Raw genomic sequence first — 57,671 nt, 5'->3', positions numbered from 1 at the left:
GAAGTCGAAGGAGCCGCCGGGGCCCGCGTGCGCGAGGGCGGCCTCCACGATCCGGCCCGCGCGGGTGCGCAGGGTCTCCTCCAGGGCGCGGATGGCGCGCGGTGTGAAGCCGCGCTGGACGATCTGGCGGACGCGGGTGTGCTCCGGCGGGTCCATGTTGAGCAGGATCAGCCGCTGGGCGTCGATCGCGTCGCGCTCGATGTGCTCGTTGAACCGGATGATCGCGGTGTTGAGCGAGGAGGAGAACAACTCGGGGTGCGTGGATACGTACTTGACGTCGGCGTGCCGGGTGACGGCCCAGTAGCCCTCGTCCCCGAAGCCGGCGAGGCCGGCCGGCTGCGGGATCCAGCGGACCGGCTCGGCCCGGCGCAGTTCGGCGAACTCCGGGAGGGGGACGCGGTGGTGCAGCAGGTCGGGATCGGTGAAATCGAACCCGTCGGGCAGCGCTGGACAGGGCATCGGCAACTCCAGGTCGTGCGACGGTCGGGTTCCGTTCCGGTACTGCTGGAGGTCCGCCGGCGCGACGGTCCGTGCGGCGGGGCGAAACTGTCCTGACGGTCCATCAGGAACCGGGAATTGCCGTGAAGGTAATAACGGGTTCTACAAGTGGCAAGGGGCAGGGCGACCCCAATTCCGTGCGGGATTGGTGCAGATCACGACTTCGGCGTCTGCACGACCCTTGCGGGGTCGGGCGCCGGGTCAGCAGACTGCAGACAGAACTAGAACGCGTACTAGTTCAGCGTGGCGGGTGGGCCGGGACGCCCGCGCCGCGCGGGTGACCCGAGGAGAGGAACTCCCCATGGCCGCGGAACCCGTGATCGTCGAAGCCGTACGCACCCCCATCGGCAGGCGCGGCGGCGCGCTCGCCAATCTGCACCCCGCCTACCTGCTGGGCGAGACCTACCGGGAACTGCTCGGGCGCACCGGGATCCACGCGGACTGCGTCGAGCAGATCGTCGGCGGCGCGGTGACGCACGCCGGCGAGCAGTCCATGAATCCGACCCGCACCGCCTGGCTCACGATGGGGCTTCCGTACGAGACGGCGGCGACCACGGTCGACTGCCAGTGCGGGTCCTCGCAGCAGGCGTCGCACATGGTGGCCAACATGGTCGCGGCGGGAGTGATCGACGTGGGCATCTCCTGCGGCGTCGAGTCCATGTCGAGGGTGCCGCTGGGGTCCGGGTCCAAGCACGGACCGGGGAAGCCCTTTCCCGACGAGTGGAACGTGGACCTGCCCAACCAGTTCGAGGCCGCCGAGCGGATCGCCCGCCGCCGAGGGCTGACCAGGGAGAACGTCGACTCCCTCGGGCTCATCTCGCAGGAGCGGGCGCAGGCGGCCTGGTCGGAGGAGCGCTTCAAGCGCGAGACGTTCGCGGTGCAGGTGCCCACCAACGAGGACGAGCAGCGGGCCGGGCAGGGGATGTGGCGGCTCGTCGACCGGGACGAGGGGCTGCGGGACACCTCGATGGAGGCTCTCGCGAGGCTGAAGCCGGTCATGCCCACGGCCGTCCACACGGCCGGCAACTCGTCGCAGATCTCCGACGGCGCGGCCGCCGTCATGTGGGCCTCGAAGAGGATGGCCCGCGCGCTGAAGCTCAGGCCGCGCGCCCGGATCGTCGCCCAGGCGCTCGTCGGATCCGACCCGCACTTCCACCTCGACGGGCCCGTCGACGCGACGCGGGCGGTGCTCGGCAAGGCGGGCATGACCCTCAAGGACATCGACCTCGTCGAGATCAACGAGGCGTTCGCCTCCGTGGTGCTGAGCTGGGCCCAGGTCTTCGAGCAGGATCTGGAGAAGGTCAACGTCAACGGCGGTGCCATCGCCCTCGGTCACCCGGTCGGTGCCACGGGTGCCCGGCTCATCGCCACCGCGCTGCACGAACTGGAGCGGCGGGACAAGGAGTTCGCGCTGATCACGATGTGCGCGGGCGGGGCGCTGGCGACCGGGACGATCATCCAGCGGCTGTAGCGGGACGCGTCCCGCGCGTCCGCCGCGGGCGCACGGTCCGGTGGGCGACGGCGTGCAGGCTCCGCGCGGTGCGCCGCCACTCGCCGTCCCAGGGAGAGCCCGTGGCCGCGCGGGGACCGCCCGCGCGGCCATCGGCGAGGCGCCGGGGCGGGCGGCGGTGCCCGGTCGGGCGTACGACGAAGGCGGCGGCCCCGGGGATCGGGGGCCGCCGCCTTCGCGGTGCGGAACGCTGGATGCGGGGCGCGATGCCTCGCGTCGCCGTCCGGCCGGGTCAGTACCAGCCGTTGGCCTGCCAGAAGTTCCAGGCGCCGACGGGGCTGCCGTAGCGGTCGTTCATGTAGTCCAGGCCCCACTTGATCTGGGTGGCCGGGTTGGTCTTCCAGTCCGAGCCCGCCGAGGCCATCTTCGAGGCGGGCAGCGCCTGGACCAGGCCGTACGCGCCGGAGGACGAGTTCTGCGCGTTGACGTTCCAGCCGCTCTCGTGCTCGACGATCTTGCTGAACGCCGCGTACTGCGTGTCGTTCGGGATCATCTTCTGCGCGATCGCCTTGGCCGAGGCGGACGTGGCCGCCGGAGTCGCGGCCTGGGCGGGGGCCGCCGCGAGCGCCATGCCGGCGGTGGCGGCTGCCACGGCGGCACCGGTGAGGACCCTCTTGGGGGAGGCGATGCGGCGGATGCGGGTGGAGATGGGCACGGAGAACCTTTTCTTCGGGGACAGGGGGGCCGCTCGTACGCCGTGTCGTGAAGCTCCGGCATGCGATGGCGCCTAGGCCCTGAGGGGCTGTCGGCGCCTTGCGACTCCTCCAGAGAAACAGGCTCGAAGGGTGTCCGCAATGACCCCTTTTGCTAGTTGTGGTCGTATGCACGGCAGAAGGTCCCTGTGTGACGCGGCTCTCAATGTGCAGGTCGGAGGGGGTGTGGACGCGTTCATGACAGGCGGATGCGTCTACTGCCGCGTGTAGTGGAGGACCAAGGTCCTGTGGGCCGCCTCACGGCCGGGGTGACGGACGGTGGTCCGTGCCTCTACGGGGTGCGCCCGGACGGTGTGACCGGCGCCGCACCCGCGGGGTCCTCGAATGTGACCGGGGCCTCGAAGGCGGCCCTCCTGGTGGCCCGGCGCAGCGCCTTCAGGACGGTCGCGCCCAGGGTGAGCGTCAGCAGGACCGTCACCGCGGCCCGGCCCAGGTCCCAGCCGAGGGAGGTGGCGAGGCAGTAGGCGACGAACCGCGCCAGGTTCGTGTGCACGGCGTCCTGCGGGTCGAAGGCGACGTTCGACGACAGGGCGTCCATGAAGGGCCACCCGGCCAGGTTCATGATCGTGCCGTACGCGAAGGCGGCGAGGAACCCGTACGCCGCGAGCAGCGCGAGTTCGGCGCGGCCGCGCAGCCGGTCGGGACCCGGGAGCAGTCCCGCGCCCATCGTGAACCAGCCCATGGAGAGCATCTGGAACGGCATCCACGGTCCGACACCTCCGGTGAGCAGTGCCGAGGCGAACATGGTCACCGCCCCGAGCACGAATCCGAAGCCCGGACCGAGCACCCTCCCGCTCAGCACCATCAGGAAGAACATCGGCTCGATGCCCGCCGTGCCGGCCCCGATCGGCCGCAGCGCGGCCCCGGTCGCGGCGAGCACCCCGAGCATGGCCACGGCCTTCGGGCCGAGGCCGGACTCGGAGATCGTCGCCGCGACGACCCCCACCAGCAGTACGAGCAGCCCCGCGAAGAGCCAGGGCGCGTCCTTCGCGTGGGCGGCGACCTGAGAGGTGGGCCCGCTGAAGAAGGGCCATGTGAGCGAGGCCAGGCCGATCGCGCCGACCAGGCACAGGGCGGCCACGGAGCGTGGCCCGAGGCGGACGGGGCGGGCCCGGGGGCTGGAACCCGGCGTCTTCACGGTCGCGGCTCCTTATCGTGGCGGGGCAGCCGCGCGGGCTCCAGCGCGGCGCGGACCTGCGGCACGGTCAGCCACTGCTGCGGGGCGAGGACCTTGGTGATCTGGGGTGCGAAGGACGGGGACGCCACGACGACCTCCGCCGTCGGGCCGTCGGCCACGGGTTCGCCGTCGGCGAGGATGACGACCCGGTGGGAGAGCTCCGCGGCCAGTTCGACGTCGTGGGTCGCGAGCACGATGGCGTGCCCGCGGGACGCGAGCCGCCGCAGGACGGTGACCAGCCGGGACTTCGCCGCGTAGTCCAGACCGCGGGTCGGTTCGTCGAGCAGGAGCAGCGGAGGGCGGGCCGTCAGCACGACGGCGAGCGCCAGGGCGAGCCGCTGCCCCTCGGAGAGGTCCCGGGGGTGCGTGTCGTCCGCGATGTCCGGGAGCAGCCCCGACACCAGGGCCCGGCAGGTGCCCGGCCCGGCGCCGGCGTCGCCGTCGGCGGCCACGCACTCGGCGGCCACGGTGTCCGCGTACAGCAGGTCCCTGGGCTCCTGCGGTACGAGTCCGACGTGGCGGACCAGCTCCCGGGGGTCCGTGAGGTGCGGTTCGACGCCGCCGACGCGGACCGAGCCCGCCGCCGGGGCGACCATCCCGACGAGCGCGGCGAGCAGGGTGGACTTGCCCGCGCCGTTGCGGCCCATCAGCGCGACCGTCTCGCCGGGCGCGACGGTGAGAGTGACGTCGTGGAGCACCTCGGTCCGGCCCCTGCGGACCGCCAGGCCCTCGACGACCGCGCCTCCGACCGCCGTGAGCGCCGGGGCGGCGCCGGGGACGCCGCGCACGCGCCTGCGGAAGGACCACGGGCGGCGGACGGGCGCCGGGGCGCCGGGGGAGGGGGCATCGATCGACGGGGTGCCGATCGCCGAGGTGCCGGCCGTTCCCGTGCCGTCCGCCGTGCCCGGGGCCGCGGTGCCGGTCCCGGCACCGTGCGTGCCCCGGGCGCCGGTGCCCGGGGTGTCCGCCGTGCCGCTGTCCGCTCCGGTGCCGCCGCTGCCGTCGGCGGCCGCGCGCGCTGCCGCCGACGGCAGGTCGTGGGAGGAGGCGTACGAGGGATCGGGCGGGGCGGCCCGCGCCAGACGTTCCCGCAGCGCTCCGGCCCGCCGCCGGGCGTCCCGCACCGTCAGCGGCAGCGGTGACCAGCCGGCGAATCTGCCCAGGTCCACGACCGGCGGGTACACCGGGGACACGGCCATCACCTCGGACGGCGTCCCCAGGACGGGCGGGGCGCCCGGCGACGGGAGCAGCGCCACCTGGTCGGCGTACTGGATGACGCGTTCCAGCCGGTGCTCGGCCATGAGGACGGTCGTGCCGAGGTCGTGCACGAGGCGCTGGAGGACGGCGAGGACCTCCTCCGCTGCCGCCGGGTCGAGGGCCGACGTCGGTTCGTCGAGGACCAGGACCCTCGGATGCGGGGTGAGGACCGAGCCGATCGCGACGCGCTGCTGCTGCCCGCCGGAGAGCGTGGAGATCGCGCGGTCGCGCAGGTCCGCGAGGCCGAGCAGGTCGAGCGTCTCCTCCACGCGGCGCCGCATCACATCGGGAGCCAGGCCCAACGACTCCATGCCGTAGGCGAGTTCGTCCTCGACGGTGTCCGTCACGAAGTGCGACAGCGGGTCCTGGCCCACGGTGCCGACCACGTCGGCCAGTTCGCGCGGCTTGTGCGTGCGCGTGTCACGGCCCGCCACGGTGACGCGTCCGCGCAGCGTGCCGCCGGTGAAGTGGGGCACGAGTCCGCTCACCGCGCCCAGGACCGTCGACTTGCCGACACCGGACGGGCCGACGAGCAGCACCAGTTCGCCCTCGGGCACGGTGAGGTCGACGCCGCGTACGGCCGGCCCCGGCGCCCCGTCGTACGTCACCGAGACGTCCTCGAAGCGGATCATGGGGTCTCCTCGGTCTTCCGGTCCGGAACTGCGGCCGGGATCGGTGCGGGTGCGGGGGACGGTGCGGGGGCGCGGTCCGCGACCGGCGCCGGGCCCCGCGTGCGGTCCGCGGCGGGGTCCGGGGCGACGAACGCCGGGAGCAGGCCGAGCAGCGCGGCCCCGGCCGGCCACAGCGGCAGGACCGGCGCGGTCAGCGGTACGACACCGGGGTGCAGCGCCGCCGGGTCGTACGACGAGTACAGGATCACCAGGGCCGCCACCGCCGCGCCTGCTCCGGCGACCAGCCACGCGCGCACGCCCCATGCGTCGGGCCGGTAGCGCGTGCGCACCGAGCGGCGGCCGCCGAGCCACAGGCCCGCGAGCGCCGCTGCGAGGCCGGCGAGCAGGACGGGCAGTCCGTGGACACCGCCCTCCGCGGTGAGCACCCCGTACGTCCCCGCGCAGACGCCGACCAGGCCGCCCAGGGTGAGGACGGCGGTGGTGCGCCGGACGGCGGGCGCGACCGCGGCGGTGCGGCCGTAGCCCCGGGCGTCCATCGCCGCCGCGAGGGCGACCGAGCGCTCCAACGCGCCCTCCAGGACCGGGAGTCCGACCTGGAGCAGCCCGCGCAGCCCGCTGTCGGGGCGGCCGCGCAGCCGCCGGGCCGCCCGCAGCCGCTGGACGTCCGCGATCAGGTTCGGGGCGAAGGTGAGGGCGACCACCACGGCGACTCCGGCCTCGTACAGGGCGCCGGGCAGGGACTTGAGGAGTCGGGCGGGGTTCGCGAGGGCGTTCGCCGCGCCCACGCAGATCAGCAGCGCGGCGAGCTTCAGCCCGTCGTACACGGCGAAGACGAGGCCCTCCGCCGTGACGCGGCCTCCGACGCGGATGCCCTGGGCCCAGTCGGGCAGGGGCAGTTCGGGCAGGGTGACGAGCACGTGAGTGCCGGGGACGGGTGAGCCGAGGACCACGGCGAAGCCCAGCCGGATGCCCAGTACGACCAGGGCGAGCTTGACGAAGGCGCCGTACGAGCGGGCCCACGGGGCCTCCGTCCGGCGCGCGGCGACCACATAGCCGGACACGGCCACGAGGAGGGCCAGCAGCAGGGGGTTCGTGGTGCGGGAGGCCGCTGTGCCCAGACCCAGGGCCCAGATCCACCAGGCGCCGGGGTGCAGGGCGTTGGCCCGGGTGGCCCGCGGCGCGCGCAGCCGCCGGACCCTTCCGGAGAAGGCTCCGGCGGGAGCCGGCCGGGCCGGGGCCGGCCCGTGCCCGCGGCCCCGCGCGGACGGACGTGCGCCGTGCCGCCCGGCGCCGGTCGTCACGGCGTCCCGTCCCTCGCTCATCGCCCGTGCTCCCGTCAGCCGCGGCGTCGGCGGGACTGCCACAGGGCCGCCGCGCCCAGCACGGCCACCGCGGCGGCGCCCACGACGAGACCGGCGGACGGCCCCCCGGACCCGCCGCCGTCACCGGAGGCGGACTCCGCCGCCCCCTCCCGGTCCTCGCCGGAGGGGGCCGCGCCGGTCTTCCGGTCGCCGTCCGCCACCGCCTCGCCGCACCCCGTGCGGGGATAGCCCGCGATGGCGCACAGCAGGGCGTTCGTGTTGTAGCGCAGGGGCCCCGCGACGGCGGCGAGGGCGTCCGCCGTCGTCGCGTCCTCGCCGACCCGGGCGCACGCCGTGCGCGGCGCGGGGGGCGCGGAGCCGTCGGGCGCGTCGGCCGCGGTGCCGAAGTCGAGGACGAGCGCGATCCGCTTGGCGCCCTCGCGGGCCGGGGTCCGCGCGCAGATCTCCGCGAAGCCGGCCTCGCCGCGGGGCTTCGCGGAGTCCTTCGAGTCCTCGCTCACGGAGAAGCGGAAGCCCTGCACGTCGCCGTCGGAGGGCCGCGCGGTCGACGGTCCCTGCGTCGCGTACGCCCAGGTGCCGCCGGACTCCCGGTCCCAGAAGGACCAGTAGCGGTAGCCGACCGCCTGGGCCTGCCCCGCGCCGCCGAGGACGGCGATCAGGAGGACCAGGACCGGCAGAGCCAGGCGGCGGCGGATCACTGCTGCTTCTTCTTGCGGCCGCTGATGAGGAAGCCGATGCCGATGCCGCCGACGAGGCCGACGCCGACGATCCACCAGGCGCTGACGCCGCCGTCGGTGTCGTCCTTGTCACTCTTGTCGGTGTTGTCGGTGTTGTCGGCGTTGCCGTCCGTGCTCCCGGACTTCGCGTCCGTGCCGGCCTCCGACGCCGCGGGGCCGGTCGCGCCGAGCTGCTTCACCAGGTCGGCGCCGCCGAAGGCGCGCGGGTCGGTGCCGGCGGCGTGCGCCGCGAAGATGAGCTGCGCGTACGCGGCCGGGCCGCTCTGCGCCGCCCAGTCGGCGGAGTTCTTCTCCAGCCAGGCCAGCGACTTCCCGGCCTCGACCGTCCGGCCGGACGTGGCGAGCGCGACGACCGCGTCGGCGGTGTTGCCGTAGTCGGGCTGGTCCTTCGCGCCGGCCAGGGCGGACTTCAGGTGGCCGTCCTTCGCCACCGCGTCCGCGAGGTACCCGGCTCCGTTGGCGGCCGCGTCCTTGATCGAGAGGGAGTCGCCCGCCACGCACCGGGAGCCCTTCGAGGTGTCCCCGTCCGCCCCCTCCTCGGGCTCCGCGGCCATGCCCTCGCCGAGTGCGCCGAGCACGCCGGCCGCCGTGGCGTCGGCGTTGGCCGCGAGCCTGCCCTTCTTGTCGGGCTGGTAGGCGAAGGCGCCGCCGCCGTCCTCGGCGCAGGGGACGGAGAGGCCGCGCAGCGCGTCGTACGGGGTCCGGTCGTCCTTCGACGGCACGTCCTGCGGGTCGACGTCGGCGGCTTCGAGGGCGCCGATCACCACGGCGGTCGAGTTGGTGTCGCTGGGCGTGCCCGGGAGGTAGCCCCAGCCGCCGTCCTCGTTCTGCACGGACTTCAGCCACTTCACGGCGGCCCCGGTCACGGAGTCCTTCGCGTCCAGGGCTTCGAGGGCCTGCAGCGCGGCGGCCGTGCTGTTCGTGTCGACCTGCGTCTTGGCGCCGCACTCGGCGGCCGGGTCGGGGCGGTACGCCGCGAAGGCCCCGCTCGCGCACTGCTGGCCGACGAGCCAGTCGACGGCCTTCGCCGCGGGCCGCACGTCCACCGTGTCCTGGGCGAGCAGCGCCAAGGACTGCCGCCACACGCCGTCGTACGTGGGGTCGGTGGTGCCGTAGAGGCCGGAGGGGACTGCCTGGGAGGGGGCCGCGCTCGGCGACTCGTCGGCGAGAGCGGCCGGCGCGAAGGCCGTGCCGATCACGGCTGTGGCGGCCAGGACCGCTGCGCTGCGGCGGACAAACATGATCGGCGGGTGCCTCTCCCTGTGGGGAGCCGGGCAGCCCGGAGCCCCGGGCGGCTCGGCTCCGTATGCCTCGACGGTGCCGGTCACCGGATGGTCCGGTGACGCGAGCCGGTCACGTCCCGCCCGGGGCATTCCGGCTCGCCGCCCGCCAGGTGCGGGCGACTCACGGCTGCGGGTCAGCGCCGGATTTGCACCGGCTTCCCCCCGTACGGGTTTGATGACGACCCGCTCACTGTACCGGCCCGTAGAAAAGGGCCCGAGGCCCGGTCGCGGGGGCCGGTGGCATGGGCCGCGGGGGCCGGTGGCATGGGCCGCGGGGGCCCGGGGCGGCGGCCGGGAGTGCCTCCGCGGCGGCCCGGGCGCCCTCCTGCCCGCGCGGCACGTGCGGTTGCGGCCGGGGCGAACCGCGGCCCGTGCCGGCCTCCCGCCCGCGCGCGCCCCGTGCCGCCGGTGCGCGGGCGGTCGCTCGGCCGGGGCGTCCGCCTCCGGGGCGTGCCGACGGCGGCTTGACCGCATCCCGGCGCAATCTGCCAGGAAAGGGCGGGGTTGGAGCGAGTTGGTGTCCAGGTCGGGGGAGCGGTGCCGGGTGCCCCGGCGGGCGGGTCACACTGGGTTCGCGTGGACGCCGTGCGGGGAGGGCTTTGCCGTGCCAGAGGACAGGACGACCGGGGGACGGGCGGGGAACCTGCCGCCGGAGACACGGAGCTTCGTCGGCAGGGGGCACGAACTGGCCTGGCTCGACGCGGTCCTCGACCCGGACGACGGGCACGGCCGCCCGGTGACGCTCGTCGGACCCGGCGGTGTCGGCAAGACCCGGCTGGCCCTGCGCGCCGCCCGGCTCGCGGCGCACCACTACCCGGACGGCGTCTGGCTGGTGGAGCTGTCGCCGCTGCGCGCCCGGGGACTCGTGGGCTTCGCGGTCGTGGAGGCGCTGCGCCTGCACGACCGGTCGACCCGCCCGGTGGCTGAGGTGCTCTGCGCCTGGCTGCGCGACAAGCGGCTGCTGCTCGTCCTCGACTCCTGCGAGCACGTCCTGCCCGACTGCGCCGGCCTCGTACGGGCCGTGCTCGCCGCTGCGCCCGGGGTGCGCGTGCTGGCCACCAGCCGCGAGAGCCTGGGACTCGGCTCCGAACTCCGGGCCGAGGTGGACCCGTTGCCCGTGCGGACCGACTGCCTCGCGCCGCCGGGCGGGCCGGACGGCACGGGCGGGGACCCGCACGGGGACGCCCTGGACCTGTTCGCCCAGCGCGCCGGCGAGGCGGCGCCCGGCTTCGCCCTGGACGCCAGCACCGCGGACGCGGTCGCCGCCGTGTGCCGCCGCCTCGACGGGATGCCCCTCGCCATCGAACTCGCCGCCGCCCGGCTGGGCGACCTCACCCTGGAGCGCCTCGACGAGCGGCTGCGGGAGAGCCTGCCGTCCCCGCTCGACCTGCTCGCCGCGGAACCCGGCCGGGGAGAACTGCGGCACCGGACGCTGCGTACGGCGATCGGCTGGAGCCATGAACTGTGCGCGCCCCTGGAGCGGTTGCTGTGGGCCAGGCTCTCGGTGTTCGCCGGCGGCTTCGACGCGACGGCCGCCGAGGAGGTCTGCTCGGGCGGCCCGCTGCCCGCCGCACTGATCGCGGGGCTGCTGGAACGGCTCGTCGAGCAGTCGATCGTGCTGCGCCACCGCACGCAGGAGGACCGGTACCAACTCCTGGACAGCGTGCGGGAGTTCGGTGGCGACTGGTTGCGTGCGCTGGGCGAGGAGCGGGCCCTGCGGCTGCGCCACCTCGACCACTACCGGCGTCTCGCCGCGCGGGGCTGCGCGGAGTGGAACACCGGCAGCCAGGTGCTCTGGTGCGAGCGCACGCTCGCCGACCACGCCAACCTCCGCGCCGCCATGGACTGCGCGCTGTCCGAGCGCGACACGGCCGTGTCCCTGTGCGCGGCGGCCGACATCGGATTCCTGTGGCGCCACTGCGGCCATCTGCGCGACGCGCAGCACTGCCTCGACCAGGTGCTCACCGCCGATCCGCAGCCCGGCCCCGACTGCGTGCGCGCCCTCTGGGCCCGGGGCGCCGTCGCGCTGCTCCAGGGGGACCTGGACGGCGCGGCGCGCTGGGCCGCCGTGTGCGCGACCGCGGCCCGGGAGCAGGGCGAGCCCGTGGCGGTCGTCGCGGCCGCCTACCTGACCGGGAGCCATCTGCTGCTCACCGGGCGGCTGGCGGAGGCCGTGGCCGTGCTGGACGCCGTCGAGCCGCTGCCCGTTCGGGACGACTGGCTGGGGGCCGCGCAGCTCCAGGTGCGCCTCGCGCTGAGCCTGGCCCACCAGTTGAGCGGCGACCACACACGCGCCCGCGAGGTCGCCGACGAGGTGCGGGACGAGAGCGCGCGGCGCGGCGAGTGCTGGGCGGGCGCCTTCGCCGACTGCTTCGTCGCCGAGGCCGACCTGGCCGACGGCGACCTCCTCGCGGCGGTGCCCAACGCGCGGGCGGCCCTGGTGGGGCACTCGCTGCTGCACAACACCCTGGGCGTCGCCTTCACCCTCGACGTCCTGGCCTCGGCGGTGGTCGCGGTCGGCGACGGACGCCGGGCCGCCCGGCTGCTCGCCATCGGCCAGCGCGTCTGGGAACTGGTCGGCAGGGCGCAGATGCAGTCGCCCGACCTCATGGCGGCCCGCCTGGACCGCGAGCGCCGGGTGCGGCGGAAGATCGGCGAGGAGGCCTACGCGACGGCGTACGAGGAGGGGCTCGGCATGTCGTACGAGCGGGGCGTCGCCTACGCGGTCAGCGGCGCGCCGAGCCGCTGAGGGGCGGGCGGCGCGTGCGGTGCCCGCGTCCGGCGAGAGGCGGCCCCGGCACGCGCGGCGCCCCGGCCCGGCGTGCCGTGGGCGGCGCACCCGGCCGCCGGGCCGCGCCCCCGCCCGGGCGGCCGCCGTGCGTCACACCGCCGCGTACGTCACCGGATCGCTGCCCGGCACGGCCTCCGCGCGGCCCAGTTTCACCAGCCGCCGCAGATGGGCCTCGGCCTCGGACACCGCGATGTTCCGCGAGCCGTACGGGATCTGCTGCCAGGGCCGGTTCCACTCCATGCGCTCGGCGAGCTGCCACGCGGTGAGCGGGGTGCCGAGCAGGGTGAGCAGACCGGTCAGCCGGGACTCGTGGTGGTCCAGCAACTCCCGTACGCGGGAAGGGGCGTCGGTGAAGGCGTGCAGATGGGCGGGGAGCACCTCGGCGGGTCCGAGCCGGCCGATCCGCTCCAGCGAGTCGAGGTAGTCGCCCAGGGGGTCCGCGACCTCGCCGGCGTCGTCGGGGTCCTCGTACAGGCCGACGTGCGGGGTGATCCTCGGCAGCAGGTGGTCCCCCGAGAACAGCCGCCCATGGCCCGGCAGTCGCGCCGGATGGCGCTCCTCCAGGTGCAGGCAGACGTGTCCCGGCGTGTGACCCGGCGTCCAGATCGCGCGCAGCCGCCGGCCGGCCAGGTCGAGGAGTTCGCCGGGGACGATCTCGCGGTCGGGGAGCGCGGGGGACAGTCCGGGCAGCCGGCGGCGGGAGTCCGTTCCCGTGCCGGCGGGGCCGCGGCGGCGGTCGCGGGCCGCGCGCAGGGGGGCCACGTGCTCCTCGGGGGCGCCGGAGGCGACCAGCTTGTCCGCCATGTACGCGTACCACCGCTCGGGCCCGGTCGCGCGGGTCCGCCGTACCACCGAGATGTCGGCGGCGTGCATCGCGACCCACGCGCCCGACGCCTCGCGGACCTTGGCCGACAGGCCGTGGTGGTCGGGGTGGTGGTGCGTGATCACCACCCCGTGGATGTCGCCGGCCGACGTCCCGCAGGCAGCCAGTCCCTCGGCGAGCGCGTCCCAGGAGGAGGGGTCGTCCCAGCCCGTGTCGATCAGGACGGGCCCGCGGTCCGTGTCCAGGACGTACACCAGCGTGAACCCGAGTGGATTGTCCGGGATGGGGACCTCGATGGACCGTACGCCCCCGCCGTGATCGCTCACCTGTGCCATGGGCTCCCCTGTCGCCGCCTTCGGGTCACTATAACTAGAACGGGTTCCAATGGGAGCCCGCGGCACTCATCCGGCTCGCTCCGTGGACTCCTCCCAGGGGAACTGGTATCTGTTCCATTGTCTGATGCACCGTCAGGAAATGGCTCCGGAGAGGCAGTCGGTCATGACCGAGCTCGTGGAACACGGACAGCTTTTCATCGGCGGGGAGTTGGCCGCTCCTCTCGGACAGGACGTCATCGAGGTGGTCTCCCCGCACACGGAGGAGGTCATCGGGCGGGTGCCGCACGCCTCGCGCGCGGACGTCGACCGGGCCGTCGCCGCGGCGCGCACCGCGTTCGACGAGGGGCCCTGGCCGCGGATGACGCTCGACGAGCGCGTCGCGGTCGTCACCCGGATCAAGGACGCGATCGCCGTGCGCCACGAGGAGATCGCCCGGGTGATCTCCTCCGAGAACGGCTCCCCGTACTCCTGGAGCGTCCTCGCGCAGGCCCTCGGCGCGATGATGGTGTGGGACGCCGCGATCACGGTCGCGCGGGACTTCACGTACGAGGAGGCGCGCGACGGGGTGCTCGGCCGCATCCTCGTGCGCCGGGAGCCCGTCGGGGTCGTCGCCGCCGTAGTGCCGTGGAACGTGCCCCAGTTCGTGGCGGCGGCCAAGCTCGCCCCCGCGCTGCTCACCGGCTGCACGGTCGTGCTGAAGCCGTCGCCCGAGTCGCCGCTCGACGCCTACATACTCGGCGAGATCGCACGCGAGGCCGGGCTGCCGGAGGGGGTCCTGTCGATCCTGCCCGCGGACCGCGAGGTGAGCGAGTACCTCGTCGGGCACCCCGGCGTCGACAAGGTCTCCTTCACCGGTTCGGTCGCGGCGGGTCGGCGGGTCATGGAGGTCGCCTCGCGCAACCTGACCCGCGTCACGCTGGAGCTGGGCGGCAAGTCCGCGGCCGTGGTGCTGCCGGACGCGGACCTCGCGACCGCGGTGCCGGGCATCGTCTCGGCGGCCTGGATGAACAACGGCCAGGCGTGCGTCGCCCAGACCCGCATCCTCGTGCCGCGCTCGCGCTACGACGAGTTCGCGGACGCCTTCGCCGAGGCGGCAGGGGCGCTGGTGGTGGGCGACCCGCTGGACCCGGCGACCCAGGTGGGGCCGCTCGTGGCGCGGCGGCAGCAGCAGCGCAGCCTCGACTACATCCGCATCGGCCAGGAGGAGGGCGCCAAGATCCTCACGGGCGGCGGCCGGCCCGCCGGACTGGACCGCGGCTGGTACGTCGAGCCGACCCTCTTCGGGGACGTCGACAACTCCATGCGGATCGCGCGCGAGGAGATCTTCGGGCCGGTCATCTGCCTGCTCCCGTACGGCGACGAGGCCGAGGCGGTCGGGATCGCCAACGACTCCGACTACGGCCTGAGCGGCAGCGTGTGGACCGCCGACGTGGCCCACGGAGTCGACATCGCCCGCCGGGTCCGCACCGGGACGTACTCCGTCAACACCTTCAGCCTGGACATGCTCGGCCCCTTCGGCGGCTACAAGGACTCCGGCCTGGGCCGCGAGTTCGGCCCCGAGGGGTTCGGCGAGTACCTGGAGCACAAGATGATCCACCTGCCCGCCGGCTGGGAGGCCTGACCGTGGGCGACCGCTGGCACGTCGAGGTCGACCGCTCGCTCTGCATCGGATCGGCCCAGTGCACCCATCTCGCGCCGTCGGCCTTCCGCCTCGACTCCGCCATGCAGTCCCACCCGACGGAGCCGGAGGCCGACGCCAACGAGAAGGTGCTGGCGGCGGCGGAGGGATGCCCGGTCGAGGCCATCGCGGTCACCCTGCTGGGAAGCGGGGAGGCGGTGTTCCCGCCCGACGACTGAGGGTGCTTGCGGGCAGCGTGCGACGGCCGGGGCCTGTGGGAGACTCCGCTCCACAACACCGGTCGAGGGGCCCGCGGTTGGGACACGGGGGTGGCGATGCGCGCGCTGGTGCGGGTGGCGGGGATCCTGGTCGGGGCGGTCGTACTGGCCGGGTGCGGCGGGGACGGGAGGGCGGCGCCGGCTCCACGTCGCCCCGGCCCGGCGGCGGGACGGCCTCCGCCGCACCGGCGAAGGACCGGGCGCTGAGCCGGGACACCGTGCGGCGCGACGTGCGGGTGGCCGCCGCGGCGGGCGGGTTCGACCGTCTCGACAGCCGGGGCCGGACCTCCGCCGCGTGCCGGATGATCGCGGCCGCGCTGCCGGAGGGCGCACCGGACCCGGCGGCCGTCGCGAAGGTCGTCGCCGAACTGCGGGCGCAGGGCTGGGAGAAGGTGTTCCGCAAGCCCGAGGACGGCGACGTGACCTGGTTCCTCACCAGGGGGAACTGGAGCCTGTACGTGTTCGCGCGCGCCGACGCCGGGTCGACGCCGGGCGGGCTGACGTTCTCCGGGCTGCGGCTCGACTGCTCCACCCCCGCGGCTACCGGCTCTCCCTGACCTCCGTCAGGTCGATCAGTCTGCACACCGTTTCGATGTCGATCTTGACCTGGGCGATCGAGGCCCGGCCGGAGAGCCAGGTGATGAGGGCCGAATGCCAGGTGTGCTCGATGACACGGACCGCCGAGAGCTGCGCCGGGGTCGGATCGTCCAGGCCCATGGCGTCGAGGATGATCACCGTCGTCTGGCGGGAGACCTGGTCCACCTCGGGGCTGACGCTGCGGTCGGCGAACGTGAGGGCGCGCACCATGGCGTCGGCCAGGTGCGGCTCCCGCTGAAGGGCGCGGAAGGCCCGCATCAGGGTCTCCGCCACCCGTTCCGCGGCGGTCTCGCCCGCCGGCGGCTTCTTGCGGAGGGTGCCGTGCATGTGCGCGAGCTGGTCCTGCATCGTCGCGACGAGCAGGTGCACCTTGGACGGGAAGTAGCGGTAGAGCGTGCCCAGGGCCACCTGGGACGACTCCGCGACCTCGCGCATCTGGACCGCGTCGAAACCGCCCCGGCTCGCGAGCTGCGCGCTCGCGTGCAGGATGCGCCGCCGCCGGGCCTCCTGGCGCTCGGTGAGCGGGGGAGTGACCGGCTGCGCGGCCCTTGTCGCCGGCTGTGCGGTCTTCGCCGCAGTCTTGGCTTCCGCAGGCATGGATCCCGTTCCGTGACGTACGTACAACAGAGGGCGGTGGGGCCGGGTGGAGCGACAGCGGAGTAGGGCCCGGCCGTGGCGTTAATCACCTGATCCACGGCTCACAGGGCGACTACCTGCCGGTAGATTCTGTGCTCCCTGAACGATCAAGTCTGAAACTTGTTCTAGATTACCGTCCCGAAGTAATCTCGCGGGAACATGCTGGAAGAAGGGGGCCGAGAGTGACCCATGAGGCCATGGAGGCAGGCCTCCGCGCGGGCTCGGCCGCCGACGGGAGCCGACCGCTGCGCATCGCGCTCCTCACGTACAAGGGGAACCCGTTCTGCGGCGGCCAGGGTGTCTACGTACGGCACCTCTCCCGCGAGCTGGTCAGGCTCGGCCACCACGTCGAGGTCATCGGCTCCCAGCCCTACCCGGTGCTCGACGAGGGCGAGGACCTCGAAGGGCTGTCCCTCACCGAGCTGCCCAGCCTCGACCTGTACCGCCAGCCGGACCCCTTCCGCACCCCTGCGCGCGACGAGTTCCGGGACTGGATCGACGCCGTCGAGGTCGCCACGATGTGGACCGGCGGCTTCCCCGAGCCGCTGACGTTCTCCCTGCGCGCCCGTCGGCATCTGCGCGCCCGGCGCGGGGACTTCGACGTCGTGCACGACAACCAGACGCTCGGCTACGGGCTGTTGGGCGACGTGGGGGCCCCGCTGGTCACCACGATCCACCACCCCATCACGGTGGACCGGCAGTTGGAGCTGGACGCCGCGCAGGGCAGGCGCCGCCGCGCGTCCGTCCGCCGCTGGTACGCGTTCACCCGCATGCAGAAGCGCGTCGCCCGCCGCCTGCCGTCCGTGCTCACCGTCTCCGGCACGTCCCGGCAGGAGATCGTCGACCACCTCGGGGTGCGCGACGACCGCGTCCACGTGGTCCACATCGGCGCCGACGCGGACCTGTTCTCCCCGGACCCGTCCGTGCCGCGCGTCCCGGGCCGGATCGTCACCACGTCCAGCGCGGACGTACCCCTCAAGGGACTCGTCTTCCTCGTCGAGGCGCTCGCCAAGCTGCGCACCGAGCACCCCGCCGCGCACCTCGTCGTCGTCGGCAGGCGCGCGGAGGACGGCCCGGTCGCCCAGCTCATCGAGCGGTACGGCCTGGAGGACGCCGTCGAGTTCGTGAAGGGCATCTCCGACGCGGAACTCGTCGACCTCGTCAGGTCCGCCGAGGTCGCCTGCGTCCCCTCCCTGTACGAGGGCTTCTCGCTGCCCGCGGCCGAGGCGATGGCCACCGCCACGCCCCTCGTCGCGACGACCGGCGGAGCCATCCCCGAGGTGACCGGCCCGGACGGCGAGACCTGCCTGTCCGTGCCTCCGGGGGACGCGGGAGCGCTCGCCGCGGCCCTCGGCCGACTGCTGTCCGACCCCGCGCTGCGCGCGCGCCTCGGCGCGGCCGGACGCGCCCGCGTGCTCGACCGGTTCACCTGGGCCAGGGCCGCCGAGGGCACCGTGGCCCGCTACCGCGAGGCGATCGCCGCCGCCAGGGGCGGCTCCCCGGACCGCCCCGCGGCCGCACCGGACCGGGGCGCCGTCGCGCCCGACACCTCCGTTGACACCCCACACCGTGAAAGCAGGGCCACGTGCTGACCGTCGACTTCTCCCGGTTCCCGCTCGCTCCGGGGGACCGTGTGCTGGATCTCGGATGCGGTGCCGGCCGGCACGCGTTCGAGTGCTACCGGCGCGGCGCCCGGGTCGTCGCGCTGGACCAGAACGGCGAGGAGATCCGCGAGGTCGCCAAGTGGTTCGCCGCGATGAAGGAGGCCGGTGAGGCCCCGGAGGGCGCCACGGCCACCGCGATGGAGGGCGACGCGCTCCACCTGCCGTTCCCCGACGAGTCGTTCGACGTTGTGATCATCTCCGAGGTCATGGAGCACATCCCCGACGACAAGGGCGTGCTCGCGGAGATGGTGCGCGTGCTCAAGCCCGGCGGGCGGATCGCGATCACGGTTCCGCGCTACGGCCCTGAGAAGGTCTGCTGGGCCCTGTCCGACGCATACCACGAGGTCGAGGGCGGCCACATCCGCATCTACCGCGCGGACGAACTGCTCGGCAGGATCCGCGAGGCGGGACTGCGGCCGTACGGCACGCACCACGCCCACGCCCTGCACAGCCCCTACTGGTGGCTCAAGTGCGCGTTCGGCGTCGACAACGACAAGGCGCTGCCGGTGCGCGCGTACCACCGGATGCTGGTGTGGGACATCATGAAGAAGCCCCTCGCGACCCGGATCGCCGAGCAGGCGCTGAACCCGCTGATCGGCAAGAGCTTCGTGGCCTACGCGACCAAGCCGCACCTGCCCGCCGGCCTGACCGACACGGCAGCGGTGGACGCTCCGTGACGACACCGCGTACCGAGCACCTCGTGCTGACCGGGGTGCTCACCGCGGACCAGGCCGCCCAGACCGTGCGGGGCATCCTGGCCGTGCAGCGCCCCGACGGGGCCATCCCGTGGTTCCGCGGACACCACCTCGACCCGTGGGACCACACCGAGGCCGCCATGGCCCTCGACGCGGCGGGCGAGCACGAGGCCGCCGCGCGCGCCTACGAGTGGCTGGCCCGTCACCAGAACCCGGACGGCTCCTGGTTCGCGGCCTACGCCGACGGGGACGCCGCCGACGTCACGGACCGGGGCCGGGAGACCAACTTCTGCGCCTACATCGCCGTCGGCGTCTGGCACCACTACCTGGCGACCGGCGACGACACGTTCCTCGACCGGATGTGGCCGACCGTGTTCGCGGCGATGGAGTTCGTGCTGGAACTCCAGCGGCCCGGCGGACAGATCGGCTGGAAGCGCGAGGACGACGGCACCGCCGTCGAGGACGCGCTGCTGACCGGGAGTTCGTCCGTCCACCACGCCCTGCGCTGCGCGCTGGCCATCGCCGAGCAGCGCGAGGAGCCGCAGCCCGACTGGGAGCTGGCCGTGGGCGCGCTGCGCCACGCGATACGCCGGCACCCGGAGCGGTTCCTCGACAAGGGCCGCTACTCGATGGACTGGTACTACCCGGTGCTCGGCGGCGCCCTGACCGGCGCCGAGGCGAAGGCCCGCATCGAGCGGGACTGGGACCGCTTCGTGGTCCCGGACCTCGGTGTCCGCTGCGTCGTCCCGAACCCGTGGGTGACGGGCGGCGAGTCCGCCGAACTCGCCCTGGCGCTCTGGGCCGTGGGCGAGTCCGACCGGGCCCTGGAGATCCTCCAGTCGATCCAGCACCTGCGGGATCCGCAGACCGGGCTCTACTGGACGGGATACGTCTTCGACGCCCGGGCTGTCTGGCCCGAGGAGCTGACGTCCTGGACCGCGGGCTCCCTGCTGCTCGCCGTCGCCGCCCTCGGGGGCGACGAGGCGACCTGCGCGGTGTTCGGCGGCGACCGGCTGCCGAACGGCCTGGACCCCGACTGCTGCGCCTGAGAGCCGCCCGGTCACCCGGCGGCCGCCCGCCCGGCCGCGGTTGCCGTCGGGCAGCCTCCGGCACGGGACGCACCGGCGTCGCGCGAGCACGCACCGGACGCCGTCACCCGTCCTGCGGGTGGCGGCGCCGGATGCCGTCGTGGAGGACACGGCCGGCCGGACACGGCCGGCCGGCGGGCCCGTCCCGGCGAGGGTCAGTGGCGATGCGCGCGGTTCGCGATCGCGTGGCCCACGAAGAGGTAGACCACGGCCGCGAGACCGTAGCCCGCGACGACGCGGGCCCACTCCTCGTCGAAGGTGAACAGGTCGTGTGACCAGCCCGCGAGCCAGCGTGCCGCGTCATGGATGAACTGCACGAAGTCGTTCGCCTGGTTGGCGTCCAGCAGGTACATCAGGATCCAGAGACCCAGAATGAGCGCCATGATGTCGGCGACGACCGCGATGACTGTGCCGGCCTGATTGGCACCGTTGCGATATCGAGGGGACATGCTCAGCGTGTTGCCCTTGAATCCCCGATGAAACCTGCGGGTTGGGCGGGGGCGTGCGCGGGCGGTCGCCGTGTCCCGCCGACCGCCCCGCGCGCCGGGCTCAGTTCAGCTCGGCCAGGGTCCGCAGGGTGAGCGGGTCGGGGGCCAGTACCAGCAGGTCCGTCACCGGGCCCTTGCGCCACAACTCCAGCCGCTCCGCGATGCGTCCACGGGGGCCGACCAGGGAGATCTCGTCCGCGAAGGCGTCCGGCACGGCCAGCACGGCCTCCTCGCGCCGGCCCGCCAGGAACAGCTCCTGGATGCGGCGGGCCTCCTCCTCGAAGCCCATCCGGGCCATCAGGTCGGCGTGGAAGTTGCGGGCGGCGTGCCCCATCCCGCCGATGTAGAAGCCGAGCATCGCCTTCACCGGCAGCAGCCCCTCCGCGACGTCGTCGCAGACCCGCGCCCGGGCCATCGGCGCGACGAGGAATCCGTCGGGGGCCGCGTCGAGGGAGGCCTCGTACACGTCGGTGCGGAACGGCGACCAGTACAGCGGCAGCCAGCCGTCCGCGATCCGGGCCGTCTGCGCGATGTTCCTCGGGCCCTCCGCGCCGAGCAGGACGGGCAGTTCGGCCCGCAGCGGGTGCGTGATCGGCTTGAGCGGCCTGCCCAGACCCGTGCCGTCCGCGCCCCGGTACGGAAGCGGATGGAAGCGGCCGTCCAGCTCCACCGGGGCCTCGCGGCGCAGCACCTGGCGCACGACGTCCACGTACTCCCGGGTCGCGGTGAGCGGCGACCCCGGGAACGGGCGCCCGTACCAGCCCTCGACGACCTGCGGACCCGACAGCCCGAGCCCGAGCATCATCCGCCCGCCGGAGAGGTGGTCGAGAGTGAGCGCGTGCATCGCGGTCGTGGTGGGGGAGCGGGCGGCCATCTGGGCGATCGCCGTACCCAGCTTGATCGTTGAGGTCCGCGCGGCGATCCAGGTGAGCGGGGTGAAGGCGTCGGACCCCCAGGACTCCGCGGTCCACACGGAGTCGTAGCCCAGCCGCTCGGCCTCCTGGGCCAGGGGCACATGGTCCGCCGAGGGGCCGCGGCCCCAGTAGCCGAGGGCGAGTCCGAGCCGCATGCCAGCCTCCTGACGGGTCGTCAGATATCAGGGGGACTGTACGGGAACGGCCCCCCGCCCGGAAGGGCGAGGGGCCGTCGGGGCCTTGCGGGGCTCAGCCGCGCTGGATGCCCGAGGTGTCCTGGAGCACGCCGCGGCGGCCGTCCTGCGTCTGCGCCACCAGGCTCGGACCGCGCTGCTCCACGGCCAGGTACCAGGTACCCGGGGCCAGTTCGGCGATCGGCGACGGCGAGCCGTCCTCGCCGAACAGCGGGCGGGCCACCGGCACGGCGAACCAGAACGGGGAGAAGTCCCCGGCGGGCTGCTGCGGCTGCGGGGCCGGTGCCTGCTGCGGCTGGCCGGGGGCACCGAACGGCTGCCCGCCCTGCTGCGTCTGGCCGCCGAACGGCTGGCCCGGCTGCTGGGCACCCGGGTAGCCGTAACCGCCCTGCGGCTGGCCGCCGTACGGCTGCGGGTTCTGCGGCCGGGGAGCGCCCAGGAGCGGCGCCTTCAGGGCCGGGACCAGCGGGGTGGCGACAGCCGCGCCCGCGAGGACCAGCGCCCCGATCAGGCTCAGGATGACGCCCGTGCCCGCGTCGATGGACGCGGCACCGCCGTCGTTGTCGAAGCCGCCCGCCGGGTCGAAGACGTTCCCGAGCGCGCTCCACGCGGCGAACACCGTGAAGGCGACGCCGAACGGGAGGAGTTCGAGACCGGCGACCTTGGGCGGCTGCGGCAGCCCGTGGGCGACGACGATCAGCGCGGCGCCGATGATGCCGGCCAGCGTGACGCTCATCAGGAGCGGGCCGCTTCCCCAGGCGTTCGGGATGTCGGCGCTGTCGGGGGCCCCGTCGATCGAATAGATGTCGAGGAACGACGCGATGAACAGCAATACCGCTGCTCCGATCACCACGCCGTCGCCTCGAGTGAGGGAGCGGATATTCACTTCAGGTCCTTCGTCAGTCGTCTCGTCGTCGGTGGAGGCGTCGCTGTACCACGCGTGCCGTCGGGCCGTGGTGCGCAGCGCGGGGGTGGCCCCTCATCGTAGGGGCGACACTATCGTCCGTCCCACGGGGGTGTCCGCCCTTATGAACCCGCTGATCACTACCCGCGCAGGAAACTCACGATTCCCTCAGAGATCCCCTGCGCGGCCTTCTGGCGCCAGGCGCCGCTGGTCAGCAGTGTGGCGTCCTTGGCGTCCCGCATGTTGCCGCACTCGATGAACACCTTCGGAACCGTTGACAGATTGAGACCGCCGAGGTCCTTCCGGACGTCGAGTCCGGTACCTCCGCCGATGTAGTTGGAGGGCGCGCTGCCGGTCGCGCGCAGGAAGTTGCCGGCGATGCGCTCGCCCAGGTCGCGCGACGGGCCCACGATCGGCCGGGTGTCGGCGGCGCCCGAGTGCACGGAGCCGGGCAGGATCACGTGGAATCCGCGGTTGCCCGTGGCCGAGCCGTCCGCGTGGATCGACACGACCGCGTCGGCCGACGCCTTGTTGCCGATCCTGGCGCGCTCGTCCACGCACGGGCCCCAGGGGCGGTCGCCGTCCTGGGTGAACCGCACGGTGGCGCCCTGCTCCTCGAGGACCGCGCGCATCCGGCGGGCGACGTCGAGGGTGAACGCGGCTTCCGTGTAACCGGCGTTGGTCGACGTGCCGGTGGTGTCGCACTCCTTGGAGTTCGTCCCGATGTCCACCTTGCGGTTGATCTCGGTCGTGTGCTTGAAGTTGCCGGGGTTGTGCCCGGGGTCGATCACGACGACCTTGCCCTTGAGGGGGCCGGACGCGGCGGGCGCGGAGGCGGAGGGCGACGGGGACCGCTCCTGGCCGCCGGCCGTTCTGCCGTCGCCGAGGCTGTCGTCCTGCTTGCCGTCGCCGCCGCCCGCGGTGCCCTCGGTGCCGCCGGGGCCCTGGGACGCGGAACGGCCGGCGGAGGGCGACGCCTGCCCCGCGGTCCCGTCCCCGCCCGGGTCGCCCACCGTCTGCCACACCAGCCACCCCACCAGAGCTCCTGGCACGAGCGCGGCGACGGCCACGGTCAGCGGGCTGCGCAGCGGTCGGCGGGGCGGGCGCGGGGGATCGAAGTCTGGGCCTACGTACGACACGTCAGCCACCATACGGGGCGGCCCCGCGGCATGCAGTGCCCCGGGGCCCGGTCGGGCAACGCACGTGCGGGGCCCCGGCGTCCGGTGCGGGCGTCGGCGCCCGTGGCACCGCGCGCGGCCGAACCCGGCGGGGCGCCCGGCCCGGGCCGCTTCCGTGCCGGGAAGCTCAGATCCCCTTGCCGGTGCGCCGCAGCACGCGCAGCGAGTCCGTCGCCGACACCTCGGTGAACGCGCCCGAGGCCAGCGCGCGGAGGTACACCCGGTACGGCGCCTGGCCGGTGAACTCGTCCACCGGGTCGGGGAACACGTCGTGGATGAGCAGCAGTCCGCCCTCGGCGACATGCGGCGCCCAGCCCTCGTAGTCGCCGCTCGCGTGCTCGTCGGTGTGCCCGCCGTCGATGAACAGGAGGCCGAGGGGGGAGGTCCAGAACGCGGCGATCTGCGGCGAGCGGCCCACCATCGCGACGACGTGGTCCTCCAGGCCCGCGCGGTGGAGGGTGCGGCGGAACGTGGGGAGCGTGTCCATGAGGCCGAGTTCCGGGTCGACCGTCGCCGGGTCGTGGTACTCCCAGCCGGGCTGCTGCTCCTCGCTGCCGCGGTGGTGGTCGACCGTCACCGCCGTGACGCCGGCCGCGCGCGCGGCGTCCGCGAGCAGGATCGTGGAGCGCCCGCAGTACGTGCCGACCTCCAGCAGCGGCAGCCCCAGCCGCCCCGCCTCGACGGCGGCCGCGTGCAGCGCGAGCCCCTCGTCCGAGGGCATGAACCCCTTGGCGGCCTCGAAGGCGGCGAGGATCTCCGGCTCGGGTGCCGCTGCCATGGGGTTCCTCCAGGTCGTACGTACGCGTCTGTGGCCGCCATCGTGCCCCATGCCCCCCGCCGCCCCGGCCACGGGGTCGCCCGCCGCCCCGCGGCTCCGGTGTCCGAGGCGGCCGGGGGCGCGGGGCCGTCCGCTGGTTTCGGTGGGCGGGCGCCCGTCGGCTCCCTTGCCGTCGCCCGGCCGCCCCAGCGGTCCCGGTCGGCCTGGGTCCACGGGGTGGCGTGGTGTCCGAGGCGGCCGGGGCGGGGCCGGTCGCAGTGGTGCCGGTGGCCGCCGCGCCGCCCGGCGGTCACCGGACCGCGCGCCCCGGGGCGTCAGGCCGGCACGGTGCTCGGGAGCGCGAGGTCCCGTTCGACCGGGAGGGCGCCGCCGGGGTGGCTCGCCGACGAGGCGAGCGGCTCGTGTCCGCCCGCCGTGACGGCGAGGACGTACGAGCCCTCCTCGGGCACGGCGATCAGGTAGCCGCCGTCCTCCGCGGAGAGCGCCGAGCCGGCCCTCCGTCCGCGCCGGTCGATGAGCGTGACCGTGGCACGGGCGACCGGGCTTCCGCCGGCGTCCGTCACCCGGCCCCGGAACGCGGCCCGCTCCACCACCGGCGGCACGTCCTCGCCGGAGGCCCGCGGCTGCGGCTTCTCCGTGTCGGCGGCCGTGCGCCCCCGGGGCAGGAACGCCGCGAACACCAGGCCGAGCAGCACCGCGCCGGTGGCGATCAGGAAGGACAGCCGGAAGCCGTGCATCGTGGGCACGGCCACCCCGCCCGTGTGGTTCGCCGTGTTCGCCAGGACCATGCCGATGACGGCGCTCGACACGGAGGTGCCGATCGAGCGCATGAGGGTGTTGAGGCCGTTGGCCGCGCCGGTCTCCGACGCCGGGACCGCCCCCACGATCAGCGCGGGGAGCGAGGAGTAGGCGAGGCCGATGCCCGCGCCCAGCACCACCGCGATGACGACGGTCTGCCAGGCGGCGCTCATCAGGCCGAGCCCGGCGCCGTACCCGACGGCGATGATCAGCATGCCGGTCATCAGCGTGACCTTGGGGCCGTACTTGGCGGAGATACGGGCGTACACCGGCGCCGTGAACATCATCGTCAGGCCGAGCGGTGCCACGCACAGGCCGGCGACGAGCATCGACCGGCCGAGGCCGTACCCGGTGGAGGTGGGGAGCTGGAGGAGCTGGGGCAGGACGAGCGAGACCGCGTAGAAGGCGACGCCGACCATGATCGAGGCGAGGTTGGTGAAGAGCACCGCGGGGCGGGCCGTGGTGCGCAGGTCCACCAGCGGGGCCTTCAGCCGCAGTTCCATCACGCCCCACAGGAGCAGGACCGCGGCGGAGGCCCCGAACAGCCCGAGCGTGGTGGCCGACGTCCAGCCCCAGTCGCTGCCCTTGGTGATCGGCAGTAGGAAGAGGACGAGTCCGGCCGACAGCCCGAGGGCGCCCGCGACGTCGAAGGTGCCCTCGGCGCGCACGCGGGACTCCGGTACGAGGAGCAGCGTGAGGAGGATCGACAGGGCGCCGAGACCGGCGGAGCCGAAGAACAGCGCGTGCCAGTCGGCGTGCTCCGCCACCAGCGCGGCGAGCGGCAGCGCGAGACCGCCGCCGACGCCGATCGAGGAGCTCATCAGCGCCATCGCCGACCCGAGCCTCTCGCGGGGCAGCTCGTCGCGCATCAGGCCGATGCCGAGCGGGATGGCGCCCATAGCGAAGCCCTGCAGCGCACGGCCGACGATCATCACCAGCAGGTCGCTCGTGAAGCCGGCCACCAGGGAGCCCACGACCATCACGGCCAGGCTCGTGACCAGCATCCGCCGCTTGCCGAAGAGGTCGCCGAGGCGCCCCATGATCGGCGTGGCCACGGCGCCCGCGAGGAGGGTCGAGGTCAGCACCCAGGTGGCGTTGCTCGGCGAGGTGTGCAGCAGCTCCGGCAGGTCCTTGATGACCGGCACCAGCAGGGTCTGCATGACCGCGACAACGATTCCGGCGAACGCCAGTACCGGGACGATTCCGCTGCCGCTCGGCCTGCGCGTGCGCGGGTCCGCCGTTGTCCGGGTCATTGCGTGGGGCCTCCAGAGGCACGGGAAAAGGTGAGTGCAGAGTGAACCCCGTGTGCCCGGGCAACTATTCCGTTGCTTTGGGCCCCTAATGAATTCTTGACCGGCCCATTACTGTCCCGTCCCGCCGACCCTCGTGCGGGCCCGTGACGCGCGCCGGGTGAGAATCGCGGCATGGCATCCACCTCTCCCGCCTCCCGGCTGGTCGCGGCGGCGGCCCGGGAGCGGCTCCGTCCCCTCGGCCTGCGGCAACGCGGCCGCTCCCGGATCTGGATCGACGATCACGGCTGGTGGCTCGGCGTCGTCGAGTTCCCCTCGCCGACATGGAGCCGGGGCAGTGGGCTGAACGTCGGGGCGATGTGGCTGTGGCAGGACTTCGACCACCTGGCGTTCGACTTCATGGAGCGTGTGAGCGGATCACAGGAGTTCCGCGACGAGAAGCAGTTCGCCCCGGTCGCCGCGGAACTCGCCCGCGGCGCCGAGGAGCGGGTCGAGGCACTCAGGGACCGTTTCCCGGACCTGGGCGCCGTCGCCCGGTGCCTGCTGGAGCGCAAGGACGTGCCGGGGTACCTCTGGGAGAGCTTCAACGCCGGCGTGGCCGCCGGGCTGACCGGTCGGACGGTCCTGGCCCGGGCGAGGTTCGCGGCGGTCCTGGCCGAGGACCCCGTCGCCGACTGGGCCCGGGAGGCCCGGCGGACCGCCCGGCACCTGTCCGGTCTGGCCGGCGACGAGGCGGCCGTCCGGGCGTGGGCCCGGGACGCGGTCCTGTCGTGCAGGGCGAAGCTGGGCCTCGGGGCCCCTCCCGAGGGAGCCGGCGGTTCACTGGTCCCGGACCGGCCCTGACGCGGCCGGGTGCGGCGGGTCCGCGGCTCGGGCGGCGGCCGCGGAGCGCCCGCGCCCCGGTCCGCGGCGGCCCGCGCCCCGACTCCGCGCGGCTCGGTCGGGCGGGGCGGCCCCGCACCGGATGCCGCCCGGCCGTCGATTTCCCGATGTCTGACCTTCCGTCAGATTGGAACGTGTTCTAGTCTGTCGCGCCATGGGGATCGGGATCACGCGGGAACAGCGGGACCTGGCCGAGGCCGTACGGGGCTGGATCGCCCGCACGGTGCCGCCCGAGGAGGCGCGACGACTCCTCGACGCGCCCGGCGTCGGGGGAGGCAGGCCCGCGTACTGGGACGCGCTCGCCGCGCAGGGATTCGTGGGCCCGCACCTGCCGGAGGCGTACGGAGGCGGGGGCGGCACGCCCCTCGATCTCGCCGTCGTCCTGGAGGAGGCGGCCCGGGCGGCACTCCCGGGACCGTACGCGGCGAACGCGCTCGCCTCGCTGGTCCTGGCGGAGGCGGCGTCCGCGACCGTCCCGGCGGGGGCAGGGGCGGCGTCCGCGGTGCTCACGGCCGTGCCGGGCGCCGCGACGCGTGCCGAAGCCCGGGTCGTGCCGGGTGCGGATGCGGATGCGGATGCGGGTGCGGCGCCGGGGGCGGCCGTGCCCGGGACCGGACCCGGATCGGCCGTGTCCGAGCCGGATGCGGACGGGGTGGAGGGCCTGCTGCGGGCCGTGGCCCGGGGGGAGCGGATCGCCGCCGTCGCTCTCGGTCCAGGCACGCTCACCGCCGTGCCGGACGGCGACGGCCACCTGCTCGAAGGGACGGCGCCGCCGGTGCTGTCCGGTGCCGACGCCGACCTCCTCGTGCTGGCCGCCTCGACGGGGGCGCCGGCCGGGGCGCCGGGTGTCCGGACGCTGTGGGTCGCCGTGGACGCCGCGCACCTGTCCGTGCGGGCGCACACGAGCGCCGACCCGACCCGGGCGACGGCCGAGGTCGTGGCCGACGCGGTACGCGTCCCGCCCGGCCGTGTCCTCGGTGTCGACTCCGCCCTCGTACGGGACCTGGCCGGCACCGTGTTCGCCGCCGACGCCTGCGGCACCGCCGCGCGGGCGCTGGAGACGGCCGTCGCCCACGCCAAGGTCCGCGAGCAGTTCGGGCAGCCGATCGGCCGCTTCCAGGGCATCAAGCACCTGTGCGCCGACATGCTGGTGCGGGTCGAACGGGCCCGGGCGCTGGCATGGGACGCGGCCCGTGCGACCGGGCAGCCTCCCCGTGTCAGGGAACTCGTGACGGCGCTGGCCGCCGGCACGGCCCTCGACGTGGCGTTCTCGTGCGCCAAGGACTGCGTCCAGGTGCTGGGCGGCATCGGCTTCACCTGGGAGCACGACGCGCACCTGTACCTCAGACGGGCCCTGGTGGCGCGGCAGTTGCTCGGCGGCGGACACCACCTCCGGGCGACGGGCGCGGCCGAGTCCGGGGCGAGGCGGGAGCTGCGCACCGAGCTGCCCGAGACGGAGGCCGCGCGCCACCGGACGGCGGCCCGGTCCGTGATCGCGCAAGTGCGGGACCGTGAACCCGGCTCCGTACGAAGGCAGTTGGCGCCGCTCGGCTACGCCGCCCCGCATCTGCCCCCGCCCTACGGGCTCGGCGCGGGACCCGTCCAGCAGCTTGCCGTGCAGGAGGAGTTGGCCGCCGCCGGGGTCCGCGTCGGCGAACTGGGCATCGGCGCCTGGGTCGTACCGTCGCTCATCGCGTACGGGACCCGTGAGCAGCAGGAGCGCCACCTGCTGCCGACGCTGTGCGGTGACGTGTCCTGGTGCCAGCTCTTCTCGGAACCCGACGCGGGCTCCGACCTGGCGTCGCTGCGGACGCGTGCGGAACGGACCGGGGACGGGCGGTGGCGCGTCAACGGGCGGAAGGTGTGGACGAGCGCGGCCCAGTGGGCGGACCGCGGCATCCTGCTGGCCCGTACGGACCCGGACGCGCCCCGGCACCGGGGACTGACCTACTTCGTCGTCGACATGAAGAAGGCGGAGGGCATCGGGATCCGGCCGCTGAAGGAGATCACGGGTGAGTCGCTGTTCAACGAGGTCACGTTCGACGACGTCCTCCTGCCCGCGGACTCCGTGGTCGGGGAGGTCGGCGGCGGCTGGCGGGTCGCGCGGCACACCCTGGGCAACGAACGCGTGCACATGGCGGACCAGTTGACCTTCGGGACCGGACTCGAGGCACTGATCGGGCGGGCGGGGGCGGGCGGTCTCGACGACGCGGAGCGCACGCGGCTGGGAGACCTGCTCGCCGAGGCGCACGCCCTGGGCTGCATCGGGCTGCGTACGACCCTCGGGCGGGTCTCGGGCACGGACCCGGGCGCCGGGGCCTCCGTGCGCAAGCTCGTCCAGACCGTGCACCAGCAGCGCGTCGCCGAAATGGCGCTCGAACTCCTGGGCCCGGCGGGCGCGGTGTGCGAGGGGGCCGGGGAGGAGGCCGTCCACGGCTTCCTGCTCTCCCGCTGCCTGACCATCGCCGGCGGCACGACGCAGGTCCAGCTGAACGTGGTCGCGGAACGCATCCTCGGTCTGCCGAGGGACTGGGAAGGCCCGCGGACGGCGCACCCGCGCTGACCGGCAGGGGCGTCAGGGGCCGGTCGCCCCGGGGGCGTGCGGCGGGCCCGGAAGGCACCACAGGCACCACAGGCACGGCAAGGACGGGCGAGGGACTGGGGAGAGTCATGAAGGCGTACGTCGTCGGAGTGGGCATGACCAGGTTCGAGAAGCCGGAGACCCGGGACTGGCAGTACTGGGACATGGTCCGGGAGGCGGGCACCGCCGCCCTCGCGGACGCCGGGCTCTCCTACGAGGCCGTGGAGCAGGTGCCCGTGGGCCACTGCTTCCAGGCATCCACGGCAGGGCAGCGGGCCGCGTACGAACTCGGCCTGAGCGGCGTGCCCGTCTACAACGTGAACAACAACTGCGCGACCGGCGCCACCGCGTTGATGCTCGCCCGGCAGTTCGTCGAGGGCGGTGCGAGCGACTGCGTCCTGGCGCTGGGCTTCGAGAAGATGACGCGCGGGGCGCTCGGCGGGGGCACCGGCGGCGGGGACTTCGCCGGATCGCCCGTGGCCCGGCACTACGGGGTGATGGCGGCCCGGCACGGCTTCGCGAGGACGCCGCCCACCGCCCAGATCTTCGGGAACGCGGCGCGCGAGCACATGGAGAAGTACGGCACGACCGAGGCGCAACTGGCGGCGGTGGGCGCCAAGAACCACCGGCACTCGGCGAACAACCCGTACGCGCAGTTCCAGGACGTCCACTCGGTCGACGAGGTCCTCGCCTCGCGGACCGTGCACGCCCCGCTGACGAAGCTCCAGTGCTCGCCCACCTCGGACGGCGCGGCCGCCGCGGTCGTCGTCTCGGAACGGTTCGTGGAGCGGCACGCGCTGGGCGGCCGGGCCGTCGAGATCGTCGCGCAGGCGATGACCACGGACACCGAGGAGTCCTTCGCGTCCGGCTCCTGCGTGGACGCCGTCGGACAGCCGATGTCACGGGCCGCCGCCCGCCAGGTCCACGACAGGGCCGGGCTCGGCATCGAGGACGTCGACGTCGTGGAACTGCACGACTGCTTCTCCGTCAACGAACTGCTGACCTACGAGGCGCTCGGCATGTGCGCGCCCGGGGAGTCGGGCAAGCTCGTCGAGTCGGGCGCGACGACGTACGGCGGGCGATGGGTGGTGAACCCCTCGGGAGGGCTCATCTCGAAGGGCCACCCGCTGGGCGCGACCGGCATCGCGCAGGTGGCCGAGCTGGTGTGGCAGTTGCGGGGCGAGGCGGAGGCGCGGCAGGTGCCCGGCGCGCGCGTGGGCCTCGCGCACAACATCGGGCTCGGCGGCGCGGCGGTGGTGACCCTCCTGCGACGGCCGGCCTGAACTGACCCGACGCCGGCGCCGGCGCCGGTGCGGGTGTCGGACCGGGTGCCCGCGTCGGGTGGCGGAGGTGTGTCGGACGGGGGCCGGTGCCGGGGCCCGTTCCGGCGGCCCGGGACCAGCGACCGACGGCGATGCGACGAAATTCCGATGTACGGGGTGCGGGGGCCCTGCGAGCATGACACCCATGCCCACGCTGCGCACCGCCCAGGAGACACCCGCGTCCCGCCGCACCGCACCACCCACGTGGGCGGTGGTCGCGCTGGCCTGCGCGGGACAGTTCCTCGTCGTCCTCGACGTGTCCGTCGTCAACGTCGCGCTGCCGTCGGTGCGGGCCGACCTGGGGCTGGGTCCCGCGGGGCTCCAATGGGTCGTCAACGCGTACACGATCGCCTTCGCCGGCTTCATGCTGCTCGGCGGGCGGGCCGGCGACCTGTACGGGCGCAAGCGGATGTTCCTGGCAGGCCTCGCGCTGTTCACCGCCGCCTCCCTCGGCGGCGGACTCGCCCAGGAGGGATGGCACCTGCTCCTCGCCCGGGCGGCGCAGGGCCTGGGGGCGGCCGTCCTCGCGCCCTCCACGCTGACGATCCTCACGTCCGCCGTCCCGGAGGGGGCGGCACGCGCGCGGGCCATCGCCACCTGGACCGCCGTCGGCGGGGGCGGCGGCGCAGCGGGCGGCCTCGTCGGCGGGCTCCTGGTCGACGGGCTGTCGTGGCGGTGGGTCCTGCTGATCAACGTGCCCTTCGGCGCGCTGGTGCTGGCCGGCGCGATGTGGTGGCTCGTGGAGGGCCGGGCCGTGCGGGGGCGCCGGCCGGACCTGCCCGGCGCGCTGCTCGCGACGGCCGGACTCGGGACCCTCGCGTACGGGATCGTGCAGACCGAGGCCGAGGGCTGGGCGACGGCCGCGACCCTGGTCCCGCTCGCCGCCGGGGCCGCCCTGATCGGGCTCTTCCTGCTCGTGGAGGCCCGGACGAGGGAACCGCTGATGCCGCTGAAGCTGTTCCGGCTGAGAGCGGTGTCGTCGGCCAACGCGGCCATGTTCCTGTGCGGTTCGGCGATGTTCTGCATGTGGTACTTCATGACGCTGTACGCGCAGAACGTGCTCGGCTACTCCCCGCTGGACGCCGGGCTCGCGCTCGTGCCGAGTTCGCTCGCGGTGGTGCTCGGCTCGAAGGCCGCGCCGCGCCTGATGCCCCGGTTCGGGGCGCGCAACGTGGCCGTGACCGGGGCCCTGACGGCCGCCGCGGGGTTCGTGTGGCAGTCCACGATGACCGCCGACGGCTCGTACCTCACCGCGATCATGTTCCCGGGAATCCTGATGATGCTGGGCGCGGGCCTGTCCGCGACCCCGCTCGCCGCCCTCGCCACGTCGGGAGCGGACGCGGACGACGCGGGACTCGTCTCCGGACTGGTCAACACCTCGCGCACGATGGGCGGTTCGCTCGGCCTTTCCGTGATGTCGACGATCGCGGCGGCGCGGACCGGCGGCGGCATGTCGCCCGAGGCCCTGACCGAGGGCTACGCCCTCGTCTTCCGCACCGGCGCGGGCGTGCTGCTCGGCGGCACCCTGCTGATGCTGGTCTGGCTGCCGAGAGGGGCCCCGGCGCGGGCCTGAGACGTCAGAGCCAACCCTGCTGCCGGGCCTCGCGCACCGCCTCCATGCGGTTGCGGGTGCCCGTCTTGCCGATCGCGGAGGACAGGTAGTTGCGGACGGTCGACTCGGAGAGGTGCAGTCGGCCCGCGATGTCCGCGACGGTCGCGCCGTCCACGGAGGCCTTCAGCACGTCGCACTCCCGGGCCGTGAGCGGGTTGGGGCCCGCGCTCAGCGCGGCCGCGGCGAGCGCCGGATCGATCACGGTCTCCCCGGTCAGCACTCGGCGGACCGCCCGGGCCAGCTCCTCCACCGGCCCGTCCTTGACGAGGAAGCCCGCCGCGCCCGCCTCCATGGCCCGCCGCAGGTAGCCGGGCCGCCCGAACGTCGTGAGGATCAGCACGCGGCAGTCCGGCACCTCGTCCCGCAGCAGGGCGGCGGCGTCGAGCCCGCTGATACCGGGCAGTTCGATGTCCAGCAGCGCGACGTCGGGGCGCGACAGGTGGGCCGCCGGCACGATCTCGTCCCCCGCGCCGACCTGCGCCACCACCTCGATGTCCGCCTCCATGCCCAGCAGGAGCGCGAGCGCGCCGCGCATCATCCCCTGGTCCTCGGCGAGGAGGACTCGGACGGACTTCGCGGGCCGGTGGTCGCGCGGCATCTCGTTCACGGGCCAAGGGTAGGCCGCGTCGGCCCCCTCGGCCCCCGGGTGCGGCCCGGCGCACGGAGCCCGCATCCGGCGGCCCGCACGCGGGGGCGCACTCCCGCCCAGGGCGCCACTCCCCGCCGTGGCGACCCCCGCAGGACGCCCGGCCCGCCCCGCCCGCGGGCCGGGAGCGGTCGCCGGGCCCGGCGAGGGCCCACCGTCCGGGTCGCTGTCGGACCGCGGGTCCGATGCGCCCCGCCTGCGGGCGGGGAGCGGTCGCCGGGCCCGGCGAGGGCCGACCGTCCGGGTCGCCGTTCGGCCACCCGTCCCGATCCACCCCGGGCGGCCCACCGGAGAAGGCCGTCCGGCCCGGCAAGGGCGCCGCCGCCCCGACCGCTGGGCGGCCCGCCGGCCGCGATCAGTCCCGGCGGCCCGCCGGGAACGGCCGCCCGGCCCGGCGAGGCCCATCGTCCCGCTCACGGGTCAAGGCGCCCTCTTCGCGGGCTGTTCGGCGCCCCGGCCGGAGCGGTCGCACCGTTTGCCGGCTCGCCCGCGGGAGGCCGGACGCGCCGCGGTTCCGTGCCCGGAGCCGGAGCCGGAGCCGGAGCCGGAGCCGGAGCCGTGCCCGGGGCTGGAGTGAGCGCCACGCCGGAGGCGTTCGCGCAGGGCTCCGGAGTTGTCGGGCCCGGACCCGGCAACTCCTCCGCGGGGAGTTCGGCCGTCACCGTGAAGCCGCCGCGCGGACCCGCTCCCGCCTCCAGGGAGCCCCCCGCGGCCGAGAGCCGTTCCGTGAGCCCCTTCAGCCCGGTGCCGCCGATCCCGGGCAGCGCGGGCGGGGTCCCTGCGGGCCGGCCGTCACCGTCGTCCGAGACGCGGGCCCGGACCCGCTCCGGAAGGCCCTCCACGGTGATCTCGCAGCGCGCCGCACCGCTGTGGCGCACGGCGTTGGTGACGGCCTCGCGCACGACCCAGCCCAGCAGGGCCTCGGTGCGGGCGGACAGCGGCGGGCCCGACTGCCGGACGACGGGGTCGATGCCCGCGGCCAGGAGCGCCGAGCGCGCCCGGTCCAGCTCCGTGGCGAGACTGCCCTCGCGGTACCCCGTCACCGCCTCCCGGATCTCGGTGAGCGCCTGCCGTCCGACGGACTCGATGTCCGCGACCTGGGCCAGCGCCGCGTCCAGGTCGTGAGGGGCGAGGCGCCGGGCCGCCTCCGACTTCACCACGACGACGGAGAGGGTGTGGCCGAGCAGGTCGTGCAGGTCCCGCGAGAAGCGCAGCCGCTCCTCCTCGACCGCCCTGCGGGCCAACTCCTCACGGGCCGAGCGGAGTTCCCGAACCGCTTCGGACAGGGACAGGATCGCGGCGGTGACCATCGTGGACAGGAACGTGCCGTACGCGACGTCCACCGCGCCCCAGCCGTCCCGATACCCGGCCACGACGGCCGCGAGCACGGTCAGCCCGACCGCCGTCCTGCCGAGCCACCGCCCCCGTACGATCGCGCCCGCCGCCAGGCCGAGCAGCGGGAAGAAGAGGAGCCAGCTCCCGCCGTAGGCGACGGCCAGGCCGCACGTCACCACCCCCATGGCGACCAGCGCGCCCCGGGTCGAGCGCGCCTCGCGCGCCCGCTTCGTGAAGGCGCGGAACACCACATGGATGTAGAGGGAGTTGAAGACGAGCAGTCCGATGCCGCCGATCCACGGGTTCGGCGTCCTGCCCTGGAACAGGTTGGAGAAGGCGCCCATCCCCATCAGCAGCCAGGGAAGCAGTGCGAACCCGTTGGCCGGGGGCCCCAGTCGCTCCGGCGGCTCCCCCTCGGCACGCGCCGCCCGGTCCCACGGGGCGGCGGGGCCGTCCTCGCACGGTGCCCGCGTGCCCTGCCGGGCGGACTTCCGGCAACCGGCCGATCGCAACCAGGACATGTCCCCGCTCCCGTTCAGACGGTCCGTGCGGCCCTGCGGTACGAGACCACAGCGTACGAGCCGAACAGCGAGAGCCAGCAGACCAGTACCAGCACCGCCCCGGCGGTGGGCGCGTGCCCGTCGGCGACCGACGTGCCGAGCTGCGCGAACCGGTTCGTGGGCGTGTACGGGGAGACGGACCGCAGCCACGGGGGGAACAGCTCGGGCGGGAACCACAGCCCGCCGGCCACCGCGAGCACCAGGTTGCACACCAGGTTGACCACTCCCGTGGTCTGCGCGGTCAGCCGGTAGCCGTTGCCGAGGCCGAGCAGGGTGAAGGGGATCGAGCCGAGCCACAGCAGCACCGCGATCGCCGCCCACTGCCGGAGGTCGAGGCGCACCCCGTTGACCAGCCCGCCCGCCGCCAGCACCGCGACGATCGCGGGCAGTACGGTCACCGCTCCGGTCAGCGCCCGGCCGGCCACCACCCGGCGCGGACTCAGCGGTGTGATCCGCAACTGCCGCAGCCAGCCGGTCGTCCGGTCCTCGGCGACCGCGCCGCCGGTGTTCAGCGCCGAGCCCATCGCGCCGTACGCTGCCATGCCGACCATGGAGGCGGTCCGCCAGCCGTCGTCGGCGCCGCCCCCGATGTTGGTGAACAGCAGGTACATCACCACCGGCATCACGACGCCGCCGACGACGAAGCCGGTGTCGCGCAGCGTCCGGCGCACCTCGAGCCGCAGCAGGCCGAGCATCACACCGCCTCCAGGGACGTACGGGCGGACCCGCGGGTGGGGCCGTCGGCCGACGTCAGGGCGAGGAACGCGTCGTCGAGGGAGGCCGGGGCGACCTCCAGGCCCCGGACCAGCCCGAGCCCGGCGAGCGCGACGACCGTGGCGTCCGGGTCCTCGGTGCGCAGCCGCGCCCGGCCGCCGCGCACCTCCACGGAGACCACCCCGGGCAGCCCGGCCAGCCCGGCCGAATCGGCCTGCCCGGCCTGCCCGGCCTGCCCGTTGGCGTCCGAGCAGGCGAGGTCGAGGGCGACGAGGCCGCCGCCCGCCGCACGCCGGAGCCGCGCGCCGCTGCCGTCGGCGACCACCCGGCCGCGGTCGACGACGACGATCCGGTCGGCGTTGGCGTCCGCCTCCTCCAGGTGGTGGGTGGAGAACAGGACGGTGCGGCCGCGCCGCGCGTACGCCCGCATCGCGTCCCAGAACGCGTACCGGGCCTCCACGTCCAGTGCCGCGGTGGGCTCGTCCAGCACGATGAGCGAGGGGTCCCCCACCAGGGCGACGGCGAACCGCACCCGCTGGGCCTGGCCCCCGGAGAGCCGGTCGAGGCGCCGCCCGGCGAACTTTGTGACCCCCGCGGCCTCCAGCGCCCCCGCGACGGGCATCGGCGCCGGGTACGTGCCCGCCACGAACGCGACCAGCTCGCCGACCGTCACCCTCGGCACGGCACGCGCGTCCTGGAGCATCGCGCCCACCAGCCCCGCCCGCACGGCCTGCGCCGGGACGCGGCCGAAGACCCGTACGCCCCCCTCGTCCGGTTCGTCCAGACCCAGCAGGAGCGAGATCGCGGTCGACTTCCCCGCGCCGTTGCGGCCCAGCAGCGCGACGGTCTCGCCGCGTGCGATCTCCAGGTCGACGCCGTCCACGGCGCGCACCGGGCCGAACGCCCTGACCGCCCCCGTGAAGGACACGGCGCTCTCCGTCCCGGCCGTCCTCGCTGTCCTCGTCATGGGGGCGACGCTACGGACGGGGAGTGCCCGCGCGGCAGAAGCAGATGTACGGACCCGGGCAGGACAAATGTCACGGCACACCGATCTGACATGCCGTCAGGAGTCTTCACATGTGCCGGGGCCTGGGCTATACAGGGGTTCGCCGTACTGGAACGCGTTCTAGGACAGGCGGGTTCCGCGGCCCAGTGTCGACCTCGGTGCGGCCGACGGTGCGGACGGCCGCACCGAGGTCTTCCCCGCCGGCAGTCAGGAGCCACATGCCCATCGACGTTTCCCGGGCCCTCGCGGCCGAGCCCCGGCCCGCCCGGATCACCTGGGGGCACAAGGACGTCCAGCTCTACCACCTCGGCCTCGGCGCCGGAGCCAACCCCGACCTGCGCGGCGCGGCGACCGACCCGGACGAGCTCCGCTACACGCTGGAGTCCCGGCTGCACGTCCTGCCCAGCTTCGCGACCGTCGCGGGAGCGGGCTCCCCGGGTGTCATCGGCGGACTCTCCCTGCCCGGGATCGACGTCGACCTCGCGAGCGTCCTGCACGGCGGCCAGACCATCGGGCTGCACCGCCCGATCCCCGTCGAGGGCGAGGCGGTCGCCGCCACCCGGATCGCCGCCGTGTACGACAAGGTGAAGGCCGCCGTCCTCGTCGTGCGCACCGAAGTCGGCGACGCAGAGGGCCCGTTGTGGACCAACGACGCCCAGATCTTCGTACGCGGCGAAGGCGGCTTCGGCGGTGACCGCGGCCCCTCGGCCCGCCCCGCGCCGCCGACCGGCGAACCCGACCGTACGGTCGAACGCGCGGTCCGCGAGGACCAGGCGCTCCTGTACCGGCTCTCCGGCGACTGGAATCCGCTGCACGCGGACCCCGAGTTCGCCAAGCTCGCCGGGTTCGACCGCCCCATCCTGCACGGGCTGTGCACCTACGGGATCACGCTGAAGGCCGTCGTCGACTCCCTCCTCGACGGCGACGTCGGCAGGGTCCGCTCCTACACCACACGCTTCGCCGGGGTCGTGTACCCGGGCGAGACCCTGCGCATCCGGATGTGGCGCGGGGACGGGCAGGTCCGGGTCACCGTGGGCGCGGCCGACCGGGACGACGCGCCGGTCCTCGCCGACACCGTGGTCGAACACACCTGAGCGCGGCCGCAGCGCCGCACCGGGTGCCGTACGTACGTTTCCGACGTCTCCGAGGGGAGCCGCACCATGCGCGCAGCCGTACTGCACGAGACAGGCCAGGACAAGCTGGAGATCCTCGACGACGTCGAGACGACGGGCTTCGGGCCCGGCCGGGTGAGGATCCGGGTACGGGCCACCGGCCTGTGCCACTCGGACCTCTCCGCCATGTCCGGGGTCCTGCCGCAGCCCGCGCCGTTCGTCCCCGGGCACGAGGGGGCGGGCGAGGTCCTGGAGGTCGGCGAGGGCGTCACGAACGTCCGCCCGGGCGACCGGGTCGTCGTCTGCTGGCTGCCCGCCTGCGGGGCGTGTCCCGCGTGCCGGCGCGGCCAGACCGAACTCTGCCTCGCCGGGTTCATGAACGCGGGCACGCCCAACTTCAAGCGGCCGGGCGGGGACGTCTTCGGCTTCGCCGGCACCGGGACCTTCGCCGAGGAGGTCGTCGTCGACGCGGGCTGCGCCGTACCGATCCCGGACGACGTGCCCTTCGACATAGCCGCCCTCATCGGCTGTGGCGTCACCACCGGACTCGGCGCCGCCCTCAACACCGCCGACGTGGAGGCCGGTTCGTCGGTCGCCGTCATAGGCTGCGGCGGCGTCGGCATCTCCGCCATCCAGGGCGCCCGGCTCAAGGGCGCCGCGGAGATCGTCGCCGTCGACCCCGTGGCCTCGCGCCGGGAGGCCGCGCTGAGGTTCGGCGCCACCCGTGCCGTCGCACCCGGCGAACTCCCCGACGCCAAGCAGGCGGTGACCGCGGGGGAGGGCTTCGACTACGTCTTCGAGGTCGTCGGCCGGTCCGCCACCGCCCGCACCGCGTACGAGAACACCCGGCGCGGCGGCACACTCGTCGTCGTCGGAGCGGGCGCGATGGACGACCACCTCCAACTCAACATGTTCGAGCTGTTCTTCGACGAGAAGCGCATCCTGCCGTCCATGTACGGCGGCGGCGACGTCCTGCGGTCCTACGAGCGGACCGTCGCCCTGTGGCGGGCCGGACGCATCGACCTGGAGGGCCTGATCACCCACCGGGTGCCGCTGGGCGACGTCAACGAGGCGCTCGACCAGATGCGCACGGGCGTGGCGCTGCGCACCTGCATCGAGATCTGACCGCCGCGCTCCCCACCACCGTCGGCCGAAGGGGCCTTGATGTCACTGCCACTCGAAGGCCTGTCCGCGATCGTCACGGGCGCGGGCCGCGGACTGGGCCGGGCCGAGGCGCTGGAGCTCGCCCGGCTCGGCGCCGCCGTCGTCGTCAACGACTTCGGGCAGCCGGGCCGGGACGGCTCCGGTGCCGCGTCCGCCGCGCCCGCGGAGGAGGTCGCCGCGGAGATCCGCGCGGCCGGCGGCCGGGCGCTCGCGCACACCGGGGACGTGGCCGACCACCAACAGGCGGGAGAGCTGGTCGAGTCGGCGGTCGCCGAGTTCGGCCGGCTCGACATCCTCGTCAACAACGCGGGCATCCTGCGCGACCGGATGGTCTTCTCGATGTCCGAGGACGAGTGGGACTCCGTGATCCGCGTCCATCTCAGGGGCCACTTCAACACGACGCGCTTCGCGGCGGCGCACTGGCGGGCGCGCTCCAAGGCGGCCGGGGCCCCGGTGTACGGGCGGATCGTGAACACCTCCTCGGAGGCGTTCCTCGCGGGTTCCGCCGGACAGCCCAACTACGCCGCGGCGAAGGGCGGCATCGTCGGGCTGACGACGTCGACGGCCCTGGCTCTCGTGAAGTACGGCGTCACCGCCAACGTGATCTGCCCGCGCGCAAGGACCCGGATGACCGCCGACGTCTTCGCGGGGCTCGGTGAGCCGGATGCCGACGGTTCGCAGGGCCGGCTCGACCCCCTCGCGCCCGAGCATGTCGCTCCGCTCGTCGGCTACTTGGCCTCGCCGGCCGCCGCGCACGTCAACGGGCAGCTCCTCGTCGTGCACGGCGGAATGGTCGCGGTGGTCGAACGCCCCCGGGTAGCGGCCAAGTTCGACACCAAGCAGACCGCTTTCACGTACGACGAACTCGACGCCCTCCTGACACCGCACTACGCGGACCGTCCGGCGGGGGAGACCTTCGCGGCGGCGGAGGTGCTGGGCCTGGGCCACGGCTGACCGAGGGCCGGACGGCCCGCGCACGCGGAACGGCCCCGCACGACGGGTTCGTCGTGCGGGGCCGTTCCTCATGGAACGGACGGTCGGGCCGGTCAGGCCCTCGCGTCCGACTGCTCGGACGGCCTGCGGTGGCGGCCGCGAGGCATCGCCTCGTCCTCCTGGGCGGAAACGGGCCCCCGGTGACGGCCGTGGCCGTCGTCGGCGGCTCCCGCCACCATCCCCCGCAGGTCGTCGGCCGTCGTCTCCATGGTGTTCGTGTCGCTCATGTGTGATTCACCCCGTCAACAAGATCCTTCGGTACAGCGCGGGCGAGTCTAACGGGCGTCCGCACGCGCTCCGAGGGGTGGTTGGGGCTACTCGGTGGTCACTTTGAGGGGGGCGGGGGACGGAGGCGTCCCGACCGTTTCGTGGCCGTCCCCCGGCGCCTCGGGAACCAGCGGCGCGAGGCGGGGCAGCAGGACTGGCTCGGCGTTCGCCAGGGGGGTGTGGGGCGCCTCCCGGCCCGGGTCGCCGGCCGGTCCGGACCCGAGGGAACCGCCCGGTCCGAACACCGGGGACCACACGGCGTCGACCTGCTCGCGGGGCAGGGGCAGGGGTCCTGCGGGGTCGAGGTGCCCCGGAAGCGGGTCGGGACCTCCCGGAAACCCGCTCCCTGGAAGTACGAAGCCGTCAGTGCCCGCGCCCGTGCTCGCGCCCCCGCCCGCATCGGCGCCCGCGCCCTCGCCCCGATCTGTGCCAGGTCCGCGGTCGGTCCCCGTGTCCGCGTCGACGGTGGCCGCGTCGGGGCCCCCGTCCCCGCCCCCGTCCGACGTGAACGCGGCGGCCGGGGCCGCCTCCGGCGGAGCCGTCCGGCGGGGGTACTCCGCCCCCGGCCGGACCGTCGTGTCGACCCGGGTCCAGCCGGGGATCTCCGTGGCGGCCGGGTCCGTCCCCCCGGCCACGCCGATCGTGACGGCCGCGGGCCCCGGCACCGCTCCGGCGGGCGGCGGCAGCACCACGCCCGCCCCGAGGCCCGCCGGCCCGCTGTCCCGCCCGGTTCCGTGACCGACGCCCGCGGGGCCACCGGTCACGGGGCCGGTGTCCGTGCCGTTGTCGGTCGTCAGGGGTCGGCCGGTGCCGGCGGCCGGGGTCCATGTGCCGTCCGCGGTGGCGGGCCGGGCGGTGGTGTCGACCCGGGTCCAGCCGCCGCCGCCCTCGCCGTGCCCTTCACCCTCGCCGTGCCCTTCGCCCCCGCCGCCCGTCCGGCCGGAGCCCCGCTCGTCCGCGGGTGCGGGCGGCGGCGCGTACGCGGGGTCGCTGTGTGTGCCGGTGCCGGTGCCGTTGTCGGTCGCCGGGGGTCGGCCGGTGCCGGCGGCCGGGGTCCATGTGCCGTCCGCGGTGGCGGGCCGGGCGGTGGTGTCGACCCGGGTCCAGCCGCCGCCGTCCCCGCCTGCCGGGGCGGTGGCCGCACTCCGTGCCGGGCCCGCCTGCGCCACGCGGACCCAGCCCGTGCCCTCCGAGTCGTCCGGTCCCGTCTCCGCCGGACCCGTGCCGCCCCCGCCCCCGGGACCCGTGGCCTCGACGTCGGGCGGAGCCGTGCTCTCCGGAGGCACGGCTCCGGAACGCGCGGCTTCCGGACCGGCGCTCCACGAACGGGTGCTCCAGGGACCGACGGCCCCCGCCTCCGCCTCCGGGCCCGCACCCGGCGCGGCGGAGCCTCCCACGCCCGCTCCCACCGGGTCGGTGCCGCTCCACGGGCTTCCCGCGTCCGCGCCCGCCGCCGCCGCCGCAGCAGCAGCAGCCGTACGGAGCGGCCCCGGCCCCTGGGCCAGTCGCCGGCCCGCGAACGCGTTCGCGACCGTCCGCCCCACGAGAGGCGCGTGCTGCAGTGGCACGGGTCGGGCCGCCGTCCGTTCCGGGGGGCCCGTGACCGACGGTCCGCCCGGCGCCTCCCCCGGCACCGCACCCGTACGGTCCGGACCCCACGGGCCCCCCGGCCCCGCGTCCCCGGTCGGTGCCTCCACCCGCGTCACGCCGCACGGCACGGCCCCCGTCGCGTACGGCAGGTGGAGCACCCCGTCCCTCGTCCACCACCCCGAACCCGCCAGCCAGCCCTCGGGCGCCGTGAGGTGGTGCACGTACCGCCCGGCCGGACGCCAGACGCCGAACCAGGTGCCCGCCGCGCCGTCGAGCCGCAGCGCCACCGCGCAGCTCTCCGGTGTCAGCACCTGCCCCGGCTGGGTGGCGAACGGAGTGACTGCGCAGTCCGCCAGGTGCAGGCACTCCGGGAAGCGCACCGGCAGTGTGCTCCCCAGCACGCCCCAGCCGAGCCGCTCCCGGCCCGGCGACGGCGCGTCCGAGCGGATCAGGATCAGCCCGCTGTCGGCGTCCGCGAGCACCAGCCGGTCGTTGCTCTCCTCGGAGATCTGGAGCAGCGGCGACACCTCGCCACCGCGCTCCAGGTCCACCACCACCGTCTTGGTGCGGCCCCCGAACTCCCGGTCCAGCGCGAGCAGCCGGTCCCCGCCGCCGAGCCACAGGCCGCCCGAGCAGCGGCCCGGCACCTCCGCGAGGTGCTCGGGTCCGAAGGCGCCGCCGGCCACCAGCCACACGGCCGCCGAACCCGGTCCGACGGCGAGCGCGTAGGCGCGGGAGCCGCCCGGGGCGGGCGGCAGCAGCCGCAGCTCCGTCCCCCGGTCCGGGCACTCGATCGCGCCCAGCTGCACCTCGCCCGTCCCCGTCCCCGTCGGGTACAGCAGCGAGAAGGAGTGCCGCCCGTCGGTGAGCCGGTGGATGAGCACCCGCCCGTCCGCCATCGGCAGCACCTCCGTGCCGGGCTCCTCCGGCTGGTTGCCCGGCAGCGGCACGGCGTACGGTTCGGGGCCGTCCAGCGTCCAGCGCTCCGGGAACCAGGAATCGCCGCTGCGGGCCAGGCGGGCCGCGTAGGACCCGTCCGCCGTGATCACGCATCCCGCCCGCGCGGCCCACTCGTTCCCGTGCGCCGCCGCGGACTCGATCACACTGGCCGCCATCGTTCGGTCACCTCCGGCGACGAAACTAGTTTTCGCACGCACAGACGTGGGACCGGCAGGCTGCCGCTTCACACATAAGAGTGGCCGGCTTTCGATTCGCCTGAGGGAACGGGGGCCGGTGTGCTGAGAGAGCCCGCGCCGAAGTGCGGCGAAGACCCTTCCGGGCGGCTCCCGCACGGCGGGCCGTGTCCGCCCCGACCTGCCCCCTCCCGGTGTCGCGGACGTTCCTCCGGGATCGTCGCGGTGGGCGTCCCCCGCGTCCCCCGCGTCCCCCGCGACGACCGGGACGACCGGGAACGCTCCTGGAGCGGGACCGGGAGAGCCGCTGGAACGGGACCGCGTACGCCCCCGGAGCGGGACCGGAAAAGCCCTTGGGACGGGGGCGCCGCGGCGGGAGCGGGACGGTCGGGGCGGGACGGGGGGCCGCGGCCGGTGGGGGACCGGCACAAGACAGGTAGCCTTTTGTTCGTGCCCCGTCTGTCTGAAGTCATCGCCGCGCTCGACGCCCTCTGGCCTCCCGCGAGCGCGGAGGACTGGGATGCGGTCGGGACGGTCTGCGGAGACCCCGACCAGGAGGTCTCCCGCGTCCTGTTCGCCGTCGACCCGGTCCGGGAGATCGTGGACGAGGCGGTGAACCTGGGCGCCGACCTGCTCGTCACCCACCACCCGCTCTACCTGCGCGGTACGACGACGGTGGCGGCCTCCACCTTCAAGGGCCGCGTCGTGCACGGCCTCATCAGGAACGGCATCGCCCTGCACGTCGCCCACACGAACGCCGACCGTGCCGACCCGGGGGTGAGCGACGCCCTCGCGGGCGCGCTGGACCTCCGTGTCGTCCGCCCCCTCGTGCCCGACCCGGGCGACCCCGAGGGCCGCCGCGGGCTGGGCCGTGTCTGCGAGCTGGACCACCCCCTCACCGTCCGCGAGTTCGCGGCCCGCGCCGCTGAGCGGCTGCCCGCCACGGCGCAGGGCATCCGCGTCGCGGGCGACCCCGAGGCGCTCGTACGGACCGTCGCGGTGAGCGGCGGCTCGGGCGACAGCCTCTTCGCCGACGTCCGCGCCGCGGGCGTGGACGCCTTCCTCACCGCCGACCTGCGCCACCACCCGGCGTCGGAGTTCATGGCGGACCGGGGCCCCAGTCCTCTCGCGCTGCTCGACGCGGCGCACTGGGCCACCGAGTGGCCCTGGTGCGAGCTGGCAGCCGCCCAGCTCGACGAGATTTCCGACCGTCACGGCTGGGACCTGCGGGTCCACGTCTCGAAGACGGTGACCGACCCGTGGACAACCCACTCCCCTTCACCTGGAGCCCCCAACTGAACGCCGCGCCCGCCGACCAGATCCGACTTCTCGACGTCCAGACGCTCGACGCCCGCCTGCAGCAGCTCGCGCACAAGCGGAGGTCGCTGCCCGAGCACGCCGAGATCGAGTCGCTGACCAAGGACCTCACGCAGGTGCGCGACCTGCTCGTCGCCGCGCAGACCGAGGAGAGCGACTGCTCCCGCGAGCAGACGAAGGCCGAGCAGGACGTCGACCAGGTGCGCCAGCGGGCCAACCGCGACCAGCAGCGCCTCGACTCCGGTTCCGTCACGTCCCCGAAGGACCTGGAGAACCTCCAGCGCGAGATCACCTCGCTCGCCAAGCGCCAGGGGGACCTGGAGGACGTGGTCCTGGAGATCATGGAGCGCCGCGAGTCCGCGCAGGAGCGGGTCGCCGAGCTCACCGGGCGGGTCTCCTCCGTCCAGTCGCGGATCGACGACGCGACGTCCCGCCGGGACGCCGCCTTCGAGGAGTTCGACGGCGAGACCGCCACGCTGACGAAGGAGCGCGAGGTCGTCTCCGCGTCCGTGCCCGCCGACCTGCTCAAGCTGTACGACAAGCTCCGCGAGCAGCAGGGCGGCGTGGGCGCGGCCCGGCTCTACCAGCGGCGCTGCGAGGGCTGCCGCCTGGAGCTCAACATCACCGAGGTCAACGAGGTGAAGAAGGCCGCGCCGGACGCCGTGCTGCGCTGCGAGAACTGCCGCCGCATCCTGGTCCGCACCTCCGAGTCCGGCCTGTAGGGACGAGGGAACAGGGCACGGGGCGGGGGCCCGGGGGGTGCGCGAGGTGGTCGTCGAGGCCGACGGGGGCTCCCGGGGGAACCCGGGCCCGGCGGGCTACGGGGCCGTCGTGGTGGACGCGGCGACGGGGGAGACGCTGGCCGAACGGGCCGAGTACATCGGCACGGCGACGAACAACGTCGCCGAGTACCGGGGCCTGGTGGCGGGCCTGCGCGCGGCCCGTGAACTGGACCCGGAGGTCACCGTACGGGTCCGCATGGACTCCAGGCTCGTCGTCGAGCAGATGTCGGGCCGCTGGCAGATCAGGCATCCCGCCATGCGCCCGCTGGCCGCCGAGGCCCGTTCCGTCCTTCCGGCGGGGCAGGTCACGTACGAGTGGATCCCGCGCGAGCGGAACAAGCACGCCGACCGGCTCGCGAACGAGGCGATGGACGCGGGCGCGCGGGGCGAGCAGTGGTCGCCCCCCGCTGCTGCCGCTGCCGGCCCCAGTGCCGGTGCCGAGGACCCAGGCCGCTCCGGTGCCCGGGACGGCACGGACGTGCGGGCGGCGCGGAACGTGGCCTCCGCCGGGCCGCCCCCCGATCTGGGCGCTCCCACGACCTTCGTCCTGCTGCGGCACGGGGAGACGCCGCTGACCCCCCAGAAGCGCTTCTCGGGGAGCGGCGGCAGCGATCCGGGGCTCTCGGAGGCGGGACGGTTCCAGGCGGAGCGGGTCGCGCAGGCGCTGGCCGGGCGCGGGACCGTGCAGGACATCGTCACCTCGCCGCTCGCCCGCTGCCGCGAGACCGCGCAGGTCGCCGCCGCCCGGCTGGGTCTCCCGGTACGGGTCGACGAGGGGCTGCGCGAGACGGACTTCGGCGCGTGGGAGGGGCTGACGTTCGCGGAGGTGCGGGAACGCCACCCGCGGGACATGGACGCCTGGCTCGCCTCGCAGGACGCCGAACCGACCGGGGGCGGCGAGAGCTTCGCGGCGGTGGCCCGGCGCGTGACCGAGGCCCGCGACCGGCTGCTCGCGGCGCATGCGGGCCGCACCCTGCTCGTGGTCTCCCACGTCACACCCGTGAAGACCCTCGTACGCCTGGCCCTGGGCGCCCCGCCCGAAGCGCTGTTCCGCATGGAGCTGTCGGCCGCCTCGCTGTCGGCGGTGGCGTACTACGCGGACGGCAACGCGAGCGTACGGCTCCTGAACGACACGTCGGCGCTGCGCTGAGCCGCGGACCCGGCCGACGGGTTCCACGCCGTTCCGGCGCCCCGGTCGCCCCGGTCGCCCGCGAACGCTCCCCTACGGCGGCGCGTCCGGTGCCGCGGACGCCCGCGCCGGCACGGGACAGCGGGCCCGCCGGGGCCGCGCCCGGTCGGCGGCGAGCCTGCGCCGGTCCCGAGGCGGCCGGGGCGAGGGCTCTCGCAGCCGGCGGGGCTCCAAGCGGCAGGCCCCGGAGCCGGGAGCTCCGAGGCGGGGCGGCCGGTGCGGCCGTGGTCAGTGGGCGGGGCGGTGCAGGCTCGCTGCCTCCCGGGCCAGCGACTCCACCCGCGCCCAGTCCCGGGCCGCGACCGCGTCCGGCGGGAGCATCCAACTGCCGCCCACGCACAGGACGTTCGGCAGGGCGAGGTACTCCGGCGCGACGGCGGGGCCGATCCCGCCGGTCGGGCAGAAGCGGGCCTGCGGGAGCGGACCGGCCAGCGACTTCAGATAGGCGGTGCCGCCCGCCGCCTGCGCGGGGAAGAACTTCATCTCGCGCACGCCCCGTTCGAGCAGCGCGACGACCTCGGACGTCGTCGAGACCCCCGGCAGGAACGGCACCCCGGACGCCTTCATGGCGTCGAGCAGGCCGTCCGTCCAGCCGGGGCTCACCAGGAACCGGGCCCCGGCGCCGACGGAGTCCGCCACCTGCGCCGGCGAGATCACCGTGCCGGCGCCGACCACGGCGTCCGGCACGGCGTCCGCGACGGCCCGGATCGCGTCGAGCGCGACCGGTGTCCGAAGCGTCACCTCGATCGCGGGCAGCCCGCCCGCGACGAGCGCCCGCGCCAGCGGGACGGCGTCCGCGAGGTCGTCGACGACGACCACGGGGACGACGGGCGCGGCGCCGAGCACGGACGAGGCCGGCGGGGGAGCGGGCAGGGGCGAGGAGGGCACCGACGAAGCCATGGCCTCATCCTGCCCGCGCCACGCACCCTGCGCAAAGGTCGTTGCGCAGGATGCAATCAAGGGGTGCGGGTGGTGCTCCGCCCGCCCGGCCGGCTCAGTGGATCTCGTCCACCAGGACGTCCAGCGACCACGGCCTGCCCGCAGCGGACGGAGCCGTCGCCTCCACCTCGTACCCGAGGTCGCGCAGCGCCTCCACCAGCTCCGCGGGACCCGAGGGAGCGGCCCCGGACTCCAGGAGGCCGCGCACGATGCGGCCCTTGGTCGCCTTGTTGAAGTGGCTGACCACCTTCCGCGTCGGCGCGTGCAGCACCCGTACGCTCGCCGTGCGCTCCGCGACCTCGCCCTTCGGCTTCCACGCGGCCGTGTACGCCGAGGACCGCAGGTCGAGGACGAGCCCGCTGCCGACCGCCTCGGGCATCGCGGCGGCCATCGGCGCCCGCCAGTGCGCGCCCAGCGCGCCGAGGCCCGGCAGCCGTACACCCATCGAGCAGCGGTACGGGGGGATGCGGTCGGTCACCCGGACCGCGCCCCACAGCCCCGAGAAGACGAGCAGCGAGCGCGCCGCCCGGCGCCTTGCCGCCGTGTCGAGCGAGGCCAGGTCGAGGGCGTCGTACAGCACCCCGGTGTAGACCTCGCCGGCCGGCCGGGTGCCCGCGGTCCGCAGCTCCGTGTTCTTGGCGATCTCGCCGCGCAGGCCCTCGCTCAGCCCGAGCACCTCGCGCGCCTTCTCCTCGTCGGCCGCGCACAGCTCGGTCAGCTCGTCGAGCACGGCCCGGCGCGCCTCGGAGAGCCCCGGCAGGGACAGGGTCTCCGGCTTCAGCGGCGCGCCCCGCCCGGAGGGAGCCTTTCCTTCGGACGGCGGCAGCAGGACGAGCACGGCGGTTCTCCTCGGGGCGGTCGGTACGGGTGGTGCGGTCGGTCGGGGCGCGGCGGCGCGGGCCGGTCCGCGCGCGGCGGCGCGGTACGGCCGGTGCACCCCCGGCACGCGCCAGCCTACGGGGTGCCGCCCGCCCCTCCCCGGCCTACGCTCGCCCTATGCCCCGCCGTCAGATCCGGGTGACCGGAGCCGCCGCGGCCCCCCTGCGGGACGCGCTCCGCGCCCTGCGCACCGAGCTGGGCGCGCCCGAGGCCTTCCCGCCCGAGGTGCTCGCCGAGGCGGAACGGGCCGCCCGCGCACCCCGGCTCCCGGCCTACGACGCGACCGGCGTCCCCCTGTTCACCATCGACCCGCCCGGCTCCGCCGACCTCGACCAGGCGATGCACCTCTCGCGCCGCCCGGGCGGCTTCCGGGTGCGGTACGCCATCGCCGACGTGGCCGCCTTCGTCGCCCCCGGTTCCGCCCTGGACGCCGAGGCGCACCGCCGGGTCACCACGCTCTACTTCCCGGACGGCAGGATCCCGCTGCACCCCCCGGTGCTGGGCGAGGGCGCCGCGAGCCTGCTCCCCGACCAGGTCGGGCCCGCCGTGCTGTGGACGATCGACCTGGACGCGGAGGGCCGCCCCACCGCCACCGACGTCCGCCGCGCCCTGGTGCGCAGCCGCGCCCGCCTCGACTACGAGGGCGCGCAGCGCCGGATCGACGACGGCACCGCCGAGGAGCCGCTCGCCCTCCTGCGGGAGATCGGGCTCCTGCGCGAACAGCGCGAGGTGGAGCGGGGCGGCATCTCCCTCGGCGTGCCCGAGCAGGAGATCGTCGAGAACGGGGCGGCCGGCGGCGGGCCGGGCTCCTACGCGCTCAGCTACCGGGCCCCGCTGCCCGCCGACGGCTGGAACGCCCAGATCTCCCTGCTGACCGGCATGGCCGCCGCCGAGCTGATGCTGGCCCTCGGCACCGGCGTGCTGCGCACCCTCCCGGCGGCCCCGGACGGCGCGGTCGGCAGGCTGCGGCACACCGCGAAGGCGCTGCGCATCGACTGGCCGCACCACGTCTCGTACGCGCTGCTCATCCGTTCCCTCGACCCGGAGCAGCCGCGTCACGCGGCCTTCCTCCAGGAGTGCACGACCCTGCTGCGCGGCGCGGGCTACACCGTCTTCCGGGACGGGGTCCTGCCCGCGATCACCACGCACGCCGCCGTCGCCGCCCCCTACACCCACTGCACGGCCCCGCTGCGCCGCCTCGTCGACCGCTACGCCGCAGAGCTGTGCCTGGCCGCGTCCGCCGGCACGGCGCCGCCCGAGTGGGCGCTCGCCGCCCTCGACGAGCTGCCCCGGCGGATGGCCGAGGGCACCCGGCGGGCCGGGGCCGTCGAGCGAGGCTGCGTCGACCTCGTCGAGGCGGCGCTGCTGGAGCGCCGGGTCGGCGAGCTCTTCGACGCCACCGTCGTGGACGTGCGGGACCGCGAACCCACCGTCGGGACCGTCCAGTTGGAGTCGCCGGCGGTGGTCGCCCGCATCGAGGGCGGCGGACCGCTGCCGCTGGGGGAGCGGCTGCGGGTGCGGCTCACCCGGGCCGACCGGGGCGGACCGGGGACGGCGAAGGTGCTGTTCGCTCCCGCGTGAGCGCCAGACGCTCGCGCAGGCCCCGTACGAGGGCGTCGGGTTCGTCCGCGTGGAACCGGATCCGGCGGACGTCCCTCGCGCGGCCCAGGAACGTGAAGTGCCGTACCGGCTCGTTCAGTTCGAGCGTGACCGTGGTCTGCGCGCCGACCGCCAGGTCCAGCCAGCCGGCGTGCCGTTCGTGCGTGGTGACCAGCTCGCGGCGGACCGACGCGACGGCGGCCAGCGGCACGCGCACGTCGACGTGGGCCGCCCGCCGGACCCGCAGGGCCGCGTCCTCCAGGACGTGCGGACGGGTCACCGAGGCCGCGTGCAGGCCGACGACCAGGAGCAGCGTGTAGACGTCCAGCACCAGGACCACCCGGTGCACGGCCGGATGGTCGCGCAGGAGCACGGCCATGCAGGCGCTCTCCAGGACGCACACGAAGCCGAACCCGAACATCATCGCGCCCTGGCCCCGCGCGTACCCGAAGGCCCGCCCCGCGCCGACCCCGTGCGGGCGCCCCGCCGCCCAGCGGACGATGCCTCCCAGCAGCCGCAGCTCGTGGGCGACCAGCCGGCCCGCGGTACGCGTCACGTTCACCGCGCACGCTCCGTCAGCAGCCGGATCGTACGCAGGACCGCCGCGCCCTGCGCGGGAGCGAAGTCGTCGAGGAGGGCCCGCAGGAACCCGCCGCCGTCGAGCGGATCGGATCCGTCCGCGCCGAGTCGGCCCAGGCCCAGTCCCTCCAGTGCCTCGTCCGGCAGGCAGTCGGCGAGCGCGCGGGCCGTCTCCTCGACGCGCGGGTCGTCCGGTTCGGCCCCGGCGAGCGCGTCGAGCAGGGCGTACGCCTCGTGGGCGCGCTCCAGCGCCCCCGGCGCGTCGGCCGCGGCACGCAGCGCCGACACCAGGCGCTCGCGGTCCTCCGGAGCGGCGGCCGTCTCCAGCAGGGCGATCATCTCGCGGTCCCTGGCGGCCATCGGCGGCTCGGGGTGCCGGGTCAGCCTCCCGAAGACGGCGGCCAGCTCGGGCGAGACGGGGCCCTCCGCGGGCAGCGCGCCCCCGTCCAGCAGGGCCCGCAGCCGCAGCCGGCGCTCCCGTACCGCCGCCTCCTGCCGTGCCAGGTCCTCGTCCAGTTCCTCCAGCACCTCGGCGAGGTCGCGTCCCGCGTCGTCCGCGAGGACGTCCCGCACCTCGGTCAGTCCGAGCCCCAGTTCGGTCAGCCGCCTGATCCGGGCCAGCGCGACGGCGTGCCGCAGCCCGTACTCGCGGTAGCCGTTGGGGCGCCGCTCCGCCTCGGGCAGCAGCCCGAGCTGGTGGTAGTGCCGCACGGTCCGCGTCGTGACGCCGACGGCCGCGGCGAGCTCTCCGATCCGCATGACCCCAGTAGAAACGTTGACGTCGCGGCAGGGTCAAGCGCGGCAGCCCCGGCCCGGGCATGGAAGCGGGCACGCGCGCGTTGCAGCCCAGTGGGGTGTACGGCCGGGGGCGCCGCACACCGGAGGGGGTGGGCCGCCGTGCGGACGACGGACGAGCGCGAGCAGGCGGTCTGGACCAGGGCGGCGCTCGGCCCGGGCGGCCGGCCGATCGACCTCCTGACGGCCCGTTTCGACCGCCACCGCTACGCGCCGCACGCCCACGAGGAGTTCACGGTGGGCGTCTGCGTCGGCGGTTCCGAGATCATCGACTACCGGGGCGGCCGCGTCCACGCGGGCCCCGGCTCGATCGTCGTCCTCGGCCCGGGGGAGATGCACACCGGCGGCCCGGCCGCCTCCGACGGCTACGCCTACCGCGCCCTGTACGCCGGGGAGTCCCTGCTCGCCGAGGGCACCTGGGGCGTCCCGCACTTCCGCGAGGCACTCCTCGACGACCCCGAACTGGCCGCGGCCCTGCGCAGCACGCACACCGAGCTGAGCGAGTGCCCCGACCCGCTGGAGGCCGAGTCCCGCATCCCGTGGCTGCTGACCGCCCTGGCCCGCCGCCACTCCTCGGCGCGCCCGGTGTGCGACACGATCCCGGGGGCGGACCGGGTCGCCTCGGCCGTGCGCGAGCGCCTCGCCGACGAACTCCTCGCCCCGCCCTCCCTCGCCGACCTCGCGGCCGGCCTCGGCCTGTCCCGCTACCAGCTCCTGCGCGCGTTCCGCACGAGCACGGGCGTGCCGCCGTACGCCTGGCTCGCCCAGTACCGCGTCCACCGCGCCCGTTCCCTGCTGGACGCGGGCCGCCGCCCGGCGGAGGCCGCGGCCCTCGTGGGCTTCGCCGACCAGGCGCACCTGACCCGCTGGTTCCGGCGGGTGCTGGGGGTGACCCCGGCGGCGTACCGCAACAGCGTTCAAGACGTACGCCGCTGACCCGGCCGAGACTGCCCGCATGACTGCACGCGGCTGGTTCCTCTTCTCCCTCATGGGAGTCCTCTGGGGCATCCCCTATCTGATGATCAAAGTGGCCGTCGACGGCGGGCTGTCGGCGTCCGCGGTGGTGTTCGCGCGCTGCGCCGTCGGCGCGGCCCTGCTGCTGCCCTTCGCCGTCCGCCAGGGGAACCTGACAGGGGTCGTACGCGCCCACTGGCGCCCCATGCTCGCCTTCGCGTGCATCGAGATCGTCGGCCCCTGGTGGACCCTGACCGACGCCGAGCGCCACCTGTCCAGCTCGACCGCGGGCCTGCTGATCGCGGGCGTGCCCATCGTGGGCGTCCTGCTGGCCCGCTTCTTCGGCGACACGGAACGGCTCGGCGCCCGCCGCACGGCGGGCCTCGCCCTGGGCCTCGGCGGGGTCGCCGTGCTGACGGTGCCGCACCTGACCGGCGGCGACGCGCGCTCCCTGACCGAGATGCTGGTGACGGTGATCGGCTACGCGACCGCCCCGCTCATCATGGCCCGCTGGCTCAAGCAGGTCCCCACGCTCCAGCTCATCGCCCCGTGCCTGCTGTTCGCGGCGGTCGTGTACGCCCCCGCCGCGGTCATGGGCCGCCCCGACGGGCTCCCCTCCGCCGAGGTGCTCGCCTCCCTCGCGGGCCTGGGAGTCGTCTGCACGGCCCTCGCGTTCGTCGTCTTCCTCGAACTGATCCGCGAGGCCGGACCCACCCGGGCCGTCGTCTTCACCTACGTCAACCCCGCCGTGGCGGTGACCGCGGGCGTGCTGCTCCTCGACGAGGAACTGACCGCGGGCGTCGTGGCCGCCTTCGCCCTGATCCTGCTGGGCTCCTTCCTCGCCACCGCGGCCCCGGGCGCCTCCGGTCGGACCCGGCGCGTACGCCCGGTAGCATGGTCGGCACGGCAGACGAGCCGGGCGGACGGCCGCGTGGAGGTCCTTGCGGACCTTCCCGAGGAACGTCCGGGCTCCACAGGGCAGGGTGGTGGCTAACGGCCACCCGGGGTGACCCGCGGGACAGTGCCACAGAAAGCAGACCGCCTGGGGCTCCGGCCCCCGGTAAGGGTGAAACGGTGGTGTAAGAGACCACCAGCGCCTGAGGCGACTCAGGCGGCTAGGTAAACCCCACCCGGAGCAAGGTCAAGAGGAGCCGCCTCCTCGCGAGGGGCGGCGGCTCTGCGCGGACGTTCGAGGGCTGCCCGCCCGAGTCCGCGGGTAGACCGCACGAGGCCGGCGGCAACGTCGGCCCTAGATGGATGGCCGTCTCCCCGGCCGCCGCGAGGCGACCGGGCGACAGAACCCGGCGTACAGCCCGACTCGTCTGCCCTTCAGGCCTTTGGCCTGCGGGTGTTCATCCGATTCCTTGATCCGCCGGGGTGCCGGGGAGAATCCGGGGAGAGCCGGTCGCCCCCCCGCCCTCAGATCGGGTACGCCGTGTGGATGTTGCCGTCGCGGATGACGACCTCGACCACGCTCGTCTCCCGGCCGCTGCCGTTGATGCCGACCGGCTCGCCGTAGTCGAAGCGGTGCAGGTGGGTGTCCTGGCCCGCCAGGGCCCTCGGGTTGGGGATGGCCGGTGTGCCGTCGACGCCCTCCATGAGCCGCCGGCCCAGGACGAAGTTGTCGCCGTCCCACAGGAAGTCGTCGTAGAACTCGCCGGGCAGCGAGGGCTCCGGCCCCGTGGGGTCGGCCGCCTCCCGCACCCGGTCCTGGGCGCCGGGACCGTGCTGGCCCTCGATGTGGGTCTCGCGGCGGCTGCTGATCCCGTGGTTGCTGCTCTCGCAACTGACCAGCCCCAGGGGGTCGGTGAAGCGGAGCGGGTTGCCGACGTACGCGTGATGGTTCGGCGCGGGAGCCAGGCCCAGCGGGTCGGGGCTGATGTAGCGGGCGTTCCCGGGGTCGTAGTAGCGCCGGAAGTTGTACCGCAGGCCCGTCTCGTCGTCGTGGTACTGCCCCGGGAAGCGCAGCGGGCAGTCGACCGGACCGGACTGCCCGCCGACGGAGGTGCCCCACAGGGTGGTGCGGGCACGCCAGGCGATCCGGCCCTCCTCGTCGACCAGTTCGGTCGGGGTGCCGACCAGGTCGGTCACGATCGCGTAGAAGCGCCGGTCGACCTCGTCCCGGTCGATCTGCAGCAGCGCGCGGTGGGTGCCGGGAGCCCACTCCCAGCTCCTGGTCGTGCTGCCCGCCGAGCCGCTCTGCTCCGCCAGGCGCGAGCCGTCCCAGGTGAAGACGGTCTCCTCGACGGTACGGCCGTCGTCCGACAGCAGCCGCTTGGCGACCCTTCGGCCCAGTCCGTCGTAGACGTACGCCCAGCGGCGCCCGTCCGGGGTGGTGACCCCGGTCAGCCGGTCCTCGGCGTCCCACGTGTACGTCCACTCCCGCGCACCGCCCGACAGCAGTTTGCGCGACTGCCTGACCTGGCGACCCTGCGCGTCGTGGACGTAGGTGATGTGACCGGCCCGGCGCACGAGTGTGCCGTCGTGGACCCGCTCGCCCTGGGGACCCTCGGGGGTCTCGGCCCGGCTGACGTTCCCCGCCGCGTCATAGGTGTAGCGCTCCGACCACCCCGTCGCGGAGACCGACTCCACCCTGCCGAGCCGGTCATGGGTGAAGCGCCGGGTGCCGTGGGCCCCGTCCTCGACCGCGGTGAGACCGCCGTCCCGCCCGTACGTGTACGAGCGGTGCAGCAGCGGCTCGCCCGAGGGCCCCGGACCCTGCGCGGCCTGCCCGGTCACCGTCTGCCCGGTCAGCCGGTGGCCCGCGTCCCACTCCTGGGCCAGCACGGCCGTCCCGCCGAGCCGCCGCTCCGTCTCGTGACCCGCGGCCCCGTACGCGAAGGCCAGCGCGCCGCCCGCGAGCCGGACCTGCGCCGGCCGGTTGTTCGCGTCCCATTCCCACCGGCTGACGGCGCCCGACGGCGTTCGTCGCTCCACCCGGCGCCCGAGGGCGTCGTACGTGGAGCGCAGCGCGCGCCCGTTGCACTCCTCGCCGACGACCCGGCCCACCGCGTCACGGGTGAGGTCGAGGACCGTGTCGGGGGTGACCGCTGCGACCAGCCGGCCGGCGGCGTCGTAGGCGAAGGCCGTGACCGTGTCGCCCGAGCGGCGCTCGACGACTCGGCCGCAGGCGTCCCGCGCGTAGGTGGTGACCTCGCCCGCACCGTTCACGCGCCTGGTCAGGGCGCCCGCCGCGTCGTAGGAGTAGGAGAGCGTACGGCCGTTGAAGTCCGTCTCGCCCACGAGGCGTCCCGCCGGGTCGTACGTGTACGACCACACCGCGCCCGACGCGCTCGTCACGGAGGTGAGCCGCAGTTCGGTGTCGTGGACGAACCGCACGGTGGAACCGTCGTGGTCCGTGCGGGCGAGGGGCCGGTCGAAGTGGGTGAAGGTGTGGGTGACGGTTCGGCCGTCCGGGCCCGTGTGGCGGACCGTGTTGCCCTCGCCGTCGTAGGACCAGTGCTCGCTGCTCCCGTCGGCCATGACCCGCTCGGCGGGGCGGCCCTCCACCGTCCAGGCGGTGCGCGTCGTCGCACCGGTGGCGTCGACGCTCTCGGTCACCCGCCCGAAGGGGTCGCGGGTGACGCGGGTGGTGCCGCCGAGCGGCGCGGTGGTGGCGTCGGGCAGGCCCAGGGCGCCGGGCTCGGCGCGGTGGACCGCCCCCAGGGCGTTGGTCACCGACAGGAGCCCGCCGGAGGCGTCGTACGAGAACCCGGTGACCGCGCCGTCGGGGGCCGTCGTCGCCGTCGGGTGCCCATGCTCGTCGTACACGTACTCGTGCCGGCCACCCGTCGGCAGGGTGACGGACGAGGGCCGGCCGGCGGCGTCGTACTCGCCCGTGGTGACCGTGCCGTCGGGCCGCGACACCGAGGTCGGGTTGCCGTGCTCGTCGTAGGTGAAGCGGGACGTGCGGCCGAGCGGATCCGTGCGGGAGAGCAGCCGGTTGTGACGGTCCCACTCGGCGTACGTCGTGTTGCCGAGCGGGTCCGTCTGGGCGACGAGTTGGCGGAGCTCGTTGTGCCGGTACGTGGTGGTGTGGCCCAGCGAGTCGGTGTAGCGCGTCTCCCGGGCCTCCGCGTCGTAGGCGATGGTGCAGGAGAGGAACCCGTCGGCGCCCTCACCCCGTATGCAGCGGTCCTGGTCGTCGTACGTGAAGCGGTACCAGGAGCCGTTGCGGTCGGTCCAGGACGTGACGCGTGCCCGCTCGTCGTAGGTGAACCCGAGTGGAAGGCCGCTCGAGTCGGTGACCTCGGTGAGATGCCCGTCCGCGTCGTACCCGTAGCGCAGCAGCGTGGTGCCGTCGGGCCCGTCCGACTCGTTGCGCAGCCGCAGCCGGACGACCCGGCCGTCCTCGGTGTCGACGTGCAGAAGGCGGCCGGCGGAGTCGCGCACGGCGGTGGGGGTGCCGTCCGCGTCCCGGTCGAAGTCGACGCGCCGTCCGTCGCGGTCGGTCACCGCGGCCAGCGGCAGGACGAACGCCTCGTGGTTCCCCGCGAGTTCGGCGGCAGGGGCGAAGTGCCGGGTGCGGCCGGTCGCGGGGTCCGTGACGCGGATGGGTGCGCCGGGTGCGCCGTCCCAGTCCAGCGGCCAGCGCGGGCCCTCCAGCGGCATGACCGAGGCGCCGGGTGCCGGGACCGGATACAGGAGGATCATGCCGTCCTCGGCGGCGAAGACCGCGCCCGCCGCGTCCAGTTCGAGGCGTTCGTCGAGCGTGGACGCCCAGGACGGGCCGAAGCACGTGCCCCACTCGTAGGTCGAGAGATGGGTACGCCGCAGCACGAGGGGGAGGAGGCCGGGGAGTTCGACGTCCGTCTCCTCCATCAGCATCTCGCCGGAGACCATGTCGACGGGGTCGCCGTTCTTGCAGCGGCCCTTGGCGGGCTTGCTCGCGCCCACCGCGTCGTCCGCGCCGCGGCGCAGCCCGTTCTTCAGCCCCTTGGCCATGCCCTTGAGGCCCAGCTTGCCCAGCGACTTCAGCCCCTTGGCGAGGCCGCCGAGGGTGGTCAGGCCCTTCATGCCGGGTATGCAGTCCAACGCCGCGAACGCCACGTCCCACAGGGACGCCTGCCCCTTCGCGTACTTGCTCAGGGTGTCCGCCAGCACGATCAGCGCCGCGATCAGCACGATCGCCCCCAGGATCGGCCCACCGATGATCAGGGCGATCACACCCAGAACCGCCACCACGACCTTGCAGACGGCGACGATGGTGTCCCAGTTGTCGACGAACCAGTCCCCGACCTCCTCGTACCACCTGCGATTGCGTATCCCCGCGTCCGACGCCTCGTCCAGCTTCCGCTTCGCCTCACCCGCCGCGTCCTCCCGCATCCGACGGGCATCCGCGGCCATCTTCTTCGCCGCGTCCAACGCGCCCTGCGCCGACGCCACGTCCGACCGCGCCGACGCGTGCGCGGCCCTGGCACTCTGCGCGTCCCGCGTCGCCGCACGCACCTTCGCCTCGTCCGGCTTCGGCACATCCTTGCCCGCGCCCCTGTCCTCCTTGTACTTGTCGGCCTCCTCGCCCGCGCGAGCGACCCACGAATCGGCCGACGAGAGACGGGACGTG

45 protein-coding genes, 1 other RNA gene, 2 pseudogenes and 1 riboswitch (2 of these 49 cut by a window edge) are annotated in these 57,671 nt (G+C 74.9%); of the genes and pseudogenes, 22 read left to right on the top strand and 26 right to left on the bottom strand.

Annotated elements, in window-relative coordinates; genetic code table 11:
• Positions 1-459: the 5' portion of a cytochrome P450 gene (locus IE265_RS18915; RefSeq protein ID WP_190036780.1), read on the bottom strand. Its footprint begins 786 nt before the window's first position; only the first 459 of its 1,245 coding nucleotides appear in the window; the start codon lies at positions 457-459; its stop codon lies beyond the left edge, outside the window.
• A 340-nt stretch (positions 460-799) separates the two neighbouring features.
• Between IE265_RS18915 and IE265_RS18910 the strand changes: the two genes are divergently transcribed.
• Entirely contained in the window at positions 800-1,969 is a 1,170-nt protein-coding gene (locus tag IE265_RS18910; protein ID WP_190036779.1) for a steroid 3-ketoacyl-CoA thiolase, read from the top strand.
• Positions 1,970-2,240: 271 nt separating this feature from the next.
• Here the strand turns inward: IE265_RS18910 and IE265_RS18905 are convergent, their stop codons facing one another.
• The 6 genes from IE265_RS18905 to IE265_RS18880 all read right to left on the bottom strand — a co-directional run bounded on the left by IE265_RS18905 (position 2,241) and on the right by IE265_RS18880 (position 9,087).
• Positions 2,241-2,663 (bottom strand): aggregation-promoting factor C-terminal-like domain-containing protein, encoded by a 423-nt coding sequence (locus IE265_RS18905; protein WP_190036778.1) that lies wholly within the window; start codon positions 2,661-2,663, stop codon positions 2,241-2,243.
• A gap of 329 nt (positions 2,664-2,992) precedes the next feature.
• The gene (locus tag IE265_RS18900) at positions 2,993-3,859 is read right to left on the bottom strand and encodes an ECF transporter S component (RefSeq protein WP_190036777.1); all 867 of its coding nucleotides are present in this window, start codon (positions 3,857-3,859) and stop codon (positions 2,993-2,995) included.
• Positions 3,856-5,787, bottom strand: a complete 1,932-nt coding sequence (locus IE265_RS18895; protein ID WP_190036776.1) for an ABC transporter ATP-binding protein — start codon at positions 5,785-5,787, stop codon at positions 3,856-3,858. Before IE265_RS18895 ends, IE265_RS18900 begins: the two co-directional genes overlap by 4 nt.
• Complete coding sequence (locus IE265_RS18890; RefSeq protein ID WP_190036775.1) at positions 5,784-7,109, bottom strand: energy-coupling factor transporter transmembrane component T; 1,326 nt, start codon at positions 7,107-7,109, stop codon at positions 5,784-5,786. Before IE265_RS18890 ends, IE265_RS18895 begins: the two co-directional genes overlap by 4 nt.
• Before the next feature lie 14 nt (positions 7,110-7,123).
• Positions 7,124-7,807 (bottom strand): SCO2322 family protein, encoded by a 684-nt coding sequence (locus IE265_RS18885; RefSeq protein WP_190036774.1) that lies wholly within the window; start codon positions 7,805-7,807, stop codon positions 7,124-7,126.
• Entirely contained in the window at positions 7,804-9,087 is a 1,284-nt protein-coding gene (locus IE265_RS18880; RefSeq protein ID WP_190036773.1) for an SCO2321 family membrane protein, read from the bottom strand. The genes IE265_RS18885 and IE265_RS18880 overlap by 4 nt, the downstream gene beginning before the upstream one ends.
• A gap of 126 nt (positions 9,088-9,213) precedes the next feature.
• Positions 9,214-9,291: riboswitch (cobalamin riboswitch) on the bottom strand.
• Between the two features lie 442 nt (positions 9,292-9,733).
• Between IE265_RS18880 and IE265_RS18875 the strand changes: the two genes are divergently transcribed.
• Positions 9,734-11,878 (top strand): ATP-binding protein, encoded by a 2,145-nt coding sequence (locus tag IE265_RS18875; RefSeq protein ID WP_190036772.1) that lies wholly within the window; start codon positions 9,734-9,736, stop codon positions 11,876-11,878.
• Between the two features lie 132 nt (positions 11,879-12,010).
• Here the strand turns inward: IE265_RS18875 and IE265_RS18870 are convergent, their stop codons facing one another.
• Positions 12,011-13,078, bottom strand: a complete 1,068-nt coding sequence (locus tag IE265_RS18870) for a Strvi_7410 family MBL fold metallo-hydrolase (RefSeq protein WP_190036771.1) — start codon at positions 13,076-13,078, stop codon at positions 12,011-12,013.
• Positions 13,079-13,241: 163 nt separating this feature from the next.
• Here IE265_RS18870 and IE265_RS18865 point away from each other — a divergent pair, with 163 nt between their 5' ends.
• The 3 genes from IE265_RS18865 to IE265_RS18855 all read left to right on the top strand — a co-directional run bounded on the left by IE265_RS18865 (position 13,242) and on the right by IE265_RS18855 (position 15,531).
• Positions 13,242-14,699, top strand: a complete 1,458-nt coding sequence (locus tag IE265_RS18865; protein WP_190036770.1) for an aldehyde dehydrogenase — start codon at positions 13,242-13,244, stop codon at positions 14,697-14,699.
• A 2-nt stretch (positions 14,700-14,701) separates the two neighbouring features.
• Complete coding sequence (locus tag IE265_RS18860; protein ID WP_190036769.1) at positions 14,702-14,935, top strand: ferredoxin; 234 nt, start codon at positions 14,702-14,704, stop codon at positions 14,933-14,935.
• Positions 14,936-15,087: 152 nt separating this feature from the next.
• The gene (locus IE265_RS18855; protein WP_190036768.1) at positions 15,088-15,531 is read left to right on the top strand and encodes a hypothetical protein; all 444 of its coding nucleotides are present in this window, start codon (positions 15,088-15,090) and stop codon (positions 15,529-15,531) included.
• Here IE265_RS18855 and IE265_RS18850 read toward each other — a convergent pair.
• On the bottom strand, positions 15,515-16,168 hold the full coding sequence (locus IE265_RS18850) for a TetR family transcriptional regulator (RefSeq protein ID WP_190036767.1): 654 nt from the start codon (positions 16,166-16,168) through the stop codon (positions 15,515-15,517). The two genes, IE265_RS18855 and IE265_RS18850, sit on opposite strands and share 17 nt — an antisense overlap.
• 221 nt (positions 16,169-16,389) lie before the next feature.
• Here IE265_RS18850 and IE265_RS18845 point away from each other — a divergent pair, with 221 nt between their 5' ends.
• From IE265_RS18845 to IE265_RS18835, 3 genes are read left to right on the top strand one after another with little or no spacing between them, the layout of a single operon-like run.
• Positions 16,390-17,799, top strand: coding sequence for a glycosyltransferase family 4 protein (locus tag IE265_RS18845; protein WP_190036766.1), 1,410 nt, complete (start codon positions 16,390-16,392; stop codon positions 17,797-17,799).
• Entirely contained in the window at positions 17,793-18,548 is a 756-nt protein-coding gene (locus tag IE265_RS18840; RefSeq protein WP_190036765.1) for a class I SAM-dependent methyltransferase, read from the top strand. Before IE265_RS18845 ends, IE265_RS18840 begins: the two co-directional genes overlap by 7 nt.
• Complete coding sequence (locus IE265_RS18835; RefSeq protein ID WP_190036764.1) at positions 18,545-19,615, top strand: prenyltransferase/squalene oxidase repeat-containing protein; 1,071 nt, start codon at positions 18,545-18,547, stop codon at positions 19,613-19,615. The genes IE265_RS18840 and IE265_RS18835 overlap by 4 nt, the downstream gene beginning before the upstream one ends.
• Before the next feature lie 194 nt (positions 19,616-19,809).
• Here IE265_RS18835 and IE265_RS18830 read toward each other — a convergent pair whose 3' ends face one another.
• The 6 genes from IE265_RS18830 to IE265_RS18805 form a co-directional block, all read right to left on the bottom strand.
• Positions 19,810-20,103, bottom strand: coding sequence for a hypothetical protein (locus tag IE265_RS18830; protein WP_190036763.1), 294 nt, complete (start codon positions 20,101-20,103; stop codon positions 19,810-19,812).
• 100 nt (positions 20,104-20,203) lie between these two features.
• On the bottom strand, positions 20,204-21,211 hold the full coding sequence (locus tag IE265_RS18825; RefSeq protein WP_190036762.1) for an LLM class F420-dependent oxidoreductase: 1,008 nt from the start codon (positions 21,209-21,211) through the stop codon (positions 20,204-20,206).
• 94 nt (positions 21,212-21,305) lie between these two features.
• Positions 21,306-22,136, bottom strand: a complete 831-nt coding sequence (locus IE265_RS18820; RefSeq protein WP_190036761.1) for a DUF5336 domain-containing protein — start codon at positions 22,134-22,136, stop codon at positions 21,306-21,308.
• A gap of 158 nt (positions 22,137-22,294) precedes the next feature.
• Positions 22,295-23,293 (bottom strand): N-acetylmuramoyl-L-alanine amidase, encoded by a 999-nt coding sequence (locus IE265_RS18815; protein WP_190036760.1) that lies wholly within the window; start codon positions 23,291-23,293, stop codon positions 22,295-22,297.
• A 166-nt stretch (positions 23,294-23,459) separates the two neighbouring features.
• Complete coding sequence (locus tag IE265_RS18810) at positions 23,460-24,110, bottom strand: class I SAM-dependent methyltransferase (RefSeq protein WP_190036759.1); 651 nt, start codon at positions 24,108-24,110, stop codon at positions 23,460-23,462.
• Positions 24,111-24,424: 314 nt separating this feature from the next.
• The gene (locus IE265_RS18805) at positions 24,425-26,161 is read right to left on the bottom strand and encodes an MFS transporter (protein ID WP_190036758.1); all 1,737 of its coding nucleotides are present in this window, start codon (positions 26,159-26,161) and stop codon (positions 24,425-24,427) included.
• A gap of 171 nt (positions 26,162-26,332) precedes the next feature.
• Between IE265_RS18805 and IE265_RS18800 the strand changes: the two genes are divergently transcribed.
• The 4 genes from IE265_RS18800 (at position 26,333) to IE265_RS18785 (ending at position 32,516) form a co-directional block, all read left to right on the top strand.
• Positions 26,333-27,001, top strand: a complete 669-nt coding sequence (locus tag IE265_RS18800; protein WP_190036757.1) for a hypothetical protein — start codon at positions 26,333-26,335, stop codon at positions 26,999-27,001.
• A gap of 193 nt (positions 27,002-27,194) precedes the next feature.
• Positions 27,195-29,603 (top strand): acyl-CoA dehydrogenase family protein, encoded by a 2,409-nt coding sequence (locus tag IE265_RS18795; protein ID WP_190036756.1) that lies wholly within the window; start codon positions 27,195-27,197, stop codon positions 29,601-29,603.
• Positions 29,604-29,710: 107 nt separating this feature from the next.
• Entirely contained in the window at positions 29,711-30,904 is a 1,194-nt protein-coding gene (locus IE265_RS18790) for a lipid-transfer protein (protein WP_190036755.1), read from the top strand.
• Between the two features lie 175 nt (positions 30,905-31,079).
• Complete coding sequence (locus tag IE265_RS18785) at positions 31,080-32,516, top strand: MFS transporter (RefSeq protein ID WP_373302983.1); 1,437 nt, start codon at positions 31,080-31,082, stop codon at positions 32,514-32,516.
• 4 nt (positions 32,517-32,520) lie between these two features.
• Here the strand turns inward: IE265_RS18785 and IE265_RS18780 are convergent, their stop codons facing one another.
• The 4 genes from IE265_RS18780 to IE265_RS18765 all read right to left on the bottom strand — a co-directional run bounded on the left by IE265_RS18780 (position 32,521) and on the right by IE265_RS18765 (position 36,777).
• Positions 32,521-33,153, bottom strand: coding sequence for a response regulator transcription factor (locus tag IE265_RS18780; protein WP_190036800.1), 633 nt, complete (start codon positions 33,151-33,153; stop codon positions 32,521-32,523).
• A gap of 461 nt (positions 33,154-33,614) precedes the next feature.
• On the bottom strand, positions 33,615-35,057 hold the full coding sequence (locus IE265_RS18775) for a sensor histidine kinase (protein ID WP_190036753.1): 1,443 nt from the start codon (positions 35,055-35,057) through the stop codon (positions 33,615-33,617).
• 14 nt (positions 35,058-35,071) lie between these two features.
• Positions 35,072-35,791 carry an ABC transporter permease gene (locus tag IE265_RS18770; RefSeq protein ID WP_190036752.1) on the bottom strand — a complete coding sequence of 240 codons (720 nt, stop codon included), beginning with the start codon at positions 35,789-35,791 and terminating at the stop codon, positions 35,072-35,074.
• Entirely contained in the window at positions 35,791-36,777 is a 987-nt protein-coding gene (locus IE265_RS18765; RefSeq protein ID WP_190036751.1) for an ABC transporter ATP-binding protein, read from the bottom strand. The genes IE265_RS18770 and IE265_RS18765 overlap by 1 nt, the downstream gene beginning before the upstream one ends.
• 257 nt (positions 36,778-37,034) lie before the next feature.
• On the opposite strand from IE265_RS18765, the gene chsH3 reads away from it, so the two are divergent.
• The 3 genes from chsH3 to IE265_RS18750 all read left to right on the top strand — a co-directional run bounded on the left by chsH3 (position 37,035) and on the right by IE265_RS18750 (position 40,046).
• Positions 37,035-37,910, top strand: coding sequence for an enoyl-CoA hydratase ChsH3 (gene chsH3, locus IE265_RS18760; protein ID WP_190036750.1), 876 nt, complete (start codon positions 37,035-37,037; stop codon positions 37,908-37,910).
• 66 nt (positions 37,911-37,976) lie between these two features.
• A complete protein-coding gene (locus IE265_RS18755) occupies positions 37,977-39,053 on the top strand; it encodes a Zn-dependent alcohol dehydrogenase (RefSeq protein ID WP_190036749.1) in 1,077 nt (358 codons plus the stop codon).
• Positions 39,054-39,092: 39 nt separating this feature from the next.
• Positions 39,093-40,046: a 3-oxoacyl-ACP reductase gene (locus IE265_RS18750; RefSeq protein WP_190036748.1), complete on the top strand. Its 954-nt coding sequence runs from the start codon at positions 39,093-39,095 to the stop codon at positions 40,044-40,046.
• 92 nt (positions 40,047-40,138) lie between these two features.
• Here the strand turns inward: IE265_RS18750 and IE265_RS18745 are convergent, their stop codons facing one another.
• On the bottom strand, positions 40,139-40,312 hold the full coding sequence (locus IE265_RS18745) for a hypothetical protein (protein WP_190036802.1): 174 nt from the start codon (positions 40,310-40,312) through the stop codon (positions 40,139-40,141).
• Between the two features lie 1,563 nt (positions 40,313-41,875).
• Positions 41,876-43,057, bottom strand: a pseudogene (locus tag IE265_RS18740) (hypothetical protein); the annotation flags it as partial.
• 468 nt (positions 43,058-43,525) lie between these two features.
• Here IE265_RS18740 and IE265_RS18735 point away from each other — a divergent pair.
• From IE265_RS18735 to IE265_RS18725, 3 genes are read left to right on the top strand one after another with little or no spacing between them, the layout of a single operon-like run.
• The gene (locus IE265_RS18735; protein ID WP_190036747.1) at positions 43,526-44,374 is read left to right on the top strand and encodes a Nif3-like dinuclear metal center hexameric protein; all 849 of its coding nucleotides are present in this window, start codon (positions 43,526-43,528) and stop codon (positions 44,372-44,374) included.
• Complete coding sequence (locus IE265_RS18730; RefSeq protein WP_190036799.1) at positions 44,371-45,114, top strand: zinc ribbon domain-containing protein; 744 nt, start codon at positions 44,371-44,373, stop codon at positions 45,112-45,114. The genes IE265_RS18735 and IE265_RS18730 overlap by 4 nt, the downstream gene beginning before the upstream one ends.
• Before the next feature lie 37 nt (positions 45,115-45,151).
• Entirely contained in the window at positions 45,152-46,324 is a 1,173-nt protein-coding gene (locus IE265_RS18725; protein ID WP_190036746.1) for a bifunctional RNase H/acid phosphatase, read from the top strand.
• Between the two features lie 267 nt (positions 46,325-46,591).
• Here IE265_RS18725 and eda read toward each other — a convergent pair whose 3' ends face one another.
• Together eda and yaaA are read right to left on the bottom strand one after the other, a co-directional pair.
• A complete protein-coding gene (gene eda / locus IE265_RS18720) occupies positions 46,592-47,263 on the bottom strand; it encodes a bifunctional 4-hydroxy-2-oxoglutarate aldolase/2-dehydro-3-deoxy-phosphogluconate aldolase (protein WP_190036745.1) in 672 nt (223 codons plus the stop codon).
• 94 nt (positions 47,264-47,357) lie between these two features.
• Positions 47,358-48,140 (bottom strand): peroxide stress protein YaaA, encoded by a 783-nt coding sequence (gene yaaA / locus IE265_RS18715; protein ID WP_190036744.1) that lies wholly within the window; start codon positions 48,138-48,140, stop codon positions 47,358-47,360.
• Positions 48,141-48,298: 158 nt separating this feature from the next.
• Here yaaA and IE265_RS18710 point away from each other — a divergent pair, with 158 nt between their 5' ends.
• On the top strand, positions 48,299-49,762 hold the full coding sequence (locus IE265_RS18710; RefSeq protein ID WP_190036743.1) for an RNB domain-containing ribonuclease: 1,464 nt from the start codon (positions 48,299-48,301) through the stop codon (positions 49,760-49,762).
• Here the strand turns inward: IE265_RS18710 and IE265_RS18705 are convergent.
• Entirely contained in the window at positions 49,704-50,336 is a 633-nt protein-coding gene (locus tag IE265_RS18705) for a hypothetical protein (protein WP_190036798.1), read from the bottom strand. The two genes, IE265_RS18710 and IE265_RS18705, sit on opposite strands and share 59 nt — an antisense overlap.
• Before the next feature lie 2 nt (positions 50,337-50,338).
• Positions 50,339-51,118: a MerR family transcriptional regulator gene (locus tag IE265_RS18700; RefSeq protein ID WP_190036742.1), complete on the bottom strand. Its 780-nt coding sequence runs from the start codon at positions 51,116-51,118 to the stop codon at positions 50,339-50,341.
• Positions 51,119-51,256: 138 nt separating this feature from the next.
• On the opposite strand from IE265_RS18700, the gene IE265_RS18695 reads away from it, so the two are divergent.
• The 3 genes and pseudogenes from IE265_RS18695 to rnpB all read left to right on the top strand — a co-directional run bounded on the left by IE265_RS18695 (position 51,257) and on the right by rnpB (position 53,433).
• Positions 51,257-52,090, top strand: a complete 834-nt coding sequence (locus IE265_RS18695) for a helix-turn-helix domain-containing protein (protein WP_190036741.1) — start codon at positions 51,257-51,259, stop codon at positions 52,088-52,090.
• A gap of 19 nt (positions 52,091-52,109) precedes the next feature.
• Positions 52,110-52,892 (top strand): annotated as a pseudogene (locus tag IE265_RS39320) (DMT family transporter); the annotation flags it as partial.
• Positions 52,893-53,019: 127 nt separating this feature from the next.
• An RNA gene (rnpB, locus tag IE265_RS18685) (RNase P RNA component class A) lies at positions 53,020-53,433 on the top strand.
• Positions 53,434-53,527: 94 nt separating this feature from the next.
• Here rnpB and IE265_RS18680 read toward each other — a convergent pair.
• Positions 53,528-57,671, bottom strand: the 3' portion of a protein-coding gene (locus tag IE265_RS18680; RefSeq protein ID WP_190036740.1) for a DUF6531 domain-containing protein. Its footprint extends 338 nt past the window's final position; only the last 4,144 of its 4,482 coding nucleotides appear in the window; its start codon lies off the right edge, out of view; it ends in the stop codon at positions 53,528-53,530.

Origin of the sequence: Streptomyces fructofermentans (genome assembly GCF_014651055.1) — a bacterium.
GTDB lineage: Bacteria > Actinomycetota > Actinomycetes > Streptomycetales > Streptomycetaceae > Streptomyces > Streptomyces fructofermentans.
This window is presented reverse-complemented; position numbering and strand designations above follow the sequence as displayed.

What these genes read in the sequence shown, in the direction of transcription:
- IE265_RS18770 (WP_190036752.1), bottom strand. Translation starts at nt 35,791, where the DNA reads ATGCTCGGCCTGCTGCGGCTCGAGGTGCGCCGGACGCTGCGCGACACC.
- IE265_RS18700 (WP_190036742.1), bottom strand. Translation starts at nt 51,118, where the DNA reads ATGCGGATCGGAGAGCTCGCCGCGGCCGTCGGCGTCACGACGCGGACC.
- IE265_RS18780 (WP_190036800.1), bottom strand. Translation starts at nt 33,153, where the DNA reads ATGCCGCGCGACCACCGGCCCGCGAAGTCCGTCCGAGTCCTCCTCGCC.
- IE265_RS18825 (WP_190036762.1), bottom strand. Translation starts at nt 21,211, where the DNA reads ATGCGGCTCGGACTCGCCCTCGGCTACTGGGGCCGCGGCCCCTCGGCG.
- IE265_RS18890 (WP_190036775.1), bottom strand. Translation starts at nt 7,109, where the DNA reads ATGAGCGAGGGACGGGACGCCGTGACGACCGGCGCCGGGCGGCACGGC.
- IE265_RS18795 (WP_190036756.1), top strand. Translation starts at nt 27,195, where the DNA reads ATGGGGATCGGGATCACGCGGGAACAGCGGGACCTGGCCGAGGCCGTA.
- IE265_RS18750 (WP_190036748.1), top strand. Translation starts at nt 39,093, where the DNA reads ATGTCACTGCCACTCGAAGGCCTGTCCGCGATCGTCACGGGCGCGGGC.
- IE265_RS18850 (WP_190036767.1), bottom strand. Translation starts at nt 16,168, where the DNA reads ATGCCTGCGGAAGCCAAGACTGCGGCGAAGACCGCACAGCCGGCGACA.
- IE265_RS18790 (WP_190036755.1), top strand. Translation starts at nt 29,711, where the DNA reads ATGAAGGCGTACGTCGTCGGAGTGGGCATGACCAGGTTCGAGAAGCCG.
- IE265_RS18865 (WP_190036770.1), top strand. Translation starts at nt 13,242, where the DNA reads ATGACCGAGCTCGTGGAACACGGACAGCTTTTCATCGGCGGGGAGTTG.
- IE265_RS18755 (WP_190036749.1), top strand. Translation starts at nt 37,977, where the DNA reads ATGCGCGCAGCCGTACTGCACGAGACAGGCCAGGACAAGCTGGAGATC.
- IE265_RS18805 (WP_190036758.1), bottom strand. Translation starts at nt 26,161, where the DNA reads ATGACCCGGACAACGGCGGACCCGCGCACGCGCAGGCCGAGCGGCAGC.
- IE265_RS18910 (WP_190036779.1), top strand. Translation starts at nt 800, where the DNA reads ATGGCCGCGGAACCCGTGATCGTCGAAGCCGTACGCACCCCCATCGGC.
- IE265_RS18895 (WP_190036776.1), bottom strand. Translation starts at nt 5,787, where the DNA reads ATGATCCGCTTCGAGGACGTCTCGGTGACGTACGACGGGGCGCCGGGG.
- IE265_RS18800 (WP_190036757.1), top strand. Translation starts at nt 26,333, where the DNA reads ATGGCATCCACCTCTCCCGCCTCCCGGCTGGTCGCGGCGGCGGCCCGG.
- IE265_RS18810 (WP_190036759.1), bottom strand. Translation starts at nt 24,110, where the DNA reads ATGGCAGCGGCACCCGAGCCGGAGATCCTCGCCGCCTTCGAGGCCGCC.
- IE265_RS18775 (WP_190036753.1), bottom strand. Translation starts at nt 35,057, where the DNA reads ATGTCCTGGTTGCGATCGGCCGGTTGCCGGAAGTCCGCCCGGCAGGGC.
- IE265_RS18710 (WP_190036743.1), top strand. Translation starts at nt 48,299, where the DNA reads ATGCCCCGCCGTCAGATCCGGGTGACCGGAGCCGCCGCGGCCCCCCTG.
- IE265_RS18870 (WP_190036771.1), bottom strand. Translation starts at nt 13,078, where the DNA reads ATGGCACAGGTGAGCGATCACGGCGGGGGCGTACGGTCCATCGAGGTC.
- chsH3 (WP_190036750.1), top strand. Translation starts at nt 37,035, where the DNA reads ATGCCCATCGACGTTTCCCGGGCCCTCGCGGCCGAGCCCCGGCCCGCC.
- IE265_RS18785 (WP_373302983.1), top strand. Translation starts at nt 31,080, where the DNA reads ATGACACCCATGCCCACGCTGCGCACCGCCCAGGAGACACCCGCGTCC.
- IE265_RS18830 (WP_190036763.1), bottom strand. Translation starts at nt 20,103, where the DNA reads ATGTCCCCTCGATATCGCAACGGTGCCAATCAGGCCGGCACAGTCATC.
- IE265_RS18745 (WP_190036802.1), bottom strand. Translation starts at nt 40,312, where the DNA reads ATGAGCGACACGAACACCATGGAGACGACGGCCGACGACCTGCGGGGG.
- IE265_RS18880 (WP_190036773.1), bottom strand. Translation starts at nt 9,087, where the DNA reads ATGTTTGTCCGCCGCAGCGCAGCGGTCCTGGCCGCCACAGCCGTGATC.
- IE265_RS18765 (WP_190036751.1), bottom strand. Translation starts at nt 36,777, where the DNA reads ATGACGAGGACAGCGAGGACGGCCGGGACGGAGAGCGCCGTGTCCTTC.
- eda (WP_190036745.1), bottom strand. Translation starts at nt 47,263, where the DNA reads ATGGCTTCGTCGGTGCCCTCCTCGCCCCTGCCCGCTCCCCCGCCGGCC.